The organism is Amaricoccus solimangrovi (assembly GCF_006385685.1).
Taxonomy (GTDB): Bacteria; Pseudomonadota; Alphaproteobacteria; order Rhodobacterales; family Rhodobacteraceae; genus Amaricoccus; species Amaricoccus solimangrovi.
Genome location: NZ_VFRP01000020.1, coordinates 1 through 57,671, shown reverse-complemented (window position 1 = coordinate 57,671; position 57,671 = coordinate 1). Strand labels below are relative to the sequence as shown.

At 48.1% G+C, this 57,671-nt stretch carries 53 protein-coding genes and 1 pseudogene (1 of these 54 running past the window's edge); 31 read left to right on the top strand and 23 right to left on the bottom strand.

The genetic code is table 11. From position 1 onward, the window contains the following. Positions 1-759: the 3' portion of a DUF3991 domain-containing protein gene (locus tag FJM51_RS26295; protein WP_181164603.1), read on the top strand. Its footprint begins 309 nt before the window's first position; 759 of the gene's 1,068 nt are visible here — the last part of the coding sequence; the start codon falls outside the window, past its left edge; the stop codon is at positions 757-759. Between the two features lie 133 nt (positions 760-892). Continuing rightward, positions 893-1,336: a beta-barrel fold lipoprotein gene (locus FJM51_RS26290; RefSeq protein ID WP_140455342.1), complete on the top strand. Its 444-nt coding sequence runs from the start codon at positions 893-895 to the stop codon at positions 1,334-1,336. A 107-nt stretch (positions 1,337-1,443) separates the two neighbouring features. Here the strand turns inward: FJM51_RS26290 and FJM51_RS26285 are convergent, their stop codons facing one another. The 9 genes from FJM51_RS26285 to FJM51_RS26245 all read right to left on the bottom strand — a co-directional run bounded on the left by FJM51_RS26285 (position 1,444) and on the right by FJM51_RS26245 (position 8,530). Further along, entirely contained in the window at positions 1,444-1,806 is a 363-nt protein-coding gene (locus FJM51_RS26285; RefSeq protein WP_140455341.1) for a hypothetical protein, read from the bottom strand. 44 nt (positions 1,807-1,850) lie between these two features. After that, entirely contained in the window at positions 1,851-2,237 is a 387-nt protein-coding gene (locus tag FJM51_RS26280; protein WP_140455340.1) for a hypothetical protein, read from the bottom strand. 23 nt (positions 2,238-2,260) lie between these two features. Next, positions 2,261-3,529 carry a Y-family DNA polymerase gene (locus FJM51_RS26275; protein ID WP_140455339.1) on the bottom strand — a complete coding sequence of 423 codons (1,269 nt, stop codon included), beginning with the start codon at positions 3,527-3,529 and terminating at the stop codon, positions 2,261-2,263. Continuing rightward, positions 3,526-3,981, bottom strand: a complete 456-nt coding sequence (locus FJM51_RS26270) for a LexA family protein (RefSeq protein WP_140455338.1) — start codon at positions 3,979-3,981, stop codon at positions 3,526-3,528. Before FJM51_RS26270 ends, FJM51_RS26275 begins: the two co-directional genes overlap by 4 nt. Before the next feature lie 396 nt (positions 3,982-4,377). Next, positions 4,378-4,839, bottom strand: coding sequence for a ubiquitination-like system serine protease family protein (locus tag FJM51_RS26265; RefSeq protein WP_140455337.1), 462 nt, complete (start codon positions 4,837-4,839; stop codon positions 4,378-4,380). Continuing rightward, positions 4,820-5,998, bottom strand: a complete 1,179-nt coding sequence (locus FJM51_RS26260) for a ThiF family adenylyltransferase (RefSeq protein WP_140455336.1) — start codon at positions 5,996-5,998, stop codon at positions 4,820-4,822. Before FJM51_RS26260 ends, FJM51_RS26265 begins: the two co-directional genes overlap by 20 nt. Further along, positions 5,973-6,686, bottom strand: coding sequence for a multiubiquitin domain-containing protein (locus FJM51_RS26255; protein WP_210240322.1), 714 nt, complete (start codon positions 6,684-6,686; stop codon positions 5,973-5,975). Before FJM51_RS26255 ends, FJM51_RS26260 begins: the two co-directional genes overlap by 26 nt. A gap of 301 nt (positions 6,687-6,987) precedes the next feature. Continuing rightward, entirely contained in the window at positions 6,988-7,467 is a 480-nt protein-coding gene (locus FJM51_RS26250) for a hypothetical protein (RefSeq protein WP_140455335.1), read from the bottom strand. Between the two features lies 1 nt (position 7,468). Next, positions 7,469-8,530: a helix-turn-helix domain-containing protein gene (locus FJM51_RS26245; protein ID WP_181163798.1), complete on the bottom strand. Its 1,062-nt coding sequence runs from the start codon at positions 8,528-8,530 to the stop codon at positions 7,469-7,471. A gap of 401 nt (positions 8,531-8,931) precedes the next feature. Between FJM51_RS26245 and FJM51_RS26240 the strand changes: the two genes are divergently transcribed. Both FJM51_RS26240 and FJM51_RS26235 read left to right on the top strand, forming a co-directional pair. Beyond that, complete coding sequence (locus FJM51_RS26240) at positions 8,932-9,657, top strand: type IV toxin-antitoxin system AbiEi family antitoxin domain-containing protein (protein WP_140455333.1); 726 nt, start codon at positions 8,932-8,934, stop codon at positions 9,655-9,657. Then, the gene (locus FJM51_RS26235; protein ID WP_140455332.1) at positions 9,654-10,625 is read left to right on the top strand and encodes a nucleotidyl transferase AbiEii/AbiGii toxin family protein; all 972 of its coding nucleotides are present in this window, start codon (positions 9,654-9,656) and stop codon (positions 10,623-10,625) included. Before FJM51_RS26240 ends, FJM51_RS26235 begins: the two co-directional genes overlap by 4 nt. Positions 10,626-10,717: 92 nt before the next feature. Here the strand turns inward: FJM51_RS26235 and FJM51_RS26230 are convergent, their stop codons facing one another. Continuing rightward, positions 10,718-10,927 carry a heavy-metal-associated domain-containing protein gene (locus FJM51_RS26230; RefSeq protein ID WP_025603864.1) on the bottom strand — a complete coding sequence of 70 codons (210 nt, stop codon included), beginning with the start codon at positions 10,925-10,927 and terminating at the stop codon, positions 10,718-10,720. A 112-nt stretch (positions 10,928-11,039) separates the two neighbouring features. Next, a complete protein-coding gene (locus tag FJM51_RS26225) occupies positions 11,040-13,319 on the bottom strand; it encodes a heavy metal translocating P-type ATPase (protein WP_210240321.1) in 2,280 nt (759 codons plus the stop codon). A 385-nt stretch (positions 13,320-13,704) separates the two neighbouring features. On the opposite strand from FJM51_RS26225, the gene FJM51_RS26220 reads away from it, so the two are divergent. The 12 genes and pseudogenes from FJM51_RS26220 to FJM51_RS26165 all read left to right on the top strand — a co-directional run bounded on the left by FJM51_RS26220 (position 13,705) and on the right by FJM51_RS26165 (position 27,012). Next, the gene (locus FJM51_RS26220; RefSeq protein ID WP_140623702.1) at positions 13,705-14,136 is read left to right on the top strand and encodes an HYC_CC_PP family protein; all 432 of its coding nucleotides are present in this window, start codon (positions 13,705-13,707) and stop codon (positions 14,134-14,136) included. 143 nt (positions 14,137-14,279) lie between these two features. Beyond that, positions 14,280-15,560 (top strand): efflux RND transporter permease subunit, encoded by a 1,281-nt coding sequence (locus tag FJM51_RS26215; RefSeq protein ID WP_140455330.1) that lies wholly within the window; start codon positions 14,280-14,282, stop codon positions 15,558-15,560. Between the two features lie 26 nt (positions 15,561-15,586). Next, positions 15,587-17,485 carry an efflux RND transporter permease subunit gene (locus FJM51_RS26210; protein WP_140455329.1) on the top strand — a complete coding sequence of 633 codons (1,899 nt, stop codon included), beginning with the start codon at positions 15,587-15,589 and terminating at the stop codon, positions 17,483-17,485. After that, complete coding sequence (locus FJM51_RS26205) at positions 17,472-18,734, top strand: TolC family protein (RefSeq protein ID WP_140455328.1); 1,263 nt, start codon at positions 17,472-17,474, stop codon at positions 18,732-18,734. The genes FJM51_RS26210 and FJM51_RS26205 overlap by 14 nt, the downstream gene beginning before the upstream one ends. 82 nt (positions 18,735-18,816) lie before the next feature. Next, positions 18,817-18,900 (top strand): annotated as a pseudogene (locus tag FJM51_RS26200) (heavy metal-binding domain-containing protein); the annotation flags it as partial. Beyond that, the gene (locus FJM51_RS26195) at positions 18,886-20,040 is read left to right on the top strand and encodes a hypothetical protein (protein ID WP_497707173.1); all 1,155 of its coding nucleotides are present in this window, start codon (positions 18,886-18,888) and stop codon (positions 20,038-20,040) included. The pseudogene FJM51_RS26200 and the gene FJM51_RS26195, both read left to right, overlap by 15 nt. Positions 20,041-20,044: 4 nt before the next feature. Then, positions 20,045-21,259: an efflux RND transporter periplasmic adaptor subunit gene (locus tag FJM51_RS26190; protein WP_140455326.1), complete on the top strand. Its 1,215-nt coding sequence runs from the start codon at positions 20,045-20,047 to the stop codon at positions 21,257-21,259. Positions 21,260-21,461: 202 nt separating this feature from the next. After that, positions 21,462-22,061: a DUF3347 domain-containing protein gene (locus FJM51_RS26185; RefSeq protein WP_181163802.1), complete on the top strand. Its 600-nt coding sequence runs from the start codon at positions 21,462-21,464 to the stop codon at positions 22,059-22,061. Positions 22,062-22,980: 919 nt separating this feature from the next. Further along, a complete protein-coding gene (locus FJM51_RS26180) occupies positions 22,981-23,568 on the top strand; it encodes a helix-turn-helix domain-containing protein (RefSeq protein WP_140455324.1) in 588 nt (195 codons plus the stop codon). Between the two features lie 450 nt (positions 23,569-24,018). Next, positions 24,019-24,459, top strand: coding sequence for a hypothetical protein (locus tag FJM51_RS26175; protein ID WP_210240319.1), 441 nt, complete (start codon positions 24,019-24,021; stop codon positions 24,457-24,459). A gap of 85 nt (positions 24,460-24,544) precedes the next feature. Continuing rightward, positions 24,545-24,859, top strand: a complete 315-nt coding sequence (locus tag FJM51_RS26170; protein ID WP_140455323.1) for a phosphoribosylpyrophosphate synthetase — start codon at positions 24,545-24,547, stop codon at positions 24,857-24,859. Positions 24,860-24,870: 11 nt separating this feature from the next. Further along, entirely contained in the window at positions 24,871-27,012 is a 2,142-nt protein-coding gene (locus FJM51_RS26165; protein ID WP_210240318.1) for a copper-translocating P-type ATPase, read from the top strand. Between the two features lie 194 nt (positions 27,013-27,206). On the opposite strand, the gene FJM51_RS26160 is transcribed toward FJM51_RS26165, so the two are convergent. From FJM51_RS26160 to FJM51_RS26145, 4 genes are all read right to left on the bottom strand, one after another. Next, entirely contained in the window at positions 27,207-27,818 is a 612-nt protein-coding gene (locus FJM51_RS26160; RefSeq protein WP_140455322.1) for a DUF2911 domain-containing protein, read from the bottom strand. Positions 27,819-27,860: 42 nt separating this feature from the next. Further along, positions 27,861-28,667 carry a PepSY domain-containing protein gene (locus FJM51_RS26155; RefSeq protein ID WP_140455321.1) on the bottom strand — a complete coding sequence of 269 codons (807 nt, stop codon included), beginning with the start codon at positions 28,665-28,667 and terminating at the stop codon, positions 27,861-27,863. A gap of 88 nt (positions 28,668-28,755) precedes the next feature. After that, complete coding sequence (locus tag FJM51_RS26150; RefSeq protein WP_210240317.1) at positions 28,756-31,377, bottom strand: multicopper oxidase domain-containing protein; 2,622 nt, start codon at positions 31,375-31,377, stop codon at positions 28,756-28,758. A gap of 327 nt (positions 31,378-31,704) precedes the next feature. Further along, complete coding sequence (locus FJM51_RS26145; protein WP_140455320.1) at positions 31,705-32,028, bottom strand: four-helix bundle copper-binding protein; 324 nt, start codon at positions 32,026-32,028, stop codon at positions 31,705-31,707. Between the two features lie 253 nt (positions 32,029-32,281). On the opposite strand from FJM51_RS26145, the gene FJM51_RS26140 reads away from it, so the two are divergent. Continuing rightward, the gene (locus FJM51_RS26140; protein WP_140455319.1) at positions 32,282-33,289 is read left to right on the top strand and encodes a potassium channel family protein; all 1,008 of its coding nucleotides are present in this window, start codon (positions 32,282-32,284) and stop codon (positions 33,287-33,289) included. A 336-nt stretch (positions 33,290-33,625) separates the two neighbouring features. Here the strand turns inward: FJM51_RS26140 and FJM51_RS26135 are convergent, their stop codons facing one another. From FJM51_RS26135 to FJM51_RS26115, 5 genes are all read right to left on the bottom strand, one after another. Then, a complete protein-coding gene (locus FJM51_RS26135; protein WP_210240316.1) occupies positions 33,626-34,078 on the bottom strand; it encodes a DUF305 domain-containing protein in 453 nt (150 codons plus the stop codon). Positions 34,079-34,332: 254 nt separating this feature from the next. Next, complete coding sequence (locus FJM51_RS26130) at positions 34,333-35,142, bottom strand: formate/nitrite transporter family protein (RefSeq protein WP_210240315.1); 810 nt, start codon at positions 35,140-35,142, stop codon at positions 34,333-34,335. A 129-nt stretch (positions 35,143-35,271) separates the two neighbouring features. Next, positions 35,272-36,630 carry a PQQ-dependent sugar dehydrogenase gene (locus FJM51_RS26125; RefSeq protein WP_140455317.1) on the bottom strand — a complete coding sequence of 453 codons (1,359 nt, stop codon included), beginning with the start codon at positions 36,628-36,630 and terminating at the stop codon, positions 35,272-35,274. A 134-nt stretch (positions 36,631-36,764) separates the two neighbouring features. Continuing rightward, a complete protein-coding gene (locus FJM51_RS26120) occupies positions 36,765-37,004 on the bottom strand; it encodes a copper chaperone (protein ID WP_140455316.1) in 240 nt (79 codons plus the stop codon). A 126-nt stretch (positions 37,005-37,130) separates the two neighbouring features. Continuing rightward, positions 37,131-37,466, bottom strand: coding sequence for a hypothetical protein (locus FJM51_RS26115; RefSeq protein ID WP_140455315.1), 336 nt, complete (start codon positions 37,464-37,466; stop codon positions 37,131-37,133). A gap of 465 nt (positions 37,467-37,931) precedes the next feature. On the opposite strand from FJM51_RS26115, the gene FJM51_RS26110 reads away from it, so the two are divergent. The 11 genes from FJM51_RS26110 (at position 37,932) to FJM51_RS26060 (ending at position 52,731) form a co-directional block, all read left to right on the top strand. Continuing rightward, positions 37,932-39,515 (top strand): site-specific DNA-methyltransferase, encoded by a 1,584-nt coding sequence (locus tag FJM51_RS26110; protein ID WP_140455314.1) that lies wholly within the window; start codon positions 37,932-37,934, stop codon positions 39,513-39,515. A 222-nt stretch (positions 39,516-39,737) separates the two neighbouring features. Beyond that, positions 39,738-42,383 (top strand): DEAD/DEAH box helicase, encoded by a 2,646-nt coding sequence (locus FJM51_RS26105; protein WP_140455313.1) that lies wholly within the window; start codon positions 39,738-39,740, stop codon positions 42,381-42,383. A gap of 130 nt (positions 42,384-42,513) precedes the next feature. Next, positions 42,514-43,629 (top strand): Fic family protein, encoded by a 1,116-nt coding sequence (locus FJM51_RS26100; protein ID WP_025603943.1) that lies wholly within the window; start codon positions 42,514-42,516, stop codon positions 43,627-43,629. Positions 43,630-44,022: 393 nt separating this feature from the next. Continuing rightward, positions 44,023-44,712 carry a recombinase family protein gene (locus tag FJM51_RS26095; RefSeq protein ID WP_112306905.1) on the top strand — a complete coding sequence of 230 codons (690 nt, stop codon included), beginning with the start codon at positions 44,023-44,025 and terminating at the stop codon, positions 44,710-44,712. 78 nt (positions 44,713-44,790) lie between these two features. Beyond that, entirely contained in the window at positions 44,791-45,975 is a 1,185-nt protein-coding gene (locus FJM51_RS26090; RefSeq protein ID WP_140455312.1) for a DUF3800 domain-containing protein, read from the top strand. A gap of 1,354 nt (positions 45,976-47,329) precedes the next feature. Beyond that, on the top strand, positions 47,330-47,740 hold the full coding sequence (locus FJM51_RS26085) for a hypothetical protein (RefSeq protein WP_140455311.1): 411 nt from the start codon (positions 47,330-47,332) through the stop codon (positions 47,738-47,740). Then, complete coding sequence (locus FJM51_RS26080; protein ID WP_140455310.1) at positions 47,740-48,363, top strand: Fic/DOC family protein; 624 nt, start codon at positions 47,740-47,742, stop codon at positions 48,361-48,363. Before FJM51_RS26085 ends, FJM51_RS26080 begins: the two co-directional genes overlap by 1 nt. Next, entirely contained in the window at positions 48,360-48,596 is a 237-nt protein-coding gene (locus FJM51_RS26075) for a hypothetical protein (RefSeq protein WP_140455309.1), read from the top strand. Before FJM51_RS26080 ends, FJM51_RS26075 begins: the two co-directional genes overlap by 4 nt. Before the next feature lie 308 nt (positions 48,597-48,904). After that, positions 48,905-50,026 (top strand): hypothetical protein, encoded by a 1,122-nt coding sequence (locus FJM51_RS26070; RefSeq protein ID WP_140455308.1) that lies wholly within the window; start codon positions 48,905-48,907, stop codon positions 50,024-50,026. Positions 50,027-51,080: 1,054 nt separating this feature from the next. Then, positions 51,081-51,545 carry a JAB domain-containing protein gene (locus tag FJM51_RS26065; RefSeq protein WP_025603952.1) on the top strand — a complete coding sequence of 155 codons (465 nt, stop codon included), beginning with the start codon at positions 51,081-51,083 and terminating at the stop codon, positions 51,543-51,545. Between the two features lie 244 nt (positions 51,546-51,789). After that, on the top strand, positions 51,790-52,731 hold the full coding sequence (locus FJM51_RS26060) for an ArdC family protein (protein ID WP_140455307.1): 942 nt from the start codon (positions 51,790-51,792) through the stop codon (positions 52,729-52,731). Between the two features lie 381 nt (positions 52,732-53,112). Here the strand turns inward: FJM51_RS26060 and FJM51_RS26055 are convergent, their stop codons facing one another. Genes FJM51_RS26055 through FJM51_RS26045 form a run of 3 tightly spaced genes read right to left on the bottom strand, consistent with a single transcriptional unit; the run spans position 53,113 to position 54,226 of the window. Next, complete coding sequence (locus FJM51_RS26055) at positions 53,113-53,322, bottom strand: GDCCVxC domain-containing (seleno)protein (RefSeq protein WP_036774895.1); 210 nt, start codon at positions 53,320-53,322, stop codon at positions 53,113-53,115. Further along, positions 53,322-53,933: a mercuric transport protein MerTP gene (merTP, locus tag FJM51_RS26050; protein ID WP_140455306.1), complete on the bottom strand. Its 612-nt coding sequence runs from the start codon at positions 53,931-53,933 to the stop codon at positions 53,322-53,324. The genes FJM51_RS26055 and merTP overlap by 1 nt, the downstream gene beginning before the upstream one ends. A gap of 8 nt (positions 53,934-53,941) precedes the next feature. Further along, complete coding sequence (locus FJM51_RS26045; RefSeq protein WP_210240314.1) at positions 53,942-54,226, bottom strand: ArsR/SmtB family transcription factor; 285 nt, start codon at positions 54,224-54,226, stop codon at positions 53,942-53,944. A 169-nt stretch (positions 54,227-54,395) separates the two neighbouring features. Between FJM51_RS26045 and FJM51_RS26040 the strand changes: the two genes are divergently transcribed. The 3 genes from FJM51_RS26040 (at position 54,396) to FJM51_RS26030 (ending at position 57,568) form a co-directional block, all read left to right on the top strand. Then, a complete protein-coding gene (locus tag FJM51_RS26040; RefSeq protein WP_140455304.1) occupies positions 54,396-55,739 on the top strand; it encodes a dihydrolipoyl dehydrogenase family protein in 1,344 nt (447 codons plus the stop codon). 392 nt (positions 55,740-56,131) lie between these two features. Beyond that, positions 56,132-56,368 (top strand): hypothetical protein, encoded by a 237-nt coding sequence (locus FJM51_RS26035; protein WP_140455303.1) that lies wholly within the window; start codon positions 56,132-56,134, stop codon positions 56,366-56,368. A gap of 762 nt (positions 56,369-57,130) precedes the next feature. After that, positions 57,131-57,568 carry a plasmid mobilization protein gene (locus FJM51_RS26030; RefSeq protein WP_025603960.1) on the top strand — a complete coding sequence of 146 codons (438 nt, stop codon included), beginning with the start codon at positions 57,131-57,133 and terminating at the stop codon, positions 57,566-57,568. Positions 57,569-57,671 lie beyond the last annotated feature (103 nt).

Sequence of the window (57,671 nt, the reverse complement as noted above, 5' to 3'; positions counted from 1 at the left end):
AAGCCTTTTGATCAAAGCAGGTTTGTCGAATCCGAGGCCTCTGTTTTTAAGCTGCATTACCTGATCAAGGAACGTGGTCTCTCTAACGAGACGGTGCAGCTGTTCCTGCCTTATATTAGGCTGGTACGGGACGCAGAGAAGGATAACGCCTACACCAATATCGCCTTCCCGCTGCAAAGGCCAGCTAGCGGCGAAACGATAGGCTACGACCTTAGAAATTATGGCTTTAAGGGCGTGGCAGCGGGCAGCGACCGCAAGCACGGTGTCTGGGTAGCCGACTTTGCGCAGAATCCGGTTCTTACACGCCATGTCTACTTTGCGGAGAACCCTATAGATGCCATGAGCTTCTATCAGCTGGAGAAGGATAAGCGGGACTTCAGCAACTCAGTGTTCGTCTCGTTTGGCGGGGGAATGTCGAGAATGCAGGTGGAGCTTTCCCTGCAGGCGTGGCCGCATGCTCAAAAGCATACCATTTTCGATAACGATTACCAGGGAAAGATCTATGATATCTATCTGGCCACGGCGATAGCAGGTAAGCCCTACACCTTTACAAAGAATGCCGACAGTATTACCTTCAGCTTGGATGAAAAGAAATTTGATATTCCTGTAGACAAGCTGAGCCTTTTTGCCTTTGAGAAGAACTCCGGTATTCGTTCCGGACTTCAGGTGCATAAGCCCCTTGGCCATAAAGACTATAACGACATCATACATCCCAAAAACGACCAGGAAAATCGTATCCCTATGAAAGTGAAGTTATGATCTGGAATCTAGTATAGGAGTCAGACTTTAGGAGATGAAATGCAGTTTCTGTGTCTCGCCTGGCTGTTGCGGTTAATTACGTCTCTGTAGAAAACATTTTTCACCTAACTATAAACCATTTAATTTTTAGGCTATGAAAAAGCTATCTATCTTCTCCCTTCTGTTATGCATGGTTCTATTTTTTGCTGGTTGTGATGACCAAGGCGAGGGCCCGGTCCTGCCTGATACTGCTACCTATCGGGTCGATTACAGCCAGTCTGGGGATTATGAGAAATTCATTAAGATTATTACTATTGGAGGTGGCGATTTCAAAGTGAGGGGTACTGGCGAAGCTATGCCGCCCGTGTTATTTGACGGCAACCTTTCGGAGACGTCCTATTCTTTTGAAGCGGATAATGTAAGGGAACTTACCATTCATGCTGCCAATGAGTTTAGTGCCGTAGAGGATGGTCCTGCTTCCATGCAGATGCGCTTTGTTATTTACAAGAACGGTAAGCAGATTGATGAGAAGACTTTTAATTACAATGAGGCTTCAGGAGAGAAAAATGAATACCTGAATTATAAGGCCAATGACTAAGGTAAGATTTTAGGTATCCCTTTAATACTCTAGCAGATAAAAGATGTTAAGCATGAAGCGAACTTCAGCGCCAACATCAAATAAGGAAAGTATTTAACTTATTACACCTAGCCTTTCGCTATTTTTAGGTACTCTTCGTAGTCCTGCGGGTCCATATTAAGGCGAATATACTCCTCCATTCCCACATCATTTTTTTCCATTACATAGCGTGTGAATGATAGTATGCTTTTACAATTCTCGAAACCTTGTTCTTCCATTCCTTTGCGCACATTATCGGGCAGACCCTCAAGCCATTCCTGATAATCAATCATATTAGGAGAATAGTCCTTAGCTTCGTGGTGGTAACGATAAGAAATATTACCTACCGTAAATGTCAGCTCGTGAAAGCGGCGCTCCTCGCTAGGACAGGTGGCCATAAATTTTTCCTGACTTGCATTACACTCCTCTACGGGATGTTTTATCTTTATCATTTGGTTTCCTTCCTTTGTTAATTAAATCCACCCATTTCAAGTTTCTATTGAAGCCCCAGCGCCTCAAGCTGATACCAAAACTCATGCCCTCGGATACTATCGGCAAGCTCTTTGTCAACGATAAAGAATTTTAAGGCTTCTACATGAGGATGCTCCTCCAGGCATTCTGAGATTTCATAGAAGTCTTCTGAACCAGCACCAGGCCCTAAATCTTGCTCATAAGAAACAGACACAGGTATATCCTCAACACTAGTATCAGACTCAAGATCATCTACAAAGACATCAAGAATGAAAATTTCCATCTGTTCTTTATTCACTGCGACTGCTGCTTTGTCTTTATTCCATTCTATAAATTTTATTGCCTCTTTAAATTTCATGTACATTTTAAGTTTAACCATTATCGAATTTAGCACATCTAATTTGATATACAAGATAGCTATCCTTTGCTGGAGCGTTATCGCACTTTCAGGACATCTTCTATTCTTGTGGTGTAGCATGGAGGAGAGAATTCAGCTTTAGGCTCCCAAATATGGCTCACCCCCTCAGCAGCTACCTTTACCGTGCCCTTTCCCATAGACCTGTTAAGTTGATCCAACGTGAGCATGAGGCTTGCATGCTTACTCCGATCCACCCTGTCAAAGATATTCATCTGTGCGCCGTCTGCCGGTCCAATCTCCGTGATGTACACGCCGGCTTTCTTGTAGACAAACCCGTCCCGGTAGATGTGTTCCAGTGCCATGGTAGCGTACTGAACTAATTCTATAGTGGAGGAGGAAGAAACGGGCAGGTAGATGGTTTTGGTGTTGTAGTATTGCGGCTCCTGTTCCCGGAATGGATTGGTATGAATGAACACGGTTACCACGCGGCAAGCGCTTTTTTGCTGCCGTAGCTTGTAGGCGCATCGGGAGGCGTAGATAGCCACTGCTTCCTTTAGGTCGTTGAGCGAGGTTACTGGTTGCCCGAATGAGCGAGAGGAGCAGATCCCTTTTTTTGCCGGAGGCTCGATCTCTAAGTCAGTGCATGGCTCCCCACGCAACTCTTTCACCAGCCGCAGCCCCACCACCGTTAAATGTTTTTTAGCAAAAGCATCCGTGACATTGGCTAGCTGCCAGGCATTGTTTATGCCGAAGCTGTGGAGTTTTGTGGCATAGCGGGAGCCAATGCCCCATACGTCACCGACGTCGGTTCTTTTTAGTGCTACCTCCAAATGCTTAGCTTCCGTCAGCACCAGCACACCGTTGGCCTTCTCAGACTTTTTGGCAATCCGGTTCGCAAGCTTCGCCAGGGTTTTCGTGGGCGCGACACCTATACTGACGGGTATGCCTATCCACTTTTTGACGGTGTTTCGGATGGTGCGTGCATAATCCGGTATATCTATTCCTTTAAAGCCACCTAGGTCCAAAAAAGCCTCGTCAATGGAGTAAATCTCCATATTGGGAGTGAAGCGGGCCAAGGTACTGTGCACCCTGGCAGACATATCACCTATAAGCGTATAGTTAGAGCTAAAGTAGACTACATTATATTTGTCTATAGTTGACTTGGCTTCGAAAAAGGGCTGCCCCATCTGCAGGCCCAGTGCTTTGGCCTCATTGCTTCTAGCGATGATCGAGCCGTCGTTGTTAGAAAGCACTACCACAGGCACATTGTTTAGCTCGGGGTGAAAGACGCGCATCACAGAGCAGTAAAAGTTATTGCAGTCTACAAGGGCAAACAAATTAGTCATTGGCGTATCCTCCTGGCTACACCCCGCACTACGCCCCAGACCAAAAACTCCAAATCCTCCGTGATCTCTACAGGGTTGTACTTTTTATTGCCGGGGAGAAGCCGGACTCCAGTTTCTGTTATCTCCAGCTTCTTTACTGTATATTCGCTGTTGACATTGGCCAGCACGATGTCGCCGCTGCGCACGTGCAGTGAACGGTCTACGACGAGCAGGTCGCCCTCCAGCAGGTTGTAGTCTATCATAGAATCCCCCTCTAGCTGCACGTAAAAAGTAGCGTCGGGATGTCCATTTAAATAAGATGATAGACTAATTCTGTCCTCAATGTGCTCTTCTGCCGGACTGGGAAAGCCAGCAGGGACACGTGCCGCGAAGAGCGGGTGCTTTGTTTCTGTGTCACGACCTAGCAGAATAAAGCTTACTGTTTCTGAGGGTAATAATATCTTTGTATTCATGTTGCATGTGTGCTAAAAATATTAGCTATTACGCAACTTTAGAGAAATATTTTAACTTTATAAAATATGAAAGCTAAAATATTTAGTATTTATAACGCCTTATTATTTCTCAATCTTCAAGTGTTCCTATTGTATAGGATTGTCAACCAATATATTGCCATAATTAAGGATTGTTTTATAATAGATGATAGTTATATATACATAGTCTTATAATTTACCTTATGTTAAACAGGTGTGATTTAGGTAGCCAAAGTAATCTCAAAGATGAGGGCAGCAGTTCGTTCTCATCCTTAAAAGTCTTCCTTGCCCGCTTAACAATGCCTGCTCTTATATGCCTACAGCGGTATTTGAACAGTTGTGCAATAGTCATATTTTTAATTATAATCCTCGGCAGCACTATTGCCGCCGAGTCCAACTCAGTTTTATTTTTGTAAATATAGACTTTAGGCTCCACCTCTTCGAAGCTCCTTCACTCTGATCAATCCTGTTTTCAAATATGTCTACATCAGCTTCTAACTTATCCTCTGAATAGAAATCAGCTTTATTCTCCCTATCAACGTTTCTCCCAACAGCAATCTCTTTGTTGGTCCAATCCCTACACCGCTCTATTTTGTTTTGAGTAATAAAGTAGTGGGATCTGCACTCAAAGTTCCAATTACCTATGGAAGGCCTCAAGGTGACACTTTTCCCATTGAATGTTAGTGACCAATCCGTTGGGGAGAATGGCGTAACAACCTCATTGCCACAGCCACACACACATTTGTGTATGGCTGTGCAATAATTTAAGGAAATGTACAGCACCCCCTCGTCTAAATGATCAGGTATGAACTCAACAAAATTATGCTGTACGGTCTTCATTGAAAATTTTAGAGACGTTAATTGAATATGCACTGTGGTGCTCCTCGATCAAGTCTTGATAAAAGCCGCACATCTTCTTCCATTTGATGACCGCCAAAGACGCATTAAGCGAATTTAGGTCAGCAATCTGAATATTTGTCGAGTACTCATTATTCTCATCATCCACCTCAGAAACTCTGTCCTTGAGATGATCATTCTTGGAAGGTGTACCCGCAGTTACCCTAGTGGTCCCGATCAACTTGTCATCAACGACATTAACGCCCAAGCCCACATCTATAAAAGGGATGCCTTTGTGCAGTAAATAATCCATAATGCCTTTCCTAACTCTATTTTTATCAACGCATAGGAAAACATAGTCCATTTGATCAAGTTCGTGATAATTGGAGCCATCCACATAGTAGGGATGAGGAGTTATACCATTGTGCATTTTAGAGTAGATATCTGCAAAATATTTAGCTTTCATCCACTTTTCATCTAAATCTTCAACGGATGCTGCACCAGGTGAGCGAAATGAATTATGTTGTAAGAAGTGATCTCCATCGAATATATGTACTTCCTGCACTGGCGTTTTAGCAACCAAGTCTAAAACATAAGCTCCAGTACCTCCAATACCTATGATGGCAACCTTTTGCCCCTTAAACTTTGAGTTAATTATGTCAATGTTTGCCCTACTAGAGTTTGTGTCAATGTATTTAAACACTGACTCCTCATTCCTGGAGGGTATTACCTTGAAAGTTTTCTCCGTAAGATCAGGATGCAAGTACTTCGCAGGAGCAGAGATCACCTCAGCATACCTCTTAAATTTCTCGTAGTAGTTCGGGTAACCGCCTTGAGGCTTGTTGGAAAACGAATAATTAACAGTAATGCCTTCCCTAAGTGCTCTAGTAGTACTTACATATTGTATCGCTGAAATAACCGTTCCACCAACGTTGCAGGGGTTTTCACCTATGAAGTGAATCACATGATCTTTGGGTTTGTCAACTGTAGTATTGTTTATCAATACTAGGTCGCTCACCAATGTCCCGCGCTTAACCTCACCAATATCATTAAGATAGGGTACTTGGTGGATAAGTAAATATCCACCAAGTACTTCTACTTCATAGCCTTCGTCTCTAAGACGCTTTAGGTCAGGACTATGATTTATCAGTTGCTGAGACATTGAAAACCATTTTGTTTTTAACTTCAACAACTGAGCCCTTCACCATAGTACCTTCAGGCTTTGATACTGGCCCTTCACTAAAGGTAACGGTGTACACCTTATTCGGGCTATTATCAAAAGATCCGAAGGCCAATATAACGACTTGTTCAAAGGTGACTGTTTTATCGGCCCAATCCTTTGGTCTGCCATTGATGATAATAACCTTAACAGATTGCTCCTTAGAGAAGAAGTGTTCTTTACCAGGTCTGGCTAGATCAATCACGGTATCATCCTGAATAAGGGTATTCACATAGGGCTCCTTGATGTCAAGATAAATCTCATGTTCAGCTGGAATATTACCCAACTCTCTGATCTGTTTGCCAGAGATAAACTGGCTAAACCACACAAAAGGCTCTTTATTTATGGTGAGCTTCAGCTTTTGTTTTACAAAGAAGCGCTCTATTTCAGGCCTTGCCAAGTTAACCTTGGTGTCATTACCTATCAACTCGTCTTCGTAAGGCTCTTTAATTGACAGAAAAAGCTCTACTCCTTGGGGAATACCTCTGAGTTGTTTTAACTCGGCTCCCGTTTTATACTGATCTAATGTTTCAAAAGGCTCCCCTTCGATCATAAATTTCAGAGCCTTTTTGTTTTTTTGCGTTTGCGGCGCCCCGTTGGCTAAAGTCATTTCTTTAACTTTGATATTCAACAAATAATACTGTTTGCCACATATCATTTCTGCAGCAGCTGGGGCTCTACCCAGTATGCGATTACAAGCACGTGCTTTTATAAAATCTTAAAATTGAACATGCAGGCCCACCTATGTTTTGTCATAGGTAGTTTATAATCACCAGTAAGCTTGCGGATTTCAGTTAAAGGAGGTAACTTTGAAGTGCGAAATCAATAGAACCCCAAAAGCTTAGCAGGCTTTTGTCTTCCTTAACCGGAATCTACAAGCCAGGTATCAATGCCTGGCTTTTTTCTTTATTATTCTTCTATAATATATTTCTCTAGAAATACTGAATCATCTCTTTTAATTGTGAAGAATCAATTTTAACTCCCATTGCTACAAGTTCCTGTAGCAGGCTGTCAACAAACCATTCTTGATTGTAGACCTTCAGGTTCAATTCGCCTCTAGCAACATCTCCTAATAGCTCATCTTCGCTGATCACCTTCATGTTTCCCTCGTGCGCATAAACAAGTGCTGATATAGTCTTAACAACAAACTTGGGCTTATATTCACTGTACAGTTTTGCTACTTGCTTCATCTGGATCTCAGTTAGTTCTACAACTTTTAGAAAGCCTTGTTCTTCCATCCGTTTAGCAAGCATTTTGTTATTGTATAAAGTTAACACATCATGGCTACCTTTATGGTTATAACAGATGTCTGTTATATGTATGCTCAGGTTGTTGCTGTTAAAGTATTTCAACAGGCCCAACCTGTACAGCGTTGCTGCTGTGTTGATCTCTGTTATAACTATCGGGCCCATCTCAAAACTCTAATTGTTGCTGGCTATAAATTTTTCTTAGCTCGGCCTCATCTCTTCTGGCCAATCTTGCAGCTTTGTCAAAACCAATTTTTCGTTCACTTAAACAACGGTACAGCATCTGTTCAAACCTTTGTGGCTCCTCTGTACCACTAAACTGCCCATAGTCAAAATCAGAGAAGTCAGATTGCTTCCACTTGTTATAGGCATCCCATGATATCAGCTTGGTTACAGAAGCTCGGACCATGATTGCAGCAACAGATATTCCGTATAGCTCTTTAATCCTCTTGAGTTCAGGCATCGTAATAGCTGTTCTGTTCTTCCCGAACTCTTGGATTAATATTTCAACTGGAAGCAGCACAGCCCCTGCAAAAGCGTCACAAATTCTTTCAATAGCGATCTCGTCCACATTCTCAGCCATTACCAATAAGAGATGACCCAGCTCATGAAGAATTGTAAACCTCATTCGGGACAAGTCTTGCTGTCTAGAATTAAGGACAATTACTGGAACTTTCTTATCTTCAGCCCAACCGGACAAGCCTTCGTGAGTGTAAAAAAAGTCAAAGTCACACTTAATGATTCTCACACCCTTTCTCTCCAGAAGACCAGTAATATTAGATATAGGACCCTCTCCTAATTTCCACCTCTTTCTAAGTTGCTTTGCAGCTTTCTCAGCATCTGAAGTACTGCTAATCACAAGATCTTCAAGGGGGTTCTGAAAAACAACGAGTTCTTTTGCAATGGCTTCTAGTTCTAAATAGTCACTTAATAATGAGCTTGTTTCGTCTTCTACATCCTGCTTTTGTTTAGAATCAAGGCCGAAGCCTTGTCTGTAACTAATGTTATGTAAGCTAAATTTTACACTACTATCACTATAAAAATAATCTAACTCTAAATCTAAAGCATCACCTATAGCTAGTAAGGTTTTGCTATCAGGATACCTCACACCATTCTCATAATGACTTATAGCTTGCTTCGAACAATTAATCTTGCCAGCTAATTGATCCATCGTTAAACCTCTGAATTGCCTGGCTCGTGTAAGATTGATTGCAACTATGTTTTCCATTTTTCCGACCTTTCGTATACAAATGTATGTTTTTAATTTTTGTATACGGTGCATTTTTCAAAAAAATATCTCTATATAGAGTATTTTGTTTACTAATTAATACACCTTCTTGTTTTAATACAATCAAGTAAGCCGTAATAACCTATAAAGTAGAATCAAGCTTGGTCCTGATAGGCGAATCTGCTACACGTTATATAATGCCTGAGGCTGTAGTCCAAAACATTGCCAAGTATGATGCAGCATAAAAGGAGAAAAACGCTTGGAGGATTTAAGAAGCTCCTTTTAAAGTTTTTTTTGTCATTTGTCAAGTTTAATAACAAAAAAACTTGACAAATGATAGGCAAGCTACTACCTTTATAGAACCATTAGGCTAAACTAGTGCACAACTTAGAAAGGAAACAATGAGCATCATGCAGCAAGTCCGGGAAAGAATTGATCAGGCCCAGCCCGGTCAGCTACTAACTTACGCTGATTTTCAGGTAAACGACAGCCAGCTGGAGGCCCTGGCGGCGGCGCTCAGCCGCCTGGCCAAGCAAGGGGTAATTAACCGGCTGGCAAAAGGCCGCTACTATAAGCAAAAGGAAACTGTTTTCGGAAAAGTAAAACCATCCGAAAAAGAGATCATCAAGAGCCTGAGCACCTCCAAAGGCGAAGTCAAAGGGTACGAGAGCGGTTTGGGGCTTTACAACCAGCTAGGTCTGACCACGCAGGTTCCCCAGGAGGTGACGCTAATGACACGCAAGCAGCGCCGGGTAGCGAATGTAGGGAAAACCAAAGTCCGTTATGTTCAAAGCCCCACCAACTTCAAGGAGTCTGACATTGACAAGCTTCAGATCCTGGACGCTCTGCGCGGTTACAAGAAGATTCCGGACCGCAACAGCGAAAAGACGATCCTTATTCTGCTTAAGTATATCAAAGAGCTAGCTGAACGCGACAAGGATCGGCTCATGGAGCTGGCGCTGGACTATAACCCCGCTACCCGCGCCCTGCTGGGAGCCCTGCTGGAGCGTCTGGGCTTTACAGAGGAGGCAGACAGACTAAGGCAGTCATTGAACCCGCTGACAAAATACAAACTGGGCATTAGCGAGAGCATACTGCCTAACAGAAAGGACTGGAATATTATATGAACCTGCACCAAAACCCGGAGGTGTTTCGGGATGCCATTACGGCTACGGCAGAGGCCCTGCAGATCAGGGATGTGTACGTGGAGAAGGACTACTGGGTGACACTGGTGCTTTACCGCCTGGCCCACTCCCCCTACGTGGAGCAGGCCATTTTCAAAGGCGGCACCTCCCTGTCCAAAGCCTACAACCTGATCGAGCGCTTTTCAGAGGACATCGACCTGGCCATCAACGCTGACGAGGGCATGACTAACAACCAGGTCATGCAGCTGATCCGCAAAATCTCAAAAGAGATCACAAAGGACATGGTGGAGGTAGATGATCCGCTCCGGACCAGCAAGGGTTCCCGCTTCCGCAAAACGCTGCACGACTATGGAGCCTCCGTGCAGGGGGACTATGGCCAGGCAACCGACAAGATTCTGGTGGAAATCAACTCCTTTGCCAGCCCCAACCCGCACCAGCTGATGCCAATCAAGACCTACATCAGCCAGTTTATGGCTCAACGTGGGTTGCTGGACATGATCCGCCAGTACGCACTAGAGCCTTTTGAGGTAAATGTGGTAAGTCTGGAGCGCACCTTCACAGAGAAAGTGCTCGCCCTGGTGCGGGCTTCTTATGCCGAAAACCCGGTAGATGAATTAGGTAGCAAGATCCGCCACATATATGACCTGCACGCCATGCTGAAAGCACCTGCAGTGACCGCATTTCTGCACAGCGAGGACTTCTTTGAGATGATTCAGGCCGTGCAGGCTGATGATGCCCGCAACAGCGAGTTTCAGGGCGACTGGGCCATGCAGCCGCTGGATGCCTGCCTGCTGTTCGCCGACGTGAGAGGAGTCTGGAATTCTTTAGAGACGGCCTACCAGCAGGAATTCCGCTCCCTCGTGTATGGTACGCTGCCTGACCCGGAAGAGGTGATTACTATTTTAGAAATAATCTCCGCACGTATCAAAGCGCAAAAGATTAACCTTTAGTACATAAGAAGGGATATTACGATAAAAGAAAAGGCTCTTCGGAATGAGGAGCCTTCCCTTGTTTATAACGAACCATTCCGGCTATTACTGATTTAAATAGGTTGTGCCTTAAAGCCAGCCTTCTCTACAGTGGCGATGACCTCACTGGCAGAGAGAGAGTCTGTTTTCACGGTAAGCACTTTGTCTTTGTTGGCTGTATCCACAGTCCATTCGCAAACACCTTCGGCGGCGTTGAGTACTGGGGTTACTTTAGAAACACAGCCGCCGCAGTTTATGTTGGTTTTAAACTTTAAGTCTTTCATGTTTTTATGCTTTTAGAAGTTATACTTAGTTTGGATTTTACAAAGATAGATCCCATCAAGACCTTTCTTATTACACAATATTTATTATTTATTATATAATTATTCACCACGGTTACAGTTTCTGCGCCTTCAGCCTTAAACTGTTCGTAACTACAGACACAGAGCTCAGAGCCATGGCCGCACCTGCAATCATGGGATCCAGCAGGAAGCCGTACAGCGGGTAAAGCACACCTGCAGCAATAGGAATACCTATCAGGTTATAGATAAAGGCCCAGAACAGGTTTTGCTTAATGGCCCGCACCGTTTGCTTCGATAGCTTCAGTGCCTTAGGAACCTGCTGCAGATCCGAGGAAATGAGGGTCATTTTGGCGACATCAATGGCTATGTCAGAGCCCTTGCCCATGGCTACACTGACATCAGCCTGTGCCAGGGCGTGCGAATCGTTGATGCCATCCCCCACCATGGCTACTACCTTGCCTTGAGCTTGCAACTCTTTTACAAAAGCGGCTTTATCCGAAGGCAAAACCTCTGCTTTATGATTCCTTATGCCTACCTGTGCTGCCACACTGGCAGCGGTTTGTTGATTATCGCCAGTAAGCATGTACACCTCAATATCCTGCTCTTGCAATGTTCGGATGGCTGCCGCCGAACTTTGCTTGATTTGGTCTGCAATGGCTACTAAAGCTACAGCACTACTATTCTCTGTAAAGAAGATAACAGTTTTGGTCTCATCTCTTAAAGAGCTGGCTAGCTGTGTCAGCTTCGGATCAACATGTACGCCTTCCTCTTCTAATAATCTATGATTACCTGCTAAATACCGGTTTCCGTGCAAGGAAGCTTTCACCCCGCGCCCGGTTACACTATCAAACGTGTCCAGCTCAAGTGACCTTACCTCCTGGTCTTTCAGGTAGCGGACCACTGCTTCAGCCAACGGGTGCTCTGACTGCAGTTCCAATGACAGCAGTATGGTTTGCAGGGTTTGTTTTCGGGCTTCCGCTCCACCAGCCCAAATTATATCCGTTAATACAGGTTTGCCCTCCGTTATGGTGCCCGTCTTATCAAGAATAACAGCATTCACTTTATGGGCCTGCTCCAGACTTTCGGCGTCTTTAATCAAGATGCCGTTCTCAGCACCTTTGCCCACACCCACCATGATAGCGGTTGGGGTTGCCAGGCCAAGGGCACATGGGCAGGCAATCACAAGTACGGTGACCAAGGCTAGCAGCCCTTGCGTCAGTGCATTGTCACCGCCAAGCATCAACCAAGTCGTAAAGCTTACTAGCGCGATCAATAGCACGACTGGCACGAAAATACCCGCGATCTTGTCCACGAGTTTCTGTACCGGTGCCTTGGAGCCCTGCGCTTCCTGCACCATTTTAATAATTTGGGCCAACATGGTCTCACTGCCTACCTTCTCGGCCACAAATCGGAAGCTGCCTTTCTGGTTGATGGTGCCTGCATACACTTTGTCTCCTTTCTGCTTGGCCACCGGTACGGGTTCCCCCGAAATCATCGACTCGTCTACATAGGAAGTGCCCTGCGCCACCTCTCCGTCCACAGGTATCTTTTCGCCGGCACGCACCAGCAGCAGGTCGCCTTTCTGCACCTGTGAAATTGGCACCTCCCGCTCGTGGTCCCCCTCTACCAGCCAAACGGTTTTAGGCTGCAGGCCGATCAGCTTCTTAATGGCTGTGGAGGTATTCGATTTAGCCCTTTCCTCCAGCAGCTTACCCAGCATGATGAACACGATCACGACGGCCGCGGCCTCGAAGTACACGTGCGGGTGCAGCCCGCGTGTGAGCCAAAACTCCGGAAAGAAGGTGTTAAACACACTGAAGCCAAAGGCGATGCCTGTACTCAATGACACCAGCGTGTCCATATTTGCCTTTCCGTTTCTGGCTTGCTTAAAGGCATTGATAAAGAAGCTTCGGCCAAAGTAAAACAGCACCGGGGCGCTCAGCACCATCATGATCCAGTTCCCGTAAGGCATATCCATAAAAAACATCCCGATGATAAACACCGGCAGGGTAAGAATGGCTGCTGCGATAGTCCTCTTCTTCAGCGTCTGGTAACGGTTATGCTGCTCTTCTTCCTGCTTCTCCTGGGCGTTTTCCTCATCAACGATCAAGTCAAAACCTATCTCCTGCACATTTCGCTGTATCTCGGCAAGGGTGATTTTATCAGGGCTATAAGACACCTGGAGTGTCTGGGAGGCAAAGTTCACCGCTGCCTGCGACACTCCAGGCTGGGCTCCTACCATGGATTCCACGCTGAGGGCGCAGGAGGCGCAGCTCATACCTGTAACCGGTAAAGACACTCTCTGCTCCTGTGCAGTGGGCTGACCTACAGCCTTATCAGGGGTTAGTACTTTATTCTCCATTTTGCCACTCATTTAGTCGTTCTTGATAACACAAAGGTACATCCTGACCCAGCGCTTGCTATTACAAAATTCTAGCAAAGAGTTACAGATTTACTCTGATAGCATGCTGTAGACAGTAGGAGCCGTTGAAATACAACAGACCGGTTTTGGCTAACTGTCACCCACAGCCACAGTGCCTATTTTATTTACGGGAGCATACGTAACTTAAGGCTGAACAAAAGGGAGCTGAAAGTCGTTTGTTAGACCCTTAAAGTGGGGCGTAAAGCTACTCTCTGTGCTTTATAGCCTATATAGCTGCATGACCTAGTCAAGAGAGTCCAATAAATATGTAAAATAAAATGCTAATTATGTAACAGTGCCAGCTGCTTCTATTGTAACTTTGTGGCAAAATCATCTTATGAGAGTGCTTCACCGGATCATACTGCTAACGCTTGCACTGCTAGTGCTTGTCTCCTCGACAGGCATATCGGTAGGCATGCATTTATGTGCCGGAGAGATACGCGACCTGAATTTGTACGGGCAGGCAGATGAATGTCCCATGGAGCAGATGAAAGAAAAGCTGCCTCCTTGCCACGCCCCTGAGGAAGAGCCTAAGGAGAGAAGCTGCTGCGAAGATCACCGGTTGACCATAGAGCGCCTGGATATAACCACGGATGCGAAGGCGCTTACGCCCACTAAAACGCTGGATCTTAAGTTCATTGCCGCTGTAAAAGTGGTGATACTGCAGCTTTTTGCCCCTCAGGAGGAACTTAAACCTGCTTACGCGCTTTACACCTCCCCTCCCATTGCCCGGGACATACCTGTTCTGGTGCAGTCCTTTCTTATTTAACCTTACAGTCTTACATGTGCCTCTCTGGACGAGTGTGCTGGTGTAGCCTAGCCACACTATTGGCTGTCCGTTGGCACTATGTCCGTCTCTGTCATTTCCTGTGGCTGCCAGTCATTTCCTGTTAAGGTTATTCATTTATTCCCATGATCGAAAAGCTAATTTCCTTTTCGCTCCGCAACCGTGTAATGGTGCTGCTCATCGCTGCATCGCTGTTTGGCTGGGGCGTCTATTCCGTGCAGACAAACAAGGTAGATGCCATTCCGGATTTGTCTGAAAACCAAGTCATCGTCTTTACCGAATGGATGGGCCGCAGCCCGCAGCTCGTGGAAGACCAGATTACCTATCCGCTCGTGACGAACCTGCAGGGCCTACCCGAAGTGAAATATGTGCGGGGAACGTCCATGTTCGGCATGAGCTTTATCTATATCATCTTTGAGGATGAGACGGACGTGTACTGGGCCCGCACCCGCGTGCTGGAGCGTCTGAACTCTGTTGGCAACATGTTGCCTGAAGACGCAACCCCTACCCTGGGCCCTGACGGTACCGGTGTCGGCCACATCCTGTGGTATACCCTGGATGCCCCTGGCATGGATCTGGGTGAGCAGCGCGCCGTACAGGACTGGTATGTGAAGTTTGCGCTGCAGAACGTGGAGGGTGTGAGCGAGGTGGCATCCTTCGGGGGCTTTCAGAAGCAGTACCAGCTCACCCTTGACCCCAACAAGCTTACTTATTATAACCTCTCCGTTCCGCAGGTGATTCAGGCGGTGCGGGCCAACAACAATGAGGCGGGAGGTCGCAAGTTTGAGCTTTCGGATATTGGCTACATCATCAAAACAACCGGTTATTTAGAGTCTGCCGAAGAGATTGAGAATATACCCATCACTACCAGCAACACCATCCCGGTACGGGTAAGGGATGTGGCCTCGGTGCAGATGACAGGTGAGAGCCGCCTGGGCATCTTCGACTTGAACGGCGAAGGCGAGGCCGTGGGCGGCATCGTCGTGATGCGCTACGGGGAGAATGCGGAAGAGGTGATCGCAAACGTGAAGGTGAAGATGAAGGAAGTCGCCAAAGGTCTGCCCGAAGGCATGAAGTTCAACATCGTCTACGACCGTAGCGGCCTCATCAACGAAAGCATAGACTCAATCAAAGGCACCCTGATCGAGGAAATGATTGTGGCCTCGTTGGTAGTGCTCCTCTTTCTCTTCCATTGGCGTAGTGCCCTGGTGATCATGATCCAGCTACCCCTTTCGGTCGCTATCGGTTTTATCCTGCTCAATGCCTTTGGCATCTCCTCCAATATCATGTCCCTCACAGGCATAGCCCTTTCCATCGGCGTGATCGTGGATGATGCCATCGTGATGGTAGAGAATGCTTACCGGCACCTGGCCGACGCGACCAAGGGTAAACCTTGGGAGGACTAACCGAAATCTTTCAAAAGACAGAGAACATGAAATTATCGAAAGAAGATAGATTCAGAATAATTGAAAGGGCCAGCAAGCAGGTGGGTCCCAGCGTATTCTGGAGTACCGTGATTATCATCGCCTCCTTTTTGCCTGTGTTTCTGCTCACCGGGCAGGAAGGCAAGCTCTTCGGCCCACTCGCCTGGACAAAGACATTCATCCTGATAGTGGATGCTGTTATAGCCATAACCCTCACGCCTGTGCTGATCTCTTTCCTCCTAAAAGGAAAGTTCAAGGAGGAGAGCGCCAACCCAATCAACAGAGCGCTGGAGAAAGTGTATGGGCCTGTGCTGAGGTGGTGCCTGAAGTGGCGCAAAACCACACTAGGCATAAACATCCTGGCGCTGGTGATCTCTATTCCCATGCTCTTTAGCCTGGGCACAGAGTTCATGCCGCCGCTGGATGAAAGGTCCATCCTTTTCATGCCCGTCACGCTGCCCGACATTTCTAACGCAGAGGCCAAGCGCATCCTGCAGGTACAGGACAAAATCATTAAGTCGGTGCCCGAGGTGGAGAGCGTGTTGGGCAAGGCCGGCCGTGCCAGCACCGCCACCGACAACTCCCCTATCAGCATGATTGAGACAATCATCATGCTGAAACCGGAGTCAGCGTGGCGCGAGGGAGTTACCAAGCAGGACATTATCCAGGAACTGGATGCCAAGCTGCAGATACCAGGGGTGGTCAACGGCTGGACCCAGCCCATTATCAACCGTATCAACATGCTGGCCACCGGTATCCGCACCGACGTGGGCGTGAAGGTATACGGCCAGAACCTGGATTCCATAGCGGCTGTGTCTGAAAAGGTAAGAACGGCGCTGAACGGAGTACCGGGTGTGAAGGACTTGTACGTGGAGCCCATTACAGGTGGCAAGTACCTGGAGATTGACATCAACCGGGAAGCCTTGGGGCGCTATGGCCTGACGGTGGACGATGTGAACATGATCGTGGAGTCGGCCTTGGGCGGCACGCCTATCGGAAACACCGTTGAGGGGCGCGAGCGCTTTTCCATTAACGTGCGGCTGGCACAGGAGTACCGTAACAGCGTAGAGCGCATCCGGCGCATCCCGATCCAGACTTCCTCGGCTGGCACGGTGCCTTTATCCTCCGTGGCCACCGTCCGATTTACTGACGGACCGCCCATGATCAACTCGGAGAACGCGCAGCTGCGCGGGGCGGTGCTGTTTAATGTTCGGGACCGTGACTTGGGCAGCACCGTGCAGGAGGCCATCGAAAAGATCAACATGGAAGTGACAGGCATACCGGAGGGCTATTATCTGGAGTGGAGCGGGCAGTGGGAAAACCAGGTACGCGCCAATAACACACTCAAAATCATCATCCCGCTGGTGCTGGTGATTATCCTCTTCATCCTGTACTTCTCCTTTAAGTCCCTGAAAGAAGCACTCATCAACCTGGGTACTATTCCCTTCGCCTTGATCGGGGGTGTGTACATTGTGTACTTCTATGGCGTTAACTTGTCGGTGGCCGTGGCCGTGGGCTTTATTGCCTTGTTTGGCCTGGCCATGGAGACAAGTATGCTGATGATCGTGTACCTGAATGAGGCGATGAAAGAGCTGGTGGCCACGAAAGGCAACTCCCGTGACACGATCACGAAGCAGGATATCCGCGACTATGTCTTTAAAGGTGCGGCCAAGCGCCTTCGCCCAAAGATCATGACGGTGTCAGTGTCCCTGTTTGGCTTAGTTCCTGTATTGTGGGCCACCGGAGTAGGATCGGACATCATGCTACCGATTGTGCTTCCGCTGATCGGGGGGGTATTTACCTCTTCGGTTCACATCCTGCTGGTAACGCCGGTGGTGTTTGAGATGACAAAAGAGTATGAGTTAAAGAAACACGGCAAATTGGAAATTTACGATGTTAAGCATTAAGAAATACAAGTGTTTTGTTTGGTTGTTTGTGATGCTGCTGGCCAGCGCTCCGGCGCTGGCCCAGCAACAGATCATGAACCTGGACAGCGTACTGCAGCGCATCAGCAGCAGTAACCCGATGCTTCAGGAATATGACTACCGGGCCAGGGCCATGGATGCCTATGCAGAAGGGGCAAGAAGCTGGATGGCACCCATGGTGGGTGGCGGCGTGTTTATGATGCCCTACTCCCGCCAAAGCGTAGAGCGTGATGAGCGGGAAGGGTCTTACATGCTCTCAGCGGAGCAGGCTATCCCAAACCCTGCCAAGCTGCGCGCCAAGGAGAAGTATTTAAAGTCCAGAGCGGCTATCGAGACCGCAGGCAGGGATGTTACCTTCAATCAGCTGCGGGCACAGGCGAAAGCCGCCTACTACAGCTGGGTGGTGCTCGAAAAAAAGATGGATGTGCTGCAAGATAGCGAGCACATTATGGAGTACATGCTAAAATTGGCTAAAATCCGCTACCCTTACAGCCAGGGAAGCTTGGGAAGCGTGTACAAAGCAGAAGGGCGCCTGCATGAAGTGCAGAACATGCAGCTGATGACGGCCAGCCAGATGGAGCAGCAAAACGTGCAGCTGAATATACTGATGAACCTGCCTAAAGAGCAGCGGTACCGCATCGACACCGCAGTAATGATGCCGGAGCCAGCACTCCTTGCCGTGGATACCAGCAGCCTTATCAACGTCCGAAGCGATTTGCGCCAGCTGGACAAAACGGTTCAGTCCATGCGGCTGAACGTGGAGTTGGAGCAGCTGGAGCGTAAGCCCGACTTCCGTATCCGCTTTGATCACATGTACCCGCGTAACAGCATGATGCCGCAACAGTTCACGGCTATGGGCATGGTCTCTATCCCGATCGCCCCGTGGTCTTCCAAAATGTACAAAGCCAACACCAAGGCCATGAACCTGGAGATAGAGGCCATGCAGCAGGAAAGGGAATCTATTGTAAACGAGGCCCAGGGCATGATACGGAACATGGCTTTGGAACTGAACACCCTGTGGGCACAGACGGAGAATTATCAAAAAAAGATCATTCCCGCCCTAAAGAAAAACTACGATGTGACAATGCTGGCCTACGAGCAGAACACCGCGCAGCTGCCCGAGGCGATTGATGCGTGGGAGGCGCTGAACATGGCGCAGATGGAATATCTGAACAGGCTGCAGGAGCTGTACTTAATGGTTGTGAATTATGAGAAGGAAATTGAAAAATAGCATTCTTTATTTGCTGGCCCTTCTGGTGGTGATTACCCTGGGAGCCTGTAGCCATGACGAAACGGAGCATGCGGGAGGTGATACAGAATATACCTGCCCCATGCACCCGCAAATCGTGCAGAACGAGCCGGGCACCTGCCCGATCTGCGGCATGGACCTGGTGCCCAAGTCTGGGCATGGCACAGAGATCGAAATCACAGAGGATCTAGCGTTCTTGTTGAGGCCTACAAACAGTACCGTCGTTTCCTCGGTTGCCACTACAAAGCCCCAGGAAAAAACGGTGCAGGCTACGGTGCAAATGGAAGGCATCATCACCTACGATCCTCGTCGGATTTATACTGTGCCTGCCCGCGTGGGAGGAAGAATTGAGAAGCTGTATGTAAAGTATAACTTCCAGTCCATCCGCAAAGGGCAGAAGCTGATGGAGGTTTACAGCCCGGAGCTGATTACGGCGCAGAAAGAGCTGGTCTACCTGGCACAGTCGGCTCCCGAGGACAAACAACTGATTGAGGCGGCAAAGCAGAAGCTGCGCCTGCTGGGTGCCACCGATGCACAAATAACCCGCCTCCTACGAACCGGGGAAGAGAGCTATACTTTTGCCCTCTACAGTCCTTATGATGGCTATGTAATTGGCCTGAACACCGCAGCCCCATCCGCTACACCAAGTACGGCGGCGGGCGCTGCAGTAAGTGCAGGCGGTGGCATGGGTGCCATGGGAGGCGGCAATGGCGCGGGCGCAGGAGCTAGCGCTTCGCCTACTCCTACCGCTGCGGCTGAAGCTATCCAGCTAAGGGAGGGCATGTATGTGAGCACCGGACAGCCGCTCTTGCGGGTAGTAAACCCCAACCAGTTGTGGGCGGAGTTTAATGTGCCTACCGCACAGGTGAGCGCACTGGCCAAAGGAGCTCCGGTGCAGGTCACCTTTCCGCAGCTACCCGGCGAGCGCCTGGAGGCGAGTGTAGACTTTCTCCAGCCTTTTTATGAGGAAGGGGAGAGCTTTGCCAAGGTGCGGGTGTACCTGCCGGGGCAGCAAAAGCTGGCGATGGTGGGGCAACTGGTAACTGCCCGCGCCAGCTATACCACGGATCCTGCCCTCTGGGTGCCTAAAGCTGCCGTGTTGGACATGGGCACCAGGTCTGTGGCCTTTAAGAAAGTAAACGGTGTGTTTGAGCCAGTGCCTGTTACGGCGGGCATAACGGAAGGAAATCAGATACAGGTCGTGGAAGGGCTACAGCAGAACGATGTGGTGGCCGCTAATGCGCAGTTCCTGGTGGACAGCGAGAGCTTTATCAAAGTAAATAAGTAAGCGCATGATGAGAAGAGCAAGAAATTACACCCTATACCTGCTGGCCTTCCTGATGGTAATTACCCTGGGGGCCTGCAGCCATGAGGAGGCAGCCCATACAGAGGGCGACGCAACCACCTATACTTGCCCGATGCACCCGCAGATCGTGCAGAACGAGCCCGGCACCTGCCCTATCTGCTTCATGGACCTGGTGCCGGTGTCGCAGGCAGGCCAAAATGAGGGGGAGCTGATGCTGAGCGACAGCCAGATCGCGCTGGGGAACATCGCTGTGAAACGGGTAAAGTATGGCGACGTGGGCAGCAGTACCATCCTGACCGGGCAACTCGTGCTGGACGAGACACAAACCGATGTGGTTAGCAGCCGTGCCGCAGGGCGCATTGAGAGGCTCTACATCAAAGAAACCGGACAGCGTGTTCAGAAAGGGCAGCCGCTCTACGAATTGTACTCGGAGGAGCTCCTGACCCAGCAACGCGAGTACCTGCTGGCCCTCAGGCAGAACCAGGAACTGGGACAGGAGAACCCGCGCTTTGCTTCTTTTCTGGAAGCTGCCAAAAAGAAACTCCTGCTCTATGGCCTGACGGAGGCACAGATCAGAAGACTGGCCAGTACGGATCAACTGAATGCCAGAGTCACTTTTGTAGCTCCAAGCGCAGGCGTAATAACAGAAGTTGCCGCCGCCGAAGGGCAGTACGTAGCCGAAGGCGGCGTGCTCTACAGGCTGGGCAAGCTGGGCAGCATCTGGGTGGAGGCCGAGCTCTACCCGCAGGAGGTGGCCCAAGTGCAGGTGGGGGATCCGGTTCAGGTGTCAGTACAAGGCTTTACCGAAGGGGCTGTTCCAGCCAAGGTTACCTTCCTGAACCCGGAGTATAGGGCCGGGAGCCAGGTAGCTGTCATGCGTGCTGAGTTAAAAAACAATGAGGGGCAGTACTTGCCGGGTATGCAGGCCAACGTGACGCTCCCCGGCAAGAGCGGCGAGAGCCTGACTGTACCAACTGATGCGGTTATCCGGGATGAGCGTGGCAGCCATGTGTGGGTGCAGACAGGAAAAGGAACCTTTCAGGCACGCATGGTGACGCTCGGTGAGGAAAGCTTTAACAATGTAGCCATACTCTCGGGAATAAAAGAGAATGATAAAGTCGTGACCTCAGGGGCCTACCTGCTTTACAGCGAGTTTGTGCTGAAGAAGGGCGGCGACCCGATGGCAGGCCATAACCATTAAAACCAATGAAAGACTGCTGCAGGATAGCGCCCGACGAACCGAAAGAACCAAACAGTAAGAAATGGCTGAGATGTGGGCCGTTAACCTTATCGTAAGCGCTTTAGTCGCCTTTGTACTAGTAAATCAAATTAATCACTAACACTAAATAAATTAAAAAATGAATCTAAGACCAATTCAAAGAATCGCATTTGCCGGGGCCGTAATGGGTGCCTTTACCTTTACTGCCTGTGCCGAAAAGCAGCAGGAAACAACGGAGGCAGCTCAGGATCAACACGAAGGTATGGACCATAGCACTATGGACCACGGACAAATGACAACGCAGGAGGTGATAGAGACTCCTGACTATACTTCGGTTGGCGGGCCTGTAAAGGCACAAGTGGCAGCTTTGGTAGACAATTACCTAAAGTTGAAGGACGCGCTCGTTGCTTCCAACGCGCAAACAGCGAAGGCAGCGGCTGAATCTGTACTTGCCGCCGCCGAAAAAATAGACCTAGCTAAGCTGGAGGGCGAGCAGAAAGCCTTTGCCGAAGAGAAGGTGGAGGAAGTAAAGCAAAGTGCCACCAAAATTGCTGAGGCAGGTGAGGTGAGCGCACAGCGTGAAAGCCTGGAGCTACTCTCAGAGGCTACGTTCTCGCTTACCAAGGCATTCGGCGCGACGGACCAGAAGCTCTACTACCAGCATTGCCCGATGGCAAACAACAACCAAGGCGCCTACTGGCTGAGCGCTAACCAGGAAATCCGCAACCCATACTTCGGCGAGCAGATGCTCAAGTGCGGCGGCACGGAGGAAGTGCTGAACTAAAACTAACCATGCGTGAGTCTGCCAGGGACTCACGCATGCATCTATAGCTGTATTCCCACCACAGGTGTTACTGAACCTTGGAGCGACTGGCTGAGAAGCTTTTTCCCCGAATATTCAGTATTAGTGGAGGCGTATCTTGCTTAAGTACAGTGCAACCCTGTATTTTATTGTTTTTTCTATATATTTACACTGTGCGAAGGTTAAGGGGCTGCCGCACAAAGGCCTTACTTCATGAGAAGAACCAGACATAACAAGAACTTAAACTTTACGGGGCTGCTTCTATTGGCAGTCTTCGTGAGCCTGTACCTTGTTCAGCTGGTTTGCAACCTGCCGCACCTGGCTGAGCGGCTCCAACCTGTAGCTTCCACTCCAGCACAACACCACAGCGCAGAGCATGGTGGGCATAGCCATAAACATGAAACCTCTTCGGAACATCACGGTAAGGAGCACGCACACCATGAGGAGAAGCATCCTGCGTCGTCAACGGAGGATAGTAGCTGTTGCTCTGATTTAGCTTACGCCCCTTTTTTAAAGAGCGCTCCTCCCGTGGAGCTGCCGTCGCTTGTAAAGGCATCGTATACCTTCATGGATAGCCTTTATCAGGCTGTATTACGCGCTTTTTATAAGAACTGTGTTACAGCGGTGTCGCACGCTCCCCCTGATCCCCCTGTTCCTAAAATACCTGACATCATAATATTCCTGCACTCTTTAGTCATTTGATGCACAAGCTGCTCCTGACCGCATCATGGAAGAGCTATGCTTTTCCGTCTCTGATGTGCGTGACCTTCTGTGCCTTTCACCTGCGCCGCTCTTCCTGGCTTGCAGTAAGGCATGTAACGCGCTGAATGTGTTTGTAACATCAAATGAAGCGGTAGTTCGCTTTTAAAGCAAGCTAGCCGCTAACATACTATTGGTTTAAATGAGTGAAGAGAATCAGCACCAAAGGGTGCTTCGCATTAAAAATATGGTGTGCCCCCGCTGTATTATGGTTGTGCGGGAAGAACTGGAAAAGCTGGGCCTGCCTGTTCTGGAGGTAGAGCTGGGTACAGCCGTTATCGGTGAAAACGAAGCGGTGGATGAAACGGCCATAGAAGCGGCCATGGCTCAGAAAGGGTTTGAGCTGCTCCACGATAAGCGAGAAGAGCTTGTAGAGAGTATCAAAGTAGCCGTCATTAATTTAGTTTATAGTGATGAGATTTCATCCCTTGCCACGAACCTGTCTACTTATCTGGCCGAGAAGCTAAACAAAGACTACTCCACCATCAGCACGGCTTTCAAAGCATCTGAGGGTATAGCCCTGAATAGGTACATTGTGCTACAAAAAATAGAGCGCAGCAAAGAGCTGCTCACTTACGACGAGCTTCCTCTTACTGCTATTGCAACCAAGCTCGGCTATAAAAGCCTGCAGCACCTTTCCAGGCAGTTTAAGGAAGTTACTGGCACCACCCTCAATCAATACAAGCGGCAGGGTGGCTCAGACCGTCATACTATCGATAACCTGTATTGATACTAAGGTTTCTCCACAGATATATAACGCTGCTCCATAAATTTATAAAACTGCCTTCGTCTCGCTCGAGTACTCTAAGTGTGTTCAAAGGCAACGCACCTGCTTAGCACTTTTGTGTGCAATCAGTGGCTGCTAATTTTAATATTATTGTGAGTAGTTAGGTATTGTGGAGGTTTAGTGTAAATCATAATACGCCCACTTAACTAACGCTTTATAAGAATGAAAAACACCTGTTTTTTACTACTCCTAATGTTGTTTTTATCTGTAATTAGTACCCAAACACTTTACGCACACGGAGGCGAGAAACACGGGAAGGCTGCCGCAAAGCAAGAGAAGCCGCAGATAGTAGATACCGCTGCCGTAGTGCAACCCGCAGTAGCTCCCGAAGCGCATGCCGCCCACCAGCAAGAACCGGAGAGTGCCCACGCCAGACCGGATGACTTCCCTAACATGCACCCTCTGCTTGTGCATTTCCCCATCGTGCTGCTGTTGGTAGCCGCCGCCGTGCAGCTCTGCAACATCCTTTTTCTGCGCAGAGAGCTGGACTGGATCACCACCATAGCCACCCTAATAAGCTTTGGCATGGCCTACTATGTTACTAAAATCGCGCATCCGCATACCAGCGGACTCACAGAACATGCAAAGCTTGTACTCGCCCAGCACGACTACTACGCCGACTGGACCATTTACTTAGCGGGAATAGGCCTAACGGCACAGCTGCTGAGTCAGTTCCTGTTTAAGGGCCAGCGCTGGAGCGTGCTGGTCGTAGCCTTTGTTCTTACCGGTGCCGCTTACAGCGTGGCCATGGCAGGACATTATGGTGCGCAGCTCGTACACATAGAGGGAGTCGGCCCCCAAGGCAAGTACCTGGACACAGGGCACCATCATTAATTTAAAGGCGCAGCCCCATAGCTGCGCCTTTGCTTTTTAGCTGTGCGCGTAGATTCTAAATGTATGAAACTTAAAGCTGACAAGGATGAACAAGTACCACTACGAAACCATAGTCGAGGCGCTCCATGACTTAAAGAAGCGGGGCTATGTGGAGGACTTTAACTTACGCCCGTACTGTCTGGAGTGCCCCCGTTTACAACTGGAGTTAGGGGCGGGGGAGTTTGACATCAATGAGGTACATCGGTTTGAAGGAGCTAGCAACCCTGACGATAACTCGGTTGTGTACGCGATCTCCTCCGATCAGGGCGTAAAAGGTGTACTGATAGATGCTTATGGAACGTATGCCGATTCTGTTACGCCTGAAATGGCCCAAAAATTAAGAGTTGATTATCAATCTTAGAAGCTACTATCATGAATCATGACCATCAACACCACCAGGGGAAAAGTCAGCGCCAGCAGGCAAAGGATCAGAAAAACCAGGTAACAGAGCGGCTGGAGGAAAAGACACTGCACGCCCACCACAAGGCCATGCCGCATGGAGAAGGCACGCCCCCACCGCACGAAGAGCACATAGGCCACGCGGAACACGGGGAGCATGAGGGCCACCACGACCACCACCGCATGATGATCGAGGACTTTAAGAAACGCTTCTGGGTTTCACTTGCATTATCGGTTCCGGTTATCATCATCAGCCCTATGATCCAGGATATTCTGGGCTACTCTTTGAATATCCCCTACAACATGATGATTTCCTTTGTGCTTTCCAGCATCATCTACTTTTATGGGGGTTGGCCATTTCTAACAGGCCTTGCCGAGGAGGTTAAGAAAAAGGCCCCGGGCATGATGACGCTGATTGGCGTAGCCATTACCGTGGCCTATGTATACAGCACGGCAGTGGCCTTCGGGATAAAAGGCATGGACTTTTTCTGGGAACTTGCCACCCTGATTGTGGTAATGCTGCTGGGCCACTGGATTGAGATGCGATCTGTGTTAGGTGCCTCCAAAGCCCTTGAGTTACTGGTGAGCATGATGCCAGCCGAGGCTGCGCTTATCAAAGATGGACAAACCATAAAAGTGAAGGTAGAGGAGCTAAAAGCAGATGATCTTATTCTAATAAAGCCCGGTGAGAAAGTGCCTGCCGATGGCGAAGTGGTACAGGGAGATAGCTACCTGAACGAAAGCATGCTGACTGGTGAGAGCAAACCGGTGCAGAAAAAACCAGGCGATAAGGTAATTGGTGGCTCCATAAACGGCAACGGCTCGCTACAGGTGCGTGTGCAAAGCACCGGAAAAGACAGTTACCTGAACAAGGTAATTACCTTGGTACAGGAGGCTCAGAAAACAAAATCAGATACGCAACGGCTTGCCGACAAGGCTGCCAAATGGCTCACCTACATTGCCCTTACTGCCGGTACTTTAACCTTAGTCGCGTGGCTAATTGCCGGTGCTGAGTTTGGCTTTGCCTTGGAGCGGATGGTTACCGTTATGGTTATTTCTTGTCCGCATGCGCTGGGTTTGGCTATACCGTTGGTAGTGGCTATTTCTACAGCTGTATCTGCAAACAATGGGCTCCTGATCCGTAACCGTACTGCTTTTGAGAACTCACGCAACATCACCACCATCATCTTCGACAAAACAGGTACCCTAACCCAAGGCTCGCATGAGGTGGCACGGGTTGTATCGCTGAACCCGGCCTACACAGAGCAGGAATTGCTAAGGTTGGCAGCCGGAGTCGAGCAAAACTCAGAGCACTACATATCGCAGGGCGTGTTGCGCAAGGTTGAGACAGAAGGCATTACCATACCCGCTTCCTCTGACTTTCACTACCTGCCCGGCAAGGGCTTGGAGGGAACCGTGGAAGGAAAGGATGTGAAGGTAGTAGGGCCAAACTACATTAAAGAGTTCAACATACAAGTACCCGAAAACGATGCCGAAGATGGTGTAGAAACCGTGGTCTATATTATGATAGACCAACAGGTGGCAGGCTTTATCACGTTGAAAGACCAAATACGACCTGAGTCAGAGGAAGCCATAAAGATACTGAAAGAGAACGGCATTAAGAACTTATTGCTAACCGGTGACAATGAGCGTGTAGCCAAGAGCGTAAGCGACAAACTGGGCATGGATGGCTACCTGGCCAATGTGCTGCCGCACCAGAAGCAGGAGAAAGTAAAAGAGCTACAGCAAAATGGTGAGTTTGTGGCCATGACGGGCGACGGCGTGAACGACGCCCCTGCCCTGGCGCAGGCCGACGTGGGCATTGCCGTGGGCTCGGGCACCGATGTGGCCGCCGAGACTGCCGACATCATCCTGGTCAACAGCAATCCGCAGGACATTGCCTCGCTCATACTATTTGGTAAGGCAACTTACCGGAAAATGATCCAGAACCTGATCTGGGCAACGGGCTATAACGTGGTGGCGCTACCGCTGGCTGCCGGTGTGCTGTATCAGCAGGGTATCATGGTGTCTCCTGCTGTTGGGGCGGCGCTCATGAGCCTGAGCACCGTGATTGTGGCTATTAACGCGCAGCTGCTGCGTAGGCAGCTAAAGTAGCAGGTGGAGGTTATAGATCTTGCCGAGATCAGAGTCGGAAGGCAAGTTACGCCTCGTGTGGTGCTGGGTGTGGGAGCCAGCGCTACCAGTTGGTGCAGATGAATATTTGCGTCTGTTCCCAAAGTTATATTGCCTTCTATCGTTAAATCTATAAGGAGGTGTCAGAGCGCGTTTGCCACCTCCTTATGCTTTGATTACGAGTTAGATCTAACTGGCACCGTTAGTCCAACTTTATCCCAGGCAATAAGAATGTCGCCTTCTGAGCTATTTTTCCCAAGTATCTCATACTTCAATCTTTCCTGGTGTTGTTTCAGTTCCTCTGGCTTCACCTGCACTCGCAGCACATCCTTTTTCTGATCGTACTTGTCGGCCAGGTGCTGCTGCCAGTCCCTATTGAAGATCACCGTCCACTCATTTTTTCCCGGTATGGTAAATAAAGCATACTTACCGGCAGGTAATTCCTTGCCATCAATTATCAAGGCTTTATCAGTTTCAAAAGAGGTGGCCATGTGTGCTCCTGTTACCCATACCTGGTTGTACGGCACCAAACCTCCCCAAATAATTCGCCCTTTTACGCCCGGTGCATGGTAGTTTATTTTAATGTCTGCGTTGCCTATACTTCCTGTGGCTTCGGATGGGATGCTGCCTTTAATCGTGTCTGGCTGTGACTCCTGTGGCTCTGGGGTTTCTGCTATTTCTACAGAGGAAACCTGCTCCTGCTGGCTCTCCTCTGTGGTACTGGTGCAACTTGTTGTGATTGCTGCCGCTACGGTCGCAGCTCCTAAAAGGAATGTCTTCTTTTTCACGTTGAATTTATACTTTAGATAAGGGTTTATTAAGATGATGCGCTATACTTTCTGCACCCGCTTCTTTACTTTTCTTACCGACGGTGACGACATATAATACAGCACAAAGCCGGAAAGTATAGTAAGCAAGCCAAAGATAGAGAACGCTTTTAACAACACGTTTCCGAAATTGTCTCTGCCGGCGTAGTCCATGGTGTGCAGCATCCAGAGGAAATCGAATACGCGCCATTGGTCGTGGCGTATAGCCTGGAATGTACCTAACTCTGCTGAAACGTACACCGTACATTTGTCCGGCTTGCTAAAGGTTACGGCCCATGCTGGCAACGGTTTTTCGCGGTACTCGTGGTGCGAACTAACTTCTGTCAGGTACTCCACTTTATCCACTTTTATCGGATCCGCCATTTGCCGTTTGGCAACTACCACGGCCATATCTTCAGAAAGCGGTGAGACAAACGCACCGGTTTCGGCATTGGCCAGCTGCACTTTTACATTGGAAGTATGGCTCGGCATGTGCCCCTCAGCTTCATGCTGTGCGTGATCCATGGCACCCGAAAAGTAGCGCACCTGGTAAGTAGGCACACCCGCAATTTCGATCAGCTGCACCGACTGCACAGAGTCTATCGCCTTATTTACTTTTAGCTGCTCCAGCACTACCTGTGGCGATACCATTTGCATAGACGCCGGGAAATATTTCTTCCCGCTCCTGAGGTGGTCCCCGTGTACCTTATCAATATTATTCCAGCTGAAGTATAACCCACCAAGTGTCCAGAAGAAGAATTGAACGCCTAACACAAGGCCAAGATAGCGGTGAGATTTGCGGATATAATATTGCTTACTTTTTAACTTCATCAGGCTAATATAACACCAAATCCACAACCGGTTCAAAACTGGGCGCTAAAGTCTAAAATTACCTACTCCAGGGAACGCAGAAACTACATCAGAAGCGCACCGTTAGGCCACCGCCCGCTCCGAAGCGGTTGTCGTAGCTGCCCATCAGCGAAAAACTCTTCGACATCAGGTACTCCAGCCCCACATTCCAGGTGGTCTCGCTTCGGTAACTATCCACTTTACCCGTGCCTTCCTCCGGCTCAAAGTCGTTAACCCAACCAAAGTCCGCCTGGTACTCATACTCGCCAAACAGAAACGTACGCGGAAAAATGAGAACTTCCCGGCCCAGGCTGATCTGAGGGCGCAGTTTGTTATCCATGCGCAGGTCCAGATTGAACATATAAGGTGTCAGCCACCTAATGCCGGTAATGGCGGTGGTCTCAACCTCATCCATACTATCCTCTTGCTCGTTTTCCACATTCACCCCCACAAACACGTTCAGGTAATCGTACAGGAACCTGCCGTAGGTAAGCTCTGCCTCCAGGTTCTTGTTCCATCCGTACTCTGCTGTTAAGGTAAACTGGTTGCGCAGATTCGATAGCACCATCCTTGTCTCGCTCATGTGGGAGGCGGCATCCACGGCACCCCAGAAGAAGAAGTGGTTGCTTTTGTTTGTCAGGATGTTGAGCGGGTAGCCTTTCAGGCGCGGGTCGCGGGGAGTGTCATAACTGAAGATGCGGGCCATACCGGCATCGAGGTGGTAGAGGATGTGGCAATGGAAAAACCAGTCGCCGTACTCGTTGGCATCAAACTCAATCACCACTTTCTGCATCGGTGCCACGTTTACGGTGTGCTTGAGCGGCGAGTACTCCCCGTGCTCGTTTATCACCCGAAAGAAATGCCCATGCAGGTGCATAGGGTGGTGCATCATGGTCAGGTTGTTGAGCGTGATGCGGGTAACTTCGCCCTGGTTAATTTTTATTTTGTCAGCTTCTTTTAGTGGCACGCCGTTCATACTCCAAATATAGCGCACCATGTTGCCGGTCAGGTTGAGGAGTATCTCCCGCACAGGTTTGTCTTCTGCAAAGTCGGTTGACTCGGGCGCCTTCAGGTAGTCGTAGTTGTATTCAGCAAACATCTCCATACCGGGCATTCCCTCGTGCTGCATTCCGATGCTTTTGCGCTCTTTAATGGAGTTGGCTTTGGCTGTGTCAACATCTTGCTCGTGCATACGGTGGTTCATCTTCGCGTGGTCCATTTCCATGGCAACGGCGGAGTCTTGCCGCATTTCCCTGCTGTGCATGGTATGGTTCATTTTGGTGTGATCCATACCCTTTGCAGCGGTGGTGTCTTTTGGCATTCTCTGGTGCTCCATTTTGGAGTGGTCTATCTTTTTAGCGCCTGTTGTGTCCTGCTTCATCTCCATGTTGTGCTGCATGGGCTTCTGCTTCTTTTCCGGCTGTTTCATGTCCATCTGGTCCATACTTTTGCCGTGCTCCATGTGCATGCCTTCCCCCATCTGCATCTCATCATCCATCTGCATGCCCCACTCCTTCATCATCTCGTAAGGCTCCTCCTCGCTGGGGTTGAACTTGGTGGCCGGAGCTCCCATTTTCATGCTCATGGCTGCCATCTGCTGCATCATCGCAATCTTATCCGGTCGGGGCACATCGGGTGCGGGTATAACAGGCCCCTGGCCAAGCAAGGCAGAGGTGTGGCCGGAGCCGTCCTGCACGGTGGCCTTCATCTCCAGCTTCCCGTTCTGCGGAATGGTCACAATAAAATCGTAGGTCTCGGCTACCGCGATAAAGGTTTTGTCACGCTTAACGGGTACCACATCGGGGCCATCGGCGGCAACCAACAGGGGCGTGTCTCCGCCAAAGGTGAGCCAGAACTGGCTGGATGCGGCTGCGTTGATCACCCGCAGCCTTACCTTTTGCCCCGGCTTATACTCTGGGTACTCCCGCACAGGCTGCCCGTTTGTCAGGAAGGCGGGGTAGTATATGTCGGCGATGTCGGCTCCCTCCATGCGCTGTTTCCAAAAATTTAGCTGCGCCCCCAATGCTCCCCTGGCTATTACCATACTTAGCGGTATGGAAGTGCCCTTCTGGATGTCATAGATTTCCAAGCCTCGCTTCAGCGTCTTCAGTACGTTTGTAGGTTTTTCGTAGGTCCAGTCCGACAGCACCACCACCAGGTCCGAGTCATAGTCCAGCTTCTGTTCCCGGTCCTCAACCACAATGGAGCCATACACCCCCATCTGCTCCTGCAAACCGGTGTGGGAGTGATACCAGTAGGTGCCGGTATGCTTAAGCTCAAATTCATAGGTAAAGGTAGTGCCCGGCTCAACGGGCGGTGTGGTAAGGTAAGGAACCCCGTCAAAGAAGTTGGGCAGTAGGATGCCGTGCCAATGGATAGAAGTTTCCTTAGGCATCTTGTTGGTCACACGGATCACCGCATAGTCGCCGATCTTAAACCGCAGGGTCGGGCCGGGGATGGAGCCGTTGATGGTCATGCCCATACTTTTTTTGCCGGCTATCTTCACCTGCTGCTGGTCAATGGTCAGGTTGTAAACAATAGTGTCGGTTTGGGCAGCGGCCTCTTTTTGGGTAAGCGCAAGGTGTATTATCATGAAAATCACTAACGCTGCATAATTTCTACTATTCAGGATACTTTGCATAAGTATGGGAAATTTAATATACTTTGACTGGCTGATTTGCCCTACAGCCAAAGAGAAACTCTGCTCCGGCTTCCTATCCACTCAACTGACACAGCCTTTCAGTTAATTCTGTAAGCTTGAAGCTGGCGGTAATTCTGCTTTAGCTTTAAATAGTAAACCCCCACCACCGGAGCGACTGCAAAAATCTCCGACAGCAGGGGGATATTTCTATTGTACTTTTTTATGGCTCAAGTAACTATACATCAGTTTAGTTGTACGGTATTATCACCGGTTTCACTGGCTACTTAGTAGTTGCTCTTTGTACTTGCCACATCATTTTATACTAGTGTGGCAAACAATTTGGCTTTCAGTAAACCAGCTACCATACTTAAGCCTGATTTATGAAGCACTCATGTACTGCTCACAGGCCTGCACTAACTTGGCGCAAGAGTCAGCACATTCCTGGCAATGCTGCATATCGTGTTTCTTGCATTCTTCTTGGCAGGCTTTGGTAATTTTGATACACTCCTGTACAAGATCTTTCGCGTAGCGGGAGTCACGCGATACATAGTCTAATGTAGCTCTACAAATAGCAGCGCAGTCCAGATCCAGCCGGATGCAGGGCACCATTTTTTTTATATCGTCTTCCTGGAGGCAAGAAATAGCACAATGGTTGCAAGATACCTCACATGCTGCTAAGGCTTTTATTAAGTCTTTGTTCATAGTTATACAAATTAGTTCAACACATTTCTGTTATACTCTCCGTGTAGCAGCACCGTTTTACATATTTTGAGTCAATTTTTATATATACTTAGAAAAAAACCGCCTTGAATTATCAATCGGCAAGAGGTAAAGGTTAAAACAATTTGTAGGCATGTTGTTTAACTGCACCGGCTAGCGAATTACAAAAAGTGCTGCAAATCCATTCTTCTATATATTCGTTAAGAAGCATATTTAGTGCAAACCATGCTATTTTATGAATATCCTATACCTCTGCCTTGGAGCCTTCCTTTTTGCCATCACCGTACTTGATATCATTAAAACCACGCTTTCGTCCAACGGAGGAGGAAAAATCACCAATCTTGTGTCCAGGTCCGTCTGGAAAGTGTTCTTTCTTGCTGCAGGCAGAAAAGGAAAATCAAAACTGCTACAGTATGCCGGCCCATCTGTACTGGTCTCTATCCTGCTGGTGTGGGTAGTCGGGCTTTGGCTGGGGCTGTTCCTGCTGCTGCTGTCAGATCCCGACGCTGTTCAGAAGAGCAGTACGCTGGCTCCTGCCGATGCCTGGGAGAAGCTGTATTATGCCGGTTTTACCCTCTCCACGCTGGGTGTGGGCGACTATGTGGTAACCAATGACTTCTGGCGGATTGTAACCAGTGTCGCGGCTTTCTCCGGCCTGGCTTTCATCACTACTTCCATCACGTATTTCATCCCGGTGCTGTCTGCCGTGGGCGTGCAAAGCAAGCTCAGCCTTTACATCAGCAGTATGGGTAAAACGCCGCAGCAGGTACTAACCAACAGCTGGAACGGGCAAGAACTCTCTTCTTTCTTCGATACTACTTCGGATCTGTGTCAAATGCTGCTGCAGCACACCGTTAACCATCAGTCTTACCCTGTCATTCACTATTTTCATGACAGTAAGCCTGAACAGGCTATCACACCTGCTGTTGTGCTGCTGGCTGAAACGCACCTGATGCTGGCGCAAACGGTATCACCACAGGCGGGAGTAGATCAGCTGAAAATGAGTATGCTGCAGAAAGCGCTGGACTCGTACCTAAATATGGTAAAAGGCAGCTTCTTGACAAGTGCCTCCCCTAAAGAGGGCGCCCCAGTTCCTGATCTTTCGGAGCTGGAGGAGAAAGGGATACCACTCCAGCATAAGCCACTTTTTAGCCATGAGGTACAGGAACACAGAAAACTGCTTACGGCATTACTGGAAATGGACGGCTGGACCTGGGATGTGGTACATAAAACTAATGGCTGATAGCTGGCTGTAGTATTTTAGCAACTTTCTGTCATTTCGAACACTCTTAACGCGAGAGTCTAAGAGAGCGAGTATAGCTTTGGAAAATCTGAATTATTGCACAAAGCATTACAGATTTCTCCCTTTGGTAGAAATGACAACACACAATTGAGTATAAGGTAAAAAGCAACAGCCCTGCCTTTCTTAGAGAGGCAGGGCTGTTACTTTTTGGTGTAGTTAATCGAGATTAGAGATACTTACCCTCTGGCGCTAAACCCAATTTACACCTCATGTGTGTAGCGCCTCAAGACTGTTTAATCCGACCAATCTTCAATAATTGCATGTTTAGAGCAGGTGCTATTCTTTATCCAGGCGCTCTAACATTGCTTTCATCTCACTAATCTCTTTTCTCTGCGCTTTAATTATTTCTTCCGACAGTTTCTTTACCTCAGGATCTTTAATGTCAGCACGCTCGCTGGCTAATATGGCAATAGAATGGTGCGGGATCATGGCTTTCATCCAAAGCACATCGCCGATTGGTTCTTGTGCGCGAACAAGAGATAAAGCACTTATAAACAAGAGAATACTTCCTGCAATAATTGCCATGTTCTTTGTTCTGTTCTTGTACATTTTTCTCATGAACAAAAACATGATCACGGCCATTGCCGAAATACCCAGGCAGGACATGTAAAAGCGTGTCATGCTAAAATACACATGGTCAAACTGATACGTGTTCATGTACATGGTGATGTACATCGCAACAAAAGAGAAGGCCAGCATCAATACAAACTTTGTGTAGCTTCCTTTCATATTACTATTTTGGTTAGCGTGTTCCATTTTATGGTTTTATAGTTGTTGAAGTAAAGTATATAGAAACGTGAATATTTAAGCAGAGTTGGATTTCTTTAACTCTTACAACCTGAAGGGAATTTTATTTTATTCCGCCGCTTACCCGCAAGCGGCACACCGAAAGAAGGCAGTAATCAGTTGGTCCTGCTAACTCAACGCACAAAAGAGTGTTGCATACAAATGACCGAGATGCTGAAGCAGGCATGTATAAAAAGCTAAGTATTACCCTTTTTAAACCTGCCTGCTTTAATCTGGGCATAGTTGATGGCTGCTACTAAGATCACGCCACCGAGTATGTTGCCGATAAGCGTGGGCAGGATATAATTCCCCAGCACATCGAACCAGGAAACCTGTTGTGTGGCAGCAAGCGTAAAGGTTTCGACAGCACCTGCCACAACATGGCTAAAATGGCCAATTCCTACTATGTATGTAATAATTATAATTACCCAAACCCGGGCGGCATCAGCATAAGGTAAGAGCCATACCATCAGGGCGATAAGCCAGCCAGCAAACACCGCCCGCAACAGGGTAGTGCCAAAACCCGGCTCCATTGCCTTCTTCCCTATCGCCTCAAAAGCCTTCATCACATGCGGCTCGAAGATAGAGGTATAGGCGATTGCCCTAGCGATAATTAAAGCGCTCAGCAGGTTGGCGAAAAGCACTATCCCCCAAAGACGCCCGACATTCAAGAACGTAGCCATGTTTTTACGGTGCAGCAGCGGCAGTATTGGTGTGAGCGTGTTCTCGGTGAATAGTTGCTGCTTGCCCAGAACCACGATCAGAAAGCCCATGCTATACCCAAAGGTAGATACTAAAATACTCCATTCTGCATCCGGTAGATAAGCCTTCAGCAATCCCTCCGAGATCATGGAAAAACCCATCGAAAGCCCAGCCGCCAAACCAGACCATAATAAAGCTGGTGAAGACCGCTTCAGTTCGGATTCAGCCTCCTCAAAAACTATTGCGTGGATATTTCTGGCAGAGGGCGAGCGGTCTAAAACAACCTCCTGTGGATTTGTCTCCAAGTGTTTATCTTCTATCATAGATATTAAATAATCGCCTTTAGATTCAAAACTGCACATATTAAACAACTTGGCACAGCCGTATGTAATAGCTTATCATTTATGTTTTTATAATGGTTACCATTCTTACAACTAATTAATCCTATATACTTTCCCTGTCTTGCCGGTTGGGCCTTCCTCGTCGCTCCCCAGAATGTACACCTCCCCGCTGTTGTCCTGTCCAAAGCCTAGCACGTAGTGCCCAAATGCACTGCCCGGCTTGTCACGAAAGTAAAGCTTCCTGTAGCTCCAGGGCCCCTGCTCGCCAGCCATCTTTGCTGCAAAAACGGCCCCGTCCGGTTTGCCGTGGTGCTGGGTCCAGACTCCAAAAAGGTAGTCCCCATTCAGGGCTGCACGTTTGTTTCCTCTGTACACGTAGCCACCAACACTCACTATACCCAATCCTTCGTCCGGGTAGGTCATGCTGTTTTTGAATTCTATGACAGGGTTCACAAACTTGTTCCCCAGGCTGTCCTGGTCAGGGCAGTCAGGCAGCGGGTTTTTGTTGTCGGCAGCATTAAAGCACAGCGTGCCTTCTTTCACGTTCCAGCCGTAGTTCGCTCCTTTCCGGATAACATTGATCTCCTCGCGCAGCACCTGCCCCGCGTCAGCAGCGATGATCATACCCGTTTTGTTGTCGATGGAAAAGCGGTAGGGGTTACGCAGACCATGGGCATAGATTTCCTTCATGCCGTCCTGATTGCCAGCGAAGGGGTTATCCGAAGGAATACCATAAGGGGAACCGCTGTTGACGTCGATGCGCAAAATACTGCCCAATAGGTTCTGTTTCACGTCCTGGCCGTTGCCACCGTCATTTTTGTTATACCAATCCGTGACGTGCCCTTCCCCGATGTCATTTTTGTTGCCACCGTCGCCTAAACTGATGTATAGATATCCATCGGGGCCGAACATGAGCGTGCCGGCATTATGGTTATCCTGCGGCTGGTTCACATTAATCAGCACTTTCTCTGAGTTGGGGTCGGCTTTTTCGCGGTTGTTTCCTGTCGCCATGTATTCTGCCACCACGCTGGTATGATCAAAGCCACTAGGGGCATCCGGTCTTAGCGGGGCGCTATAGTATACAAAGAGCCTTCCGTTGCTTTTAAACTCCGGATGGAAGGCTAAGCCCAGCAGCCCCCTTTCTTCATGTTTACTTTTAAGCTTGATAATCTTGCTCTGCAGATCCAGAAATGGCTCCGGTTGTAGCTGGCCGTCTTTCACCACTCTAATCACACCTACCTGGTCTACCACAAAAAGCCGCTCGTCGTTAGGTGGTTGCGTCAGGAACACCGGGGAGACCAGATCAGCGGCAATCATTTGGAGGCTTACCGAGTCCACAGGTTGTGCTTCTTGTGAAGCCGTTGCATCTGCGACGTCAGAAGAGGGTGTTGAAGTACAAGCGTAATTCAGCAATAGTGGAAGTGTTAAGACAAACAAGTACAGCTTTTTCATAGTTTTAGATATTGATTGGTCTTCATTTATAAACGGTAATCAAGTGCAGTTGCTTTTATGCTGCGCCTGCTGCTATCAAGGCTGTTTTCAATTTATTTTATTCCCACGCCCACACTTTATTTTTTATGTTAGGCTCACAAATCTCCGCCACTAATGCCCATTACACGTATAATTTCAGCCTTATACCCGGCCTCTTCTACTGCGCTCTCAACTACCTGAGGGTCCAGCCCCGTGCCTGACACGCTCAGCACCTTTTCTGCGCTTTCCGTGTCGAGGCTCCACTTGCTTATCCTTTCTTCTTTATCTAAAAGTGGTGCCACTTTGGACAAGGCTTCCTCATCCACGACGTTTGTCTTAAACTTTATTATTTCCATATCAGTTTGAGTTTTCCATTTGCTGTAAAACTATTTATAACGGTCAGTTAGGGTACGTGCTGATGCTGTGCAGGCTTCAGGGCCTCCTCAACTTCTCTTTTTTATGTTCCTCCCGCACCTGCACTTTTACCGCGTCAGTCGGTAGTGCCTTACTTGATGTACTCGTCCCCACTCGGCATAAACTTCTGTTTTAGGCCCTAAGGGTACAGCCAGGGCAGCCACTTCCAAACCAAGCAGTGCCCCGCTGATGATGTCGCTCCATTTCATAAAAGCGACCCGCTCTTCCATACTCAGCCACACTTCGCTTCCGCCGCTGGGCTCGGTCACCGCCCTCCCATAGTCGAAGGTCAGCGGAGACAGCAGCACCCATACCCCCAGGATGATGATCATCCAGTAAACCCACAGCGTTTGCATGTGGTGCATGTGCAGCATCTTTTGGCGCATCTCGGGGTTCATTTCCATGTCATGGTCCTTGCCTTTACCGTCACCACCTCCGCCTTCGTGCATTTACTTGTTATGTTCGCGCAGCTGCCTTTCGGCCATGGGCCGGGTTACGCCGCGCATCCCCGCCACCCTGATGCTTGCCGTTGTTATGTGTGTTATGTTGACTGTTATCCATGCTGGTAGTGCTATCTTACATGTAGTTAATTGCAAAGGAGCTAATAAGCTGTACCGCCACAACAGTTCCTTGCAAGGAGTGCACAGCACCAGTTGCACCTTTGCTGTTCCTGTTTTACAAGTCATTTCAGATTACGGTTTTATATATTACTGAACTGCTTTTATATATTTTATGCAAAAAAATGGGTGAGCTCCTGCAAAAGCGGTGATAGGCACTTGCGCCATAGTACTATTTTTATCGTGCGCTTATCTCCCGAAACCTTGCTATCTTTACCTTTTTGTAGCAAACCCAGAAACCACCCTTACCTGATGCCTACGCTCCACTGGATTGGAAAAGAAAAAGTAGTGAACCACCACCGCGACGTGCCCTTCAGGGTGCTGGAGCCTGCCTATACTTTCACCACCGAACAGCATACTGCACCCGCCGCAGCCGCAAACAAGATCATACACGGTGATAACCTGGAGGCGCTAAAGGCGCTGCTGCCGGAGTATGAGGGCAAGGTGAAATGCATTTACATCGACCCGCCTTACAATACCGGCAACGAGAGCTGGGTGTACAACGACAATGTAAACGACCCTAAAATACAGCGGTGGCTGCAGCAAGTGGTGGGCAAAGAGGGCGAGGACCTGACCCGCCACGACAAATGGCTCTGCATGATGTACCCGCGCCTGAAGTTGCTGCACAAGTTGCTGTCAAGTGATGGTGCCATTTTCATCTCAATAGATGATAATGCACAAGGATTTCTAAGACCTCTAGTGGACGAAGTATTTGGCGTAGGTAATTTCGTTACTAACATCATATGGGAGAAAGCAGACTCTCCCCGCAATTCGGCTCGACAGTTCTCTACTGACCATGACTATATCATGGTTTATTCTAAAAGTACTGATTGGGTACCGAACAAACTCCCAAGGAATGAGGTATCCAATTCTATTTATTCTAATCCAGACAAAGATCCAAGGGGGCCTTGGTTGCCAGGTGATCCATATGCTAACAAGCCTTACTCAAAGGGCTTGTATACCATTGAGGGACCGACTGGTAGGTCTTTTTCTCCTCCGCAAGGAAGGTTCTGGCGTATCTCGGAAGAGAAGTTGCGTGATTTAGATAAAGATGGTAGGATATGGTGGGGGCCAAACGGAAGTGCTAGACCAAGCATAAAGCGTTATCTTTCTGAGGTGTCGGATCTTGTGCCGCGTACTTTATGGAAGAAAGACGAGGTAGGAAGCAACAGAACCTCAAAGAATGAAATCAATCTTCTATTTCCTGAGTCAGCTTCGTTTGACACTCCTAAGCCTAGCCTGTTAGTAGAACGAGTTCTTAGACTTGCTACCGAGAAAGACTCTATTATCCTAGATAGCTTCGCGGGCTCCGGCACCACCGCCCATGCCGTGCTGAACCTGAACAAAGAGGATGGCGGGAACCGCAGGTTTATACTGGTAGAGATGGAAGACTATGCCGAAAGTATAACCGCCGAGCGTGTGAAGCGTGTGATGCAGGGTTATGGCGAAGGCAGTAAAGCAGTAGCAGGCACAGGCGGCGACTTTACCTATTATACATTAGGCCCGTGCCTGTTTGATGAGGAGCACAACCTGAACGAGGCAGTGGGCCTGGAGCGTATGCGGCAATACATCTGGTATTCCGAAACCCGCAGCCCCTACCCTGCCCCTGTCGCTGGCTCCGATGCTTACTTTTTGGGCAGCCTGCACCACACCGCCTACTATTTTGTGTACGAGCCAGACCAAATCACAAACCTTGACTACGATTTCCTGGCCACCGTCACGCACAAGGCAGAGCAGTATGTGATGTATGCCGACAACTGCCTGCTTCCCAAAGAGCTGTTGCAGAAGTATAACATCGTTTTCAAAAAGATACCGAGAGATATTTCAAGGTTTTAAGATATGCCAGCACAGCAAAACCCGCCGGAATCAACTATCTTCTTCTATACTACCCCCGATCATCAGATAAAAGAGGGTGTATACTTTCTGGATAAACCGGCAACTATTAGAAAAATTTGAACAATTCAGTAAGAGGAAGTCGCCAGTTAAGCCGATTCCGATAAAGAAGTAGAAAAGCTAAACGCCAGTTCTAAAAAAACCAACAGACGAACGGGAGCCTAAATGGAGTTAAAAACATATCAGCAGCAGGTAATACAGGACCTCGAAACATTTCTGGAGTATACCCAGCAGCACAAGCTGGTTGGGGAGGCTTTCAGTAAGTATTGGGAGGACAAAATAGGCCCTTACAACCCGCTAACGGGCGAGGGCATGCGCCCCTACAAAAACAATGTGCCGGGGGCAGCCAGCATCTGCATTAAAGTACCCACCGCTGGTGGCAAAACCTTTATTGCCTGCAATGCCCTGAGCACCATTTTCAGGGCCTTCCCGGTAGAAAAGCCCAAGGCCGTGGTATGGCTGGTGCCGTGGAGTAACCTGCTGGACCAGACGGTAAAGAACCTGAGCGACCCAAATCACCCTTACCGCCAGAAGCTGGATGCCCTCTTCAACCACCGCGTAGAAGTATACCGGAAAGACGATCTGCTGCAGGGGGCTAACTTCAACCCAACGGTGGTGCAGGAGCAGCTCACCATCATCGTCATGAGCTTTGCCAGCCTGCGTGCCCGCCGCAAGGAAGACCGCAAAGTATACCAGGAAAACGGGCAACTGGCGCAGTTCGCACAACACTATAAAGACACCTCTCACCTGCTGGACAATACAGACGAGACGGCGCTGATCAACGTGATCCGTAGCCTGAACCCTGTGGTAGTGGTAGATGAAAGCCACAATGCCGAAAGCGACCTGAGTGTGGACATGCTGCAGGCCCTGAATCCGTCTTTCCTGCTGGACCTTACCGCCACGCCAAAGGAGAACAGCAATATCATCAGCCTGGTGCCTGCCATTGAGCTGAAGAAAGAGCACATGGTAAAGCTGCCTGTAATCGTGTATAACCACCACGACAAAACGGAGGTGGTGAACAGCGCTCTGCACCTGCAACAGAACCTGGAGCAGCTGGCCAAGGCCCAACACAAAAACGGAGGCCGCTATATACGCCCGATCGTGCTGTTTCAGGCGCAGCCACGCACCGGCGAAGACAATACCACCTTCGACAAGCTGAAGCAGCAACTGCTTAAACTGGGCATTCCGGAGGAGCAGATCAAGATAAAAACAGCAAACAAAGACGAGCTGAAGGGCGTGGATCTAATGTCGGAGAAATGCCCGGTCCGCTTCATCATTACGATAAACGCCCTGAAAGAAGGCTGGGACTGCCCCTTTGCCTACATACTGGCATCCCTGGCCGACAAGTCCTCGGCCGTGGATGTGGAGCAGATACTGGGTCGGGTGCTGCGCCAGCCCTATGTGATGAAACACAGCCACCCCTTGCTGAACGTGTCCTACGTGCTCACAGCCTCAGCCAAGTTTAATGAAACGCTGCAGAATATTGTAAAAGGGCTGCAGGCATCCGGTTTCAGCAGCAAAGACTACCGCCATAAGGATGCACTGCCGGAGGCACCAAAGCCAGAGGAAACGCCTCAGCAATCGCTGAACAAGGCATTCTTCCCAGAGGAGTACCCGGAGACACCCAATGAGGACGAGATCGACACCGGTCGCATTAGCTATAGCCTTGATACTCCTTTACCTCCTACTGCCTCCTCTTCCGTCATTTCACAGATCGAGCAAATGGCTGTGCAGCAGGTTGCTGAAACAGAGCAGCGGATAAAGGAACAAGAGAAATCGAATACTGACAACATCTTTTCTGAAATGGGTGAAAAAGTACAGCGTTACCAGATGCGGGATGCCTTTGCAGAAACGGCACAGCAGATAGTCTTGCCGCAGTTTTTCCTGGAAGTACCCACCAGCTCTATTTTCGATATGGAAACAGGTGCTGCCCTACTTAATCAGGAGGTGCTGTTAAAAGGTTTCCGGCTTTCCGATGAGGATACTAAAGTAGCGTTTGACAGCATCTCATCGGATATGTACAAGGTGGATCTGCATGAGGCCAAGAAGGATGACTTCACACCGTCTTTCGCGAAGATTGAGCAGCAACAGGTAAAGGATCCCATTGCCGAGTACATTCTGGCAAAGCCTAAGGAGAGCCAGGTAAAAGACATTGGTCACCAGATCATGCAGCTTATCGGCAACATGTACCCTATCGCTGAACAGGAGGTAAAAATCTACGTGGAGCGGATTCTTTCCAAGCTAACAACCGAACAGCTTCGGGATTTCCTGTCGCGCAAGTATAGCTACACCGATAAGATAAAGAAGAAGATCCGATCACTGGCTGACGCCTATGCAGAACAGCGCTTTAATGAGCAGCTGAAGATTGGAAAAATTACAGCAGCTGCAAACTGGAAGTTTCCTGTGACTTTGGTGCCCGGTGCACTGGGTGCGCCGGTTGCCAGCTCACTTTATGAGCGCGAGGGAAGTATGAACAATTTTGAACAGAGCAGCATTATGGAGCTTTCAGGCCTGCCAAATGTACTGTTCTGGCATCGTAACCTGGGCCGTGGCAAGGGCTTTGCCATAAACGGGTTCAAGTCTAACCATTACCCTGATTTCATACTTTACACGAAGTCTGGAAGGGTAATACTTTTGGAAACGAAGGGAGATGATCGGGATAATTCAGACAGCGAAGCAAAATGCCGTTTAGGCAATCAGTGGGCACAACTGGCTGGTTCTGGCTATAACTATTTTATGGTTTTTGAGAGTAAAGCTATAGAGGGAGCTTACAACCTGAATAAGGCTAAGGAGCTGATAGGGCAGCTGTAATTATAGCTCAACCAAGAGCTGGCCTTCTCATCGACTGCTGTTATCTTAGAAAGACAACTTACATAGTTATACACCATTTGCTGTTGGGGAACCCCCAATAGCTTTTCACTAATCTAATACAATTTTAGCCATGTGGCAGCCAACTGATTTACCTGTTCCTGTTGAAGTAGAGACAAAAGCCGTTTTAAAACAGGCGACGACAGCCCACCGCTATCTGGCCGAGCTGAAAGGAGTGGCCGCAACTATTCCCAATGAACAGATATTGATCAGCACGCTTACGCTGCAGGAAGCGCGGGACAGTTCGGCCATTGAGAACATCATCACCACCCAGGATGAGTTGTTCAAAGCCGAACTGCAGGCAGGTTACGCCCTAAGCACTGCCACTAAGGAGGTGCAGAACTATGCCACTGCCTTACGAGAAGGATTTGAAGCGGTGCGTAAGAATAAGATTCTGAGCTTAAGCCATATTCTTAGGATTCAACAGGAACTTGAGCAGAACAACGCTGGCCTGCGTAAGCTGCCAGGCACGGCATTGAAAAATGCCAAAACGGGTGAAACGGTTTACACACCGCCGCAGCACCCTGACCAGATAGAACACCTCATGCATAACCTCGTCCAATATATTAATGATGACGAGGTATCGGATGTCGACCCGCTGATCAAGATGGCCATCATCCACCACCAATTTGAGAGTATACATCCTTTCTATGACGGGAATGGCCGCACAGGACGTATCATCAACATCCTGTACCTGGTGTGCAAAGACCTGCTGCAACTACCTGTGCTATACCTCAGTCGCTATGTGGTGGAAAATAAGGCAGACTATTACCGCCTACTGCAGCAGGTACGCGACTCAGGTGACTGGGAGGCATGGCTCCTGTTCATGTTGAAGGGAGTGGAAGAAACTGCCAAGCAGACCATCGAGATGGTGAAAAGCATAAACCTCCTCATGCAGCAGTACAAAAAAAGAATTCGTACGGACCTGCCAAAAATATACAGTCAGGATCTGCTCAACAACCTGTTCAAGCACCCCTACACCAAGATTGAGTTTGTGATGAAGGACCTCATGCTGGAGCGAAAAGCCGCTGCCAGATATTTAAATGCACTTGCTGATTTAGGACTGCTACAAAAAGAAAAGGTAGGCACGAGCAATTATTACCTGAACCTCCCCCTGATCGAGGTCTTTGTGAATGCCAAAGAGCAGTACACCTCCACCACGCCTGTTATAGGCACGCAAGATTCTTAATATGTACCAGGAATGCTGATTTTAGGGACATATAGCGGAAGGTGTGTACCAAGAATGTTAATTTCTGGTACATATAAAGTCAATGTGTACCAAGAAGACCTCGTATAAGTACACAAGGGTAAACTGTGGTATCCAAAATGCTACGGCACCTTTCTCAAACTTTCCCCTATCTTACTGCTGCCCCGACAGGCAAGCACCTCTTCCCCTGTCTTTAATGGATGGACGGTCCTTAGATTACACATCCCCTTTTGACCTGTTGGTTCTCTAAAATTTATAGCAAAGCAAAGACATTTTACATATTTGTGTATCTATAACATTTTATAAACGTCCGTTTGTAAAATGTTATAACTAACTTTGACCCGAGTTTCACCTATATAATAAGGAGTAGCGAAGATGAAGTACGTGGCTTACTACCGGGTCTCCACAAAGAAGCAAGGCCAGAGTGGGCTGGGTCTGGAGTCACAGCGCGAGATGGTGAAGGGTTTCCTCAAGCCCGGCGACACACTACTTGCCGAGCACATTGAGGTGGAGAGCGGCAAGCGCAACGACCGTCCGGAACTGGAGGCGGCCATCGCCCTGGCCAAGCGGGAGCAGGCCCAATTGCTGATTGCCAAACTGGATCGTCTCAGTCGTAACGCCGGGTTTATCTTTAAGCTGCGTGACAGCCACGTGGACTTTCTTGCCGTGGACATGCCCGATGCCAATACCCTGACCATCGGAATCTTCGCCGTATTGGCCCAGCATGAGCGGGAGTTAATCAGCTCCAGGACCAGAGCCGCGCTCCAGCAAAAGAAACTACAGGGTTTTGCCTTGGGTACGCCTGAGAACCTGACCCAGGGAGCCAGGACAAAAGGACTTCAGATACGGCAGGAGAACGCAGCATCGCACAAAGCCAACCGACAGGCCACGGAACTGATCCAGATGTATCGGGAAAAGGATATGACCTATCAGCAAATTGCTGACCGGCTTAACAGCCATGGCTTCACCACCCGCAGGGGGAAGAAATTCTTTGCCATCACCGTTCAGCGGCTTCACATCCGACAAGGGCAGCTTCAAACGGATGCCCTCACCAGCGTAGTTTAGGCTTACTATATTTATATTGAAAGTGCTTCATCTTTTGTATCTTATGTGGCATAAGAGTTATCACTCTATACTCCTCCTATGCAACATGTACATATTTTTCTGGATGAATTCGGAAACGCCAGCCTAAACCTGGATAAAGCCGGTACCTTCTCCCATTTTGTTCTGACAGCTGTTCTCCTGGATGAGAAAAAGCTGGAGCAGGCCCAGTTGCTAAGGGATACGATCAGCCAACGCTTCTTCCAAGGCCAACCCATCAAGTCCAGCCGTATCCCCAATGATGAGAAGGGCTTCCGGAAAAGATTGGAGGTATTAAGGGAGCTGCGCCAGTTGGACTTCGTGGTGCTGGGGATGGTCATCAACAAGAGCAAGCTGGAGGGAGCAGGTTTTGATCATAATGATGTGTTCTATAAATACTTCAACAGAATCTTTCTCAAGCAGTTTCCCAAAAACTTCACTGCTTTCTCGATTCATGCCGATCAGCTTGGCTGGCCAGAGTTTCGGCGCAGCCTGCACCATTACATTGAAACTAAGGTTATCCAGCGGGATCTGTTTACGCCGGAGCGCTCTTACCGCCTGGTGGAGGATAAGGCAGAGGAGCCCCTGGTGCAGCTGGCAGATTTTCTTTCTGGCTGCCTGGGCAAGATTTACTGCACCAGTCACAGCCACGAAAAGGCATCCGCCCTGTTCGATCTGCTGCACGACCGTACGTTCATTGATTTTTTCCCTTTTGAAAGAACAGACTATCTCCTCTCCCCTACACCCGAAGACCGGCAGAAGAACCACCTTATACGAAGAATAGCCTCGGAGTCCGCACAAGAGGCACTCTCTGGCAGAAACAGCCTTTCGGAGGAGGCGCTTGCCGTGTTGCAGTACCTGTACCTGATGTTCCGCACCGCTCCTGACCGCCTCATCGAGAAACGGGAAATCATCGAAAAGATGAAAAAGAGATTTCCGGCCTTTTCGGAGCAGCAGCTGCGGGTTTGTGTCCAACACCTGCGCGACAACGGGGTGCTAATCGCAAGTATCCAAGGTAAGTCAGGCTATAAGCTTCCTGACGGCGTGGAAGATATTGCTGGCTTCTATAACCGCTACCTCAACAGCATTGTTCCGATGCTTAACCGCATCAATATCTGTAACCGCAAGTTGATGGTGAACAGTGTGCAGGAGGTGGACCTGCTTCAAACTAACACCGCTTATTCACTTTTGCATGAGTTGATCAAAACACTGGATAAGGAGAAGCATGCTTCATCGATAGAAGCTTAGCGAACTCTTTCGTTTAGATAAGGCTCATATAATATAATTACTTATGTTCAGTGACTATCATCCAGATTAGAGACTAACCACATAATTAACATTTAATACGTAATGAATAATAATTATTATGTATTAGCTATTAAATGTTAACTCTTATATTATAAGTATTGTTTATTTCTGTTATTCAGATACTTGACTATAATGTATAATGCCATTGGCATAATAATACATTAAGATTTATTGGTGCAATGATTTCCTCCTGTTATGAGAAAGACTTTCTTCGCCTTATTTCTGGAAGCTGTGCGGTTTGACAAAAAGGCTTAGCTATCAAGTCTGACAGCCTTTTAATGACTGTATCAAGCAATTTTATTAGTATGAACTCAATAAACGCTATTTTAAAGTTAGTCTGGCGGACCCACAGAACATTGATCAACTCTTTGGGTATGTGATTTTATAGTTCCTTGAGAAAAAAAGTGTCTCCCTATAGTATCCTGGCAAAAACGCAAGGGCGCTATTATGCAGTGGTAGATTTTATTGCTTTGAATTAAGGGACACACTAACGATCATAAACCTCCCTTGGAAATATTTCTTACTTCCCTTGCACTGTGATGCTGCTGTTCACAGCCTCCCACCTCAGCACGTGCCAAGCGGAATCGAAGTCTTCATCGCTTATAGTTAATAATGAACTGTAACTTCCATTAAATGGCCCTCTGATGAACAGCTGCTCTTTTGCAAGATACTCCCCTTCTTTCCAGATAGCCTCTACGTCATTTATCCATACCAGCCACTTGACATGCTGTCCATCTTTGGGTAAGGTACTTTTGTCTAGCGCTATCTCTGGCATATCCCGTATCACAGAACTTTGGTGCCACAATACGGACAATAGCTATGTATAAAAATTGATTTCTGATGTCGTTCTAACTCCTTAAGCTGAACGTGCAACTCTGAGAAAGTCACCGCCTTGACTTCTTGTGCCCCTCTCTGATTCTCACATATGAGAAGTTCCGTTGGCACTGTCACCCTCACAACTTTCTTGCCTTTCATAGTAAGTTCCCGCTCTACCTGCTCTTTGATTTCCCTAATGCAATTACAGTTCATGGTATCACTGTTAGATTTAACAACAGAATAATATACCGCTATCTTTAGCTTACATCAACTTTTTTACATAACCATGGAGCCTCTTTTGATGAACTGCTTCTTGCCATAGATGACTTTGGATCTAGATATGTTGGTGATTAACGGTTTTGTGATAATATAGGAGGAAACAGAAGAAAAGCTAGTTTTTATTAGCAAATGTAACGATATATTGTTACATTTGCTAAGCCTATTTCGTATACCAATACAGGCATTACCTTGAGACAGCATGAACAGAGTAAAAGGCATTTTACAGAACGGGACCACGATCATACTGGAAAACTATGACCAGAGCAACGTGGACGATATGTACTTCATCAAAGCCATAGAAGCCACGAACCAACGCAATCACAGAACTATAGCTGAGTACTTCAACGGACTGATCAGAAGTCTGGAGACAGTGCAGCAGGAGGTCAGGGAGCAGAAAGTACAGCAGCTTTTATCTCAGTACAGAGACAGGCCTGTGGTATCGGAAATGGTTCGCCAGGAACGGAGAGAGCAACTCGGGCAGACAAACCACATAGCTGCCTGCGAGGGCTACGAGGAGGAGGAGCTCAACAAGGTGCTGGACGAACTGTATATCAACGGGCAAATCACGCCTGAGGAGATGACTCAGGTATTCAACTTAAAGTATCTGTAATGAACGACAGGTACTGCTATCCCGGCACCAGTGTGCTGATCAATCATTTTGACATCAGGGACGCAGCTAAGCTAAGCAAATTAGAGCTTACCCACTGGAGACATAACGTGCTGGCTTTGCCTGATGAACTGCCCAGCCAGCTAAAGTTTGATTTAACGCTTTGGCAGCTGATCCACAAGGAAACATTTGGCTCCGTCTACCCTTGGGCAGGGGAGCTCCGGAGTGTGATGATCTCCAAAGGCAATGCCGTACATGCCGCGCCACGTATGATTGAGCCCTATGCCAACCACTTACTCCAGGAGCTGAAGGCAGCGGGGTATTTAAAGGGACTGGCCAGGGAGCAGTTCCTATTGAAGGGATCTTATTTTTTTGAGGAGCTGAATGCCATTCACCCCTTCCGTGAGGGAAACACCAGAACACTAAAGGTTTTCTTTTCCCTTTTGTCCCGACAGGCGGGGTATGAAATAGACTGGCTCAAGGTTTCGGCGCAGCAGTACCAACAGGCTGAGCAAGCTTCTTTTGCTGCAGGAAACAAAGGTCCCTCCCCTTTTTACCCGCTGTTTAAGGAGGCCCTTGAGCCTGTTGAGTTATCAAATAAGCAATTTATCAGGTTCAAACTATGAGTGAGAACAACCAAGGCGAGACATGCGCAGCGTGTGATCCTAAGACCCACATCAGCGCAGAGGTGAAGGCTATGTTTAAGGAGACAAACCTAACCTGGGAGAAGTTGGCCGAGCTGGATGAAGGCGTTGGCCGTGGGAAGGGAAGCTATAGGCAAACCTTCCTGGCCAGGCTTATCAAGGCTCAGGAAACGCTCCAGAAAATTGGGTACAGTGTCCGCATTGAAAAAGATTGACACTATAAATCTATTATATTATGTACATTGTAGGCTTTATAAAGCTAAGTCACCCGAGGATTATCATTAACCCAGTTTCCTGTAAAGACGAGGGAGAGCTGTACCAATGGCTAAGAGGCTTCCTGAATGAGAAGGATTTTAGACTAAGCACTCCTGTATCAAAGGAGAGCCTGGGGCAGGCACTGGCCTCAGGGAGGCCCACTCTTATTAACTTTGATGGGCATGAGGTTGCCTTGCTTTTGGGATCTGCTGCGGTTGTGAAGGAGGCTACCGACCGTTCCGTGCATGTGCCTTTAAATATGTAATCTATGCAACACGAGAACAAACCCTCTGAGACCTTTTTAAGCGATCCAACCTACTTCCTGAGTAGGATTGACAGGAGCGTAGCCGATAACATCAGAGACATTGAGAAGTCTTTTGATGAGGATGCCGGTATTGTGAAAGATTTCATCGTCTTCATTTCGAGGAAGATGAAAAAGGATCTTTTCGGGTTCACGAGGTTCACGCTTTCAGAGTTCTGCAAAGAGACTGGGCGTAACAAGCAGACCTTATGTGAGGTGCACCCCAAGTTCAAAAATAACCCCAAAGCGGAAGTGCCGGAATATTTCGGTCACAGGTTTGAGACAACCTTTGACTATGCCCTATTCCACATGCTGAGCAATAACATCATCTTCTCTCGCTCCTACGAATATAAGCATCAGGATAAGGTGATAGAGCTAAAGAACTTTGCCATTCTCAAGGATATCAAGGTTAGTATCGACAGACATACCAACACCATCAAGATTTACGATGTCCGAATATCGGATGAGTTGATGGAAGGGTTTTTTCGCAGGTACTATACCATTGACACCAACGGCTACAAGCATGTAGGAAAAGGGCGCGGCGGCGACGGGCGTAAGAGCCTGTACATTTTCCTTTACAAGACGCGTCACCAGCTGCTTAGTTCGGGTAAACGCATCACAAAGTTGCCTATAGATCTGTTGGCCTCGGTTGCCCATATTGAGTCAGAGGAACCTCGGTTCAAGAAGAAAAGTGTGAAGAGGGTGCTGGACTACATTCGGGAGAAGGGAAAGCTGCCTTTCGACTATACCTTTGTTCAGGGGGATCCAACGAAAAAGTACCAAGAGCTCTACTGGGTTAGTCTGGACTTCTCCGTATACCACGAGGTGATGGAGGCGAAGGAGGATCATAACTTTTACATTGCTCTGCTGGAGCGTATGCGGGATCTTTTCCACCATACATATGGGAATCATGTCCAGATCACAGGAGAGAAAGATACTTTTCAGCGTTGGCTGACTAATTCGGACGCAGACCTGACGCACAAGGCAAATGAGCTTTGTAAAGCATACTTTAAGGTGCACAACAAGGATATCACACTGGCAATGGCGAAAAAGCTTATTCGGGGAGGTCTGTTCTCCGACGATAATTAGAACGCTATTCAAGTATTGCCACGCATACAAGACATAAAGAGCCAATCTAATATATGGATGAGATATGACTTTTGCAAAATACAAACTTGGAGAAGATGTAGAAGTAAGCGGTACGTTCACAGGATTAGGTGACCAAAAAGGTAGAGTCACCGAAATAGTGTATGACAAGCTGAGCAGCCAATTCTTCTATAACGTGCAATGTGGAGAGGATCGACATTATGCGCAGGAACGATTTGTCTCTACTGTACAGAAACTTAACGAAGGCACTTGAATAAAGCTAGAAACTCCTAGCGGATGTCTCCAGCATGCCACAAGCGTTCTTTCTGAGGGTCTCTTGACAGGTTGCGTTACTGCAAGCCATATGAAGCGGCAGGTTTAATGTATCGCATCGATATTTTCCCTTATGGATGCCTTCTTGAGCCAAGAGGATATTTGCTATTCAAGTATTGCCTCACTCTGTCAGAGCCGTTCATGTATTGCCTCAGTAGCCGGAGCCGTTCAAGTACTGCCACAATCCATTCAAGTATTGTCTCAAGTCGTTCAAGTATCGCCACAAATTGGCTATTCCCCTCAACAATAGCTGTTTTACCTACTCAAGTATTGCCTCAAGCCATTCAAGTATTGCCACGCTTCTCCAAAGCTGTTCAAGTATTGCCTCAGTAGCAATAGGTCATTCAAGTATTGCCACACCCACAATGCACCCCATTGGCTCTATTCCGTACAGCCGTTCAAGTATTGCCACTAAATATATATACTTCTATATACTTCCTTATAAATAGTAAATTGAAATGTCGGAGGGGTTCGTGAACAATAAAGATTTAACAAAAGGGAAGAGAAAGAGACTTGCGCTGCGAAAATTACACAACTTCTTCACAAAAACAGCTAAAATATGACCAGTGCTTTAATAACTAGCTATGAAGTCTAAAGATTCCTATACAGGGCCGGGAAAAATAAGATAAAAGCATAAAAATAATACATACATAATGTAACTTTTTATATACGCATCGTATATATCAATATATCTTTTATATTAACCCCTTTAAATTTTGTGTGTATGGAACAGACTTCAACAACCGTCAGCCAGATTGCAGAGGTAAAGCTCAGCTACCATCCCCAGGTGAAGCCCTCCGAGCGCCCGCAGATTACGAGTTCTAAAGACAGTTACACTTTCTTCCTACAGCTATGGGATGAGGGCAGCATACAGTTCCGCGAGCAATTTAAGGTTATGTTATTAAGCAGGGCAAACAAAGTGCTGGGAATATTTGAGGTTTCTACCGGTGGCGTGGCCGGTACGGTGGCAGATCCCAAACTTATCTTTGTTGCTGCGCTCAAAGCCAATGCCAGTGGGATCGTTTTAGCTCATAATCACCCATCGGGCAACTTAAAGCCTAGCAGTGCAGATATTAGCCTTACTAAAAAGGTGAAGGAGGGCGGTAACTTACTTGATATTGCTGTTCTGGATCACATCATCCTTACCAATGAGGGTTATTATTCTTTTGCAGACGAGGGACTTTTATAAAAGTCCCTTACTCCTTCAAATCTCGGCTGTAAACCAACCGTAGCGGCCCGCCTGACGGCGGGTTTTCTTTTTTTCTTTCTGTAGTAATGCCTGTTCTACAATACCACACAAGCAATTTAGCGCTAACATAAGGGGAAATAAAAGCTCTATTTTGCGGATAAATTAAATATACTAAATGTAACTAAATGTATACATTACGTATATATTGATATAAGTTTTGTTTAACCTTCTAAAGCTAAAAGTTATGAACGCTTATCAAAAATTCATTCAACTGGCAGATCAGGTAACAAATGAGGTCATCGAGCAATTAGAACAAGGCCAGGTATTCTGGAGAAAGCCATGGACATCTTACGGATTGCCTAAAAACTATGTATCTGGCCGCTATTATGAAGGCTTCAATGCTTTCTTTCTGAACTACCTGACTGATAAAAAAAGCTTTAGGACGCCCTATTTTCTTACCTATAAACAGGCTAAAGAGCTGGGGGGATATGTAAAGAAGGGAGAGAAAGGAACGCAGATCATCTACTGGAAAGTTTACGCCAAAAGTGATACTAGGGAGGGTAATGGCACTGCAGGAGAGACAGAGGAGGTGTATCAGAGAAGGTTTGTCCCTTTTATTTGGACTGTATTTAACATTGATCAGGTGGAAGGAATAGAGTTTACCCTCCCTTCTGTTCATGAGCGTACCGATCTGCAGGTAATAGAGGCTTGTCAGGAGGTGGTGGATCAATACCCTATGCCACGCCCGAACGTTCTGCACGGCGGCTCCCAGGCCTACTATGCGCCTTTTAATGATACGGTACAGATGCCGGAGCTGAGCAGCTTTGTTTCCTCTCAGGCTTATCACGCGACTTTGTTTCACGAACTGATTCACTCTACAGGCCATCAAACCAGGCTTAACCGTTTCGCCGATGAAGCGAAGGCGGCCCGGTTTGGGGACATAAATTACTCTAAGGAGGAGCTGATAGCCGAGATGGGAGCAAGTTTCCTCAACGCCTTTGCAGGTATCAAAGCGGAGGTTTTTGAGAACTCGGTGGCCTACCTGCAGGGATGGGCGAAGAAATTCAAAGATGACAAGACCATGATTATCTATGCAAGCACAAAGGCTTTTAAAGCGGCCAGCTATATCCTGAACCTACAGGCAGATAGTAACCTGGGGGCAGAAGCAACAACTATGGCAGCATAGTCCTTTGAAAGATCTTGTCTGGTAACATCAGGCAAGATCTTTCATTTTAATACTGATGGGGTTAACTGGGGAGATTTGAAAGTCGAAATTCTGCCATGGCGACCCGCCTTCGGCGGGGTTCTTTTGGTGTATTAACTTTAGGTGAAGTGTAATGATGTGTTCAGGTAACTACTAATTCTAGAGCTGCTACATTTAATATTTCTTAGAAGTTATCTTTTTTAACATATAAGCAGTTATGAGAGAAAGTGCCTTGGTTGGGCAGAACAGAGGCCTAAAAATTGAGCGAATTATATGGCTTTTTTGGGAATGCCAGGGTTTACGGCTTCTCCACCGGAAAGCAACTCACCGGGGTGTGTTATTTGAACCTATCGGCTGCAAAGGTCAGCAGCAGCTCTTGTTCTGCTGGATGGGCGGGCACGCCACTGTGCCATAAGAGCAGTACACGCAGCAGTCTCCTGACTTGGGTTTCAGTACGGTGCGGCATTGCTCGCACTCGTAGAAATACTGGCAGGCATCCGTTGGCATCTGCTCCTCTTTCCTGTGCCCGCACTCCGGGCAAGTAAGCACGGAGGCTGTCTTCGTCTTATCCATCATGGCTTCTTATCCTCTATGGCCACAGTGTAGCCTGTTTTCTTCGCCGCCTGCAGGATCTGCATGGGCTTTACCTTTGTGCTGTCATATTTGATAATGGCATTGCCTTTCTCGTAGGAGGTGCTCACGCTGAAGACACCTGCCAGCTTACCTATTTCCTGGTTCACATGCGCCTCACAGCCCGTACAGGTCATGCCCTTAACCTGCAGCTTTACCGACTGCGTGAAGTCCGTCTGCACGCTGGCAGCTTTGGCAACGGGTTGTTGCCTGTAGAAGGCTCCCGCATACTCAGGGAAGGCCAGCAGGAGCAGTGCCACGCAGCTTACGGCCAGCAGGAATTTGTTTGATTTCCAAAAAGTAGGGCTCGCCTCCCCCTCACATGCACAGGCAGCAGCTGATTTTCCTGCCTTTAGCCGCTGGTACCAGGCCAAAGCCAGCACGGCCACGGTAACGCCTGCCAGGTAAGGCCTGAAAGGCTCCACCCATCCAAAGGCGGAGATGGCACCGGTGACGCCGCCTACCAGGGCCAGTAAGGGAGCGATGCAGCAGAGCGATGCAAGAAGGGCCGTCAGCAGGCCGGTTCCTAACAGTCTTGTCGGGGATGTTCTCATGATAGGGATTATGCTTGTTCTAACTTACTGCTAATATGCTTGAAAAGGGGCTTTACGATTTCCAGGTGTTCCTGCTTCAGGGAGTAAAAGATCGTTTGCCCCACTTTTTTGCTCTGGATGATGCCGCCGTCCTTAAGCTTGCGCAGCTGCTGCGACACGGCGGGCATGGTCATCTGCAGCACGTCGCTTAGGTCGCACACGCACAGCTCCCCCTCCTCCTCCAGCAGGTAGAGGATCCTCAGCCTCGTCTCGCTGCCAGCCAGACTCAGCACCTGGCTCAGCGTCTGAATCATGGTCCCTGCAGAATCCAGCTTCTCAGCGCACAGCTTCAGCCGGTGCTCATCGGCATATACCCGGATACATGTTTTATCTTCTCTCATTTCAAATATTTATACAACAAAATTACAAACATAAAAGTATTTAAGCAAATACTTAAATAATACTTGACAATACGAACTTGCTATGAAATACGATGTGTTTGTGATCGGTGCCGGGATGGCCGGTGCCGCTGTGGCCAAAAAGTGCGCGAAAGCTGGGCTGAAGACCGCCATCTCCGACCTCCGTCCTTATGGAGGAACCTGCGCTCTGCGGGGCTGTGACCCTAAAAAAGTCCTCATTGACGGTGCCAGCCTGCAGGAGCAGGTGCAGTTGCATCTTGGCAAAGGCCTCTCCGGAGAGGTGAAAATAGACTGGGGCGAGCTGATGGCCTTCAAGGACACTTTCACAGACCCTGTGCCGGAGAACATGGAGAAGGGTTTTGAGAAAGCAGGCATAGACACCTACCATGCCCCTGTCTCCTTTTTGGATGAAGCTACCCTGCAGGTTGGCCAGCAGGCTATTGCCGCTGAAAAGATAGTGGTGGTTACCGGTGCACGCCCAAGGGAGCTGGACATGCCGGGGGCAGCGCATGCCATCACCAGCGACGATTTCTTCAACCTTACACAACTGCCAAAGCACATCACCTTTTTGGGCGGCGGCTACATCTCTTTTGAGTTTGCCCACCTTGCCGCACGCGCCGGGGCCAGCGTCACCATCATAGAGCACGGCCCCCGCCCCCTGAAGCACTTTGAGCAGGACATGGTGGACGAGCTGGTGCGTGTGTCCAGAGAGGCAGGCATTGACATAAGGCTTAACTGCCAGGCAAAGCGCATCACGCAGCAGGGCAGCGAGTATGAAGTCAGTTTGGAAGGCGAGGCAGGCAGGGGAACGCTTGAAACAGGGCTGGTGGTAAGCACCATTGGCCGTGTGCCGGAGGTGGGCCAGCTGAACCTGGAGAAGGGTAATGTAGTGCACGGCAGGAAGGGCATTGAGGTGAACGAGTACTTGCAAAGCACCTCTAATCCCCGCGTGTACGCGGCTGGAGACGTGGCCGACACAGAAGGCTTGCCCTTAACGCCAGTGGCTGTCTACGAGGGGCACTTTCTGGCAGCGAACATCATCAAGGGCAACAGCAAAAAAGTAAACTACCCGGAGATTCCCACGGTGGTCTTCACCATTCCGTCACTGGCATCGGTGGGGTTTACTGAAAAGCAGGCGGAGGAACAGGGGCTGGATTACAGCGTAAACTCCCTGGACGCCAGGAAGTGGTTTAACGGGAGGAGGCACCGCGCCCCTGCCTATGCCTATAAGGTGCTGGTTAGTAAGAGTGACGGAAGCATACTTGGTGCGCACTTGGTGGGTCCGCTCGCGGAGGAGACGATCAATATTTTTGCTTTGGCTATGAAAGCAGGGATGAAGGCAAGAGACCTGAAAAGCTTTCTTTTCAGTTACCCTACCATGGCGTCAGATGTAAGCTACATGGCATAGCACTCTTTCATCTTTATTGAACATAAAGCAGCTTAGAGAATCTGTACCTTTACTCTATCTAAATATGCTTGTTTTTCTGTGCCCCAATGCTCCGATCTTATCAATGACTTGACGGACACTGCAGCTACTTTCTGAAAGCACTTGTAGCTTGCAAAAACATCAAATCTTCCTCCCTCCTACTACTGTTGTCTTTATTGCTCTTGAGGAACAAGTACAAGAAGAATAGACGATAAACTTATCAAATACTTTTAGTATCAAATTGTATATGTTACGTATATATTTGTAGGCATCTATCCTTAGATGTTTTATCTTAAAATAAACCACTAGTATTCGTTAGTTATAGGACAATGCAAATTGAAGATAAGAGCCCTAAGTTTGAGTTAGGTAAGCGTATGCTCGAGAATGAGCAGCTGACTTCCCTTTCTGAGCTGTTTGATATCGTGCCATATACTCCCGTGGCCAAAGCACTAGGTGTAAACAACCAGCGACTGCGAAACAAGATTGACGATCCCCGTTCCTTCCGCGTAAGTGAGGTGCTGGACCTGGCGGTACTACTGGATGTAGATGCGATCAAGCTCTTTGCCTTACTTCACGAAACGATCAAGAAATCGGTACCTGCTGAAGGATAACTAAATGATAGCTTCACAAAGCACAAGATGCTAAGCTTTACATTGCCTTCTATTCTTTTAATCAACTTCTAGCTTGTTCTCCTATGAATCTATATGAGTTCAATAGTATTCTTTCACTTAATGACAGGGCACAGGCGGTATGGGATGAGGGGCAGTTTCTTTCAAACCGCCTTGATGGAGAGTACAAGGTATGCCTATACTACATGGGTGATTTTTTTGCAGAGGTTTGGATAAGTTCATGTAATAGCGATAGTAGTATTTGCCACGTGCGGGCTTTTAAGAGCCGAAGGCTTCTGGAACCTTACCTCTCCCCTATTGACCTGTCTACCCTTCTCTGACTCTTTCTGCTTTTCGTCTCAAACCATTAACTTGGCTATTAAGCTGCTTGCCTTAAAATGACAAATATTAATAGCCGTAAATAATAATTATTATTGCTTATTAAATTTTAAATAACATACAATAGTTAATAAGTGTTTTGCCGCTGAATTTAGCACCTGGTGCTTTTTCTTGTAGTGAGTAGTTATCATCCATGCACCCCTGCTTCTTTCCAGCTTAACCAATGCTCCATCTTTGGAATCCTATCCCTTCCTAGCCCCTTCTCCTTGTATTATTTGCCTAGAATTCTTTCTTTTGGTGTGTGGTGGGCTTTGTATTGCAAGATGTGTTTTGAGTCCCTCAAAACCTCTTGCCTTGCTTTCAGCGTAGCTATCAGCAAGGGGGAAATCCACTCGCAACTCGTGTCTTTTATTGAGCAAAGAATGTATGGAAGATATTAAGAAAGCAAAGGGAGGGCGTCCAAAACTATCGCCTGAATTAAAGAGAGCCAGGCAAGTAAAGCTGACCTTTTCCGATAGCGAATACAGGCGACTGGAGGCTGAGATGACGGCTGCAGGGCATGAATCATTGTCTGTTTACCTGCGGAAGAAGGCGCTGGCGCAGCCTGACGATTTTATTGCTAATCCTAAAGAGTTAATCGCGGTGTTGGATAGGCTCGGCCCAGAGATCAGCAGGGTCGGTAACAATATCAATCAGGTAGCCAGGTATGTCAATTACCTGAAGGCAAACAATATGATAAACATGCAGTTTCTTGCCGATTTTAACAGACACATGATAGAGTTTAGTATCATAGAAAAAGAATTGGTCAAGGCGCTTCGCTCTTTTCTTCGGATTGCTGCTGCAAGGTTCAAGAAGTTTAAATAATATTTATTATTTAATAAGTAAGAATTAATAAGTAAGAATTAATAAGTAAGAATTAATAAGTAAGAATTAATAAGTAAGAATTAATAAGTAAGAATTAATAAGT

What these genes read in the sequence shown, in the direction of transcription:
- FJM51_RS26105 (WP_140455313.1), top strand. Translation starts at nt 39,738, where the DNA reads ATGGAGTTAAAAACATATCAGCAGCAGGTAATACAGGACCTCGAAACA.
- FJM51_RS26215 (WP_140455330.1), top strand. Translation starts at nt 14,280, where the DNA reads ATGATCGAAAAGCTAATTTCCTTTTCGCTCCGCAACCGTGTAATGGTG.
- FJM51_RS26145 (WP_140455320.1), bottom strand. Translation starts at nt 32,028, where the DNA reads ATGAACAAAGACTTAATAAAAGCCTTAGCAGCATGTGAGGTATCTTGC.
- FJM51_RS26230 (WP_025603864.1), bottom strand. Translation starts at nt 10,927, where the DNA reads ATGAAAGACTTAAAGTTTAAAACCAACATAAACTGCGGCGGCTGTGTT.
- FJM51_RS26275 (WP_140455339.1), bottom strand. Translation starts at nt 3,529, where the DNA reads ATGACTAATTTGTTTGCCCTTGTAGACTGCAATAACTTTTACTGCTCT.
- FJM51_RS26240 (WP_140455333.1), top strand. Translation starts at nt 8,932, where the DNA reads ATGAGCATCATGCAGCAAGTCCGGGAAAGAATTGATCAGGCCCAGCCC.
- FJM51_RS26065 (WP_025603952.1), top strand. Translation starts at nt 51,081, where the DNA reads ATGGAACAGACTTCAACAACCGTCAGCCAGATTGCAGAGGTAAAGCTC.
- FJM51_RS26045 (WP_210240314.1), bottom strand. Translation starts at nt 54,226, where the DNA reads ATGATTCAGACGCTGAGCCAGGTGCTGAGTCTGGCTGGCAGCGAGACG.
- FJM51_RS26075 (WP_140455309.1), top strand. Translation starts at nt 48,360, where the DNA reads ATGAGTGAGAACAACCAAGGCGAGACATGCGCAGCGTGTGATCCTAAG.
- FJM51_RS26085 (WP_140455311.1), top strand. Translation starts at nt 47,330, where the DNA reads ATGAACAGAGTAAAAGGCATTTTACAGAACGGGACCACGATCATACTG.
- FJM51_RS26080 (WP_140455310.1), top strand. Translation starts at nt 47,740, where the DNA reads ATGAACGACAGGTACTGCTATCCCGGCACCAGTGTGCTGATCAATCAT.
- FJM51_RS26100 (WP_025603943.1), top strand. Translation starts at nt 42,514, where the DNA reads ATGTGGCAGCCAACTGATTTACCTGTTCCTGTTGAAGTAGAGACAAAA.
- FJM51_RS26060 (WP_140455307.1), top strand. Translation starts at nt 51,790, where the DNA reads ATGAACGCTTATCAAAAATTCATTCAACTGGCAGATCAGGTAACAAAT.
- FJM51_RS26250 (WP_140455335.1), bottom strand. Translation starts at nt 7,467, where the DNA reads ATGGGCCCGATAGTTATAACAGAGATCAACACAGCAGCAACGCTGTAC.
- FJM51_RS26285 (WP_140455341.1), bottom strand. Translation starts at nt 1,806, where the DNA reads ATGATAAAGATAAAACATCCCGTAGAGGAGTGTAATGCAAGTCAGGAA.
- FJM51_RS26110 (WP_140455314.1), top strand. Translation starts at nt 37,932, where the DNA reads ATGCCTACGCTCCACTGGATTGGAAAAGAAAAAGTAGTGAACCACCAC.
- FJM51_RS26175 (WP_210240319.1), top strand. Translation starts at nt 24,019, where the DNA reads ATGCACCCTCTGCTTGTGCATTTCCCCATCGTGCTGCTGTTGGTAGCC.
- FJM51_RS26270 (WP_140455338.1), bottom strand. Translation starts at nt 3,981, where the DNA reads ATGAATACAAAGATATTATTACCCTCAGAAACAGTAAGCTTTATTCTG.
- merTP (WP_140455306.1), bottom strand. Translation starts at nt 53,933, where the DNA reads ATGAGAACATCCCCGACAAGACTGTTAGGAACCGGCCTGCTGACGGCC.
- FJM51_RS26140 (WP_140455319.1), top strand. Translation starts at nt 32,282, where the DNA reads ATGAATATCCTATACCTCTGCCTTGGAGCCTTCCTTTTTGCCATCACC.
- FJM51_RS26260 (WP_140455336.1), bottom strand. Translation starts at nt 5,998, where the DNA reads ATGTCTCAGCAACTGATAAATCATAGTCCTGACCTAAAGCGTCTTAGA.
- FJM51_RS26180 (WP_140455324.1), top strand. Translation starts at nt 22,981, where the DNA reads ATGAGTGAAGAGAATCAGCACCAAAGGGTGCTTCGCATTAAAAATATG.
- FJM51_RS26220 (WP_140623702.1), top strand. Translation starts at nt 13,705, where the DNA reads ATGAGAGTGCTTCACCGGATCATACTGCTAACGCTTGCACTGCTAGTG.
- FJM51_RS26035 (WP_140455303.1), top strand. Translation starts at nt 56,132, where the DNA reads ATGCTCGAGAATGAGCAGCTGACTTCCCTTTCTGAGCTGTTTGATATC.
- FJM51_RS26170 (WP_140455323.1), top strand. Translation starts at nt 24,545, where the DNA reads ATGAACAAGTACCACTACGAAACCATAGTCGAGGCGCTCCATGACTTA.
- FJM51_RS26095 (WP_112306905.1), top strand. Translation starts at nt 44,023, where the DNA reads ATGAAGTACGTGGCTTACTACCGGGTCTCCACAAAGAAGCAAGGCCAG.
- FJM51_RS26245 (WP_181163798.1), bottom strand. Translation starts at nt 8,530, where the DNA reads ATGGAAAACATAGTTGCAATCAATCTTACACGAGCCAGGCAATTCAGA.
- FJM51_RS26090 (WP_140455312.1), top strand. Translation starts at nt 44,791, where the DNA reads ATGCAACATGTACATATTTTTCTGGATGAATTCGGAAACGCCAGCCTA.
- FJM51_RS26120 (WP_140455316.1), bottom strand. Translation starts at nt 37,004, where the DNA reads ATGGAAATAATAAAGTTTAAGACAAACGTCGTGGATGAGGAAGCCTTG.
- FJM51_RS26290 (WP_140455342.1), top strand. Translation starts at nt 893, where the DNA reads ATGAAAAAGCTATCTATCTTCTCCCTTCTGTTATGCATGGTTCTATTT.
- FJM51_RS26210 (WP_140455329.1), top strand. Translation starts at nt 15,587, where the DNA reads ATGAAATTATCGAAAGAAGATAGATTCAGAATAATTGAAAGGGCCAGC.
- FJM51_RS26125 (WP_140455317.1), bottom strand. Translation starts at nt 36,630, where the DNA reads ATGAAAAAGCTGTACTTGTTTGTCTTAACACTTCCACTATTGCTGAAT.
- FJM51_RS26235 (WP_140455332.1), top strand. Translation starts at nt 9,654, where the DNA reads ATGAACCTGCACCAAAACCCGGAGGTGTTTCGGGATGCCATTACGGCT.
- FJM51_RS26070 (WP_140455308.1), top strand. Translation starts at nt 48,905, where the DNA reads ATGCAACACGAGAACAAACCCTCTGAGACCTTTTTAAGCGATCCAACC.
- FJM51_RS26225 (WP_210240321.1), bottom strand. Translation starts at nt 13,319, where the DNA reads ATGAGTGGCAAAATGGAGAATAAAGTACTAACCCCTGATAAGGCTGTA.
- FJM51_RS26185 (WP_181163802.1), top strand. Translation starts at nt 21,462, where the DNA reads ATGGGTGCCTTTACCTTTACTGCCTGTGCCGAAAAGCAGCAGGAAACA.
- FJM51_RS26115 (WP_140455315.1), bottom strand. Translation starts at nt 37,466, where the DNA reads ATGGAAATGAACCCCGAGATGCGCCAAAAGATGCTGCACATGCACCAC.
- FJM51_RS26265 (WP_140455337.1), bottom strand. Translation starts at nt 4,839, where the DNA reads ATGAAGACCGTACAGCATAATTTTGTTGAGTTCATACCTGATCATTTA.
- FJM51_RS26190 (WP_140455326.1), top strand. Translation starts at nt 20,045, where the DNA reads ATGATGAGAAGAGCAAGAAATTACACCCTATACCTGCTGGCCTTCCTG.
- FJM51_RS26205 (WP_140455328.1), top strand. Translation starts at nt 17,472, where the DNA reads ATGTTAAGCATTAAGAAATACAAGTGTTTTGTTTGGTTGTTTGTGATG.
- FJM51_RS26135 (WP_210240316.1), bottom strand. Translation starts at nt 34,078, where the DNA reads ATGAAAGGAAGCTACACAAAGTTTGTATTGATGCTGGCCTTCTCTTTT.
- FJM51_RS26155 (WP_140455321.1), bottom strand. Translation starts at nt 28,667, where the DNA reads ATGAAGTTAAAAAGTAAGCAATATTATATCCGCAAATCTCACCGCTAT.
- FJM51_RS26165 (WP_210240318.1), top strand. Translation starts at nt 24,871, where the DNA reads ATGAATCATGACCATCAACACCACCAGGGGAAAAGTCAGCGCCAGCAG.
- FJM51_RS26040 (WP_140455304.1), top strand. Translation starts at nt 54,396, where the DNA reads ATGAAATACGATGTGTTTGTGATCGGTGCCGGGATGGCCGGTGCCGCT.
- FJM51_RS26055 (WP_036774895.1), bottom strand. Translation starts at nt 53,322, where the DNA reads ATGGATAAGACGAAGACAGCCTCCGTGCTTACTTGCCCGGAGTGCGGG.
- FJM51_RS26030 (WP_025603960.1), top strand. Translation starts at nt 57,131, where the DNA reads ATGGAAGATATTAAGAAAGCAAAGGGAGGGCGTCCAAAACTATCGCCT.
- FJM51_RS26195 (WP_497707173.1), top strand. Translation starts at nt 18,886, where the DNA reads ATGGACCTGGTGCCCAAGTCTGGGCATGGCACAGAGATCGAAATCACA.